Annotated in this window: 46 protein-coding genes and 6 pseudogenes (1 of these 52 running past the window's edge); 21 read left to right on the top strand and 31 right to left on the bottom strand. The window is 67.4% G+C overall.

The window, feature by feature from the left end:
- Positions 1-314 carry the 5' portion of an FG-GAP repeat domain-containing protein gene (locus AC1P0E_RS33460; protein ID WP_482746230.1) on the bottom strand. 544 nt of this gene lie to the left of the window's left edge, so only the first 314 of its 858 coding nucleotides appear in the window; its start codon is at positions 312-314; its stop codon lies off the left edge, out of view.
- 62 nt (positions 315-376) lie between these two features.
- Between AC1P0E_RS33460 and AC1P0E_RS33455 the strand changes: the two genes are divergently transcribed.
- Positions 377-610 carry a hypothetical protein gene (locus AC1P0E_RS33455; protein ID WP_482746229.1) on the top strand — a complete coding sequence of 78 codons (234 nt, stop codon included), beginning with the start codon at positions 377-379 and terminating at the stop codon, positions 608-610.
- Positions 607-978 (top strand): hypothetical protein, encoded by a 372-nt coding sequence (locus tag AC1P0E_RS33450; RefSeq protein ID WP_482746228.1) that lies wholly within the window; start codon positions 607-609, stop codon positions 976-978. Before AC1P0E_RS33455 ends, AC1P0E_RS33450 begins: the two co-directional genes overlap by 4 nt.
- Before the next feature lie 160 nt (positions 979-1,138).
- Here AC1P0E_RS33450 and AC1P0E_RS33445 read toward each other — a convergent pair whose 3' ends face one another.
- The 5 genes from AC1P0E_RS33445 to AC1P0E_RS33425 all read right to left on the bottom strand — a co-directional run bounded on the left by AC1P0E_RS33445 (position 1,139) and on the right by AC1P0E_RS33425 (position 5,089).
- Positions 1,139-1,861: a hypothetical protein gene (locus AC1P0E_RS33445; RefSeq protein ID WP_482746227.1), complete on the bottom strand. Its 723-nt coding sequence runs from the start codon at positions 1,859-1,861 to the stop codon at positions 1,139-1,141.
- An 836-nt stretch (positions 1,862-2,697) separates the two neighbouring features.
- Positions 2,698-3,108 carry a four-helix bundle copper-binding protein gene (locus tag AC1P0E_RS33440; RefSeq protein WP_482746226.1) on the bottom strand — a complete coding sequence of 137 codons (411 nt, stop codon included), beginning with the start codon at positions 3,106-3,108 and terminating at the stop codon, positions 2,698-2,700.
- Between the two features lie 142 nt (positions 3,109-3,250).
- Positions 3,251-3,772 (bottom strand): DUF4396 domain-containing protein, encoded by a 522-nt coding sequence (locus AC1P0E_RS33435; RefSeq protein WP_482746225.1) that lies wholly within the window; start codon positions 3,770-3,772, stop codon positions 3,251-3,253.
- Between the two features lie 156 nt (positions 3,773-3,928).
- Positions 3,929-4,555 carry a DUF305 domain-containing protein gene (locus AC1P0E_RS33430; RefSeq protein WP_482746224.1) on the bottom strand — a complete coding sequence of 209 codons (627 nt, stop codon included), beginning with the start codon at positions 4,553-4,555 and terminating at the stop codon, positions 3,929-3,931.
- 123 nt (positions 4,556-4,678) lie between these two features.
- Positions 4,679-5,089 (bottom strand): DUF6153 family protein, encoded by a 411-nt coding sequence (locus AC1P0E_RS33425; RefSeq protein ID WP_482746223.1) that lies wholly within the window; start codon positions 5,087-5,089, stop codon positions 4,679-4,681.
- Between the two features lie 200 nt (positions 5,090-5,289).
- On the opposite strand from AC1P0E_RS33425, the gene AC1P0E_RS33420 reads away from it, so the two are divergent.
- Entirely contained in the window at positions 5,290-5,766 is a 477-nt protein-coding gene (locus AC1P0E_RS33420; protein ID WP_482746222.1) for a DUF7919 family protein, read from the top strand.
- Positions 5,767-5,779: 13 nt separating this feature from the next.
- On the opposite strand, the pseudogene AC1P0E_RS33415 reads toward AC1P0E_RS33420, so the two are convergent.
- The 6 genes and pseudogenes from AC1P0E_RS33415 to AC1P0E_RS33390 all read right to left on the bottom strand — a co-directional run bounded on the left by AC1P0E_RS33415 (position 5,780) and on the right by AC1P0E_RS33390 (position 15,258).
- Positions 5,780-6,305 (bottom strand): annotated as a pseudogene (locus AC1P0E_RS33415) (transposase).
- A 165-nt stretch (positions 6,306-6,470) separates the two neighbouring features.
- Positions 6,471-8,945, bottom strand: coding sequence for a hypothetical protein (locus AC1P0E_RS33410; protein WP_482746221.1), 2,475 nt, complete (start codon positions 8,943-8,945; stop codon positions 6,471-6,473).
- A gap of 474 nt (positions 8,946-9,419) precedes the next feature.
- The gene (locus AC1P0E_RS33405) at positions 9,420-9,893 is read right to left on the bottom strand and encodes a hypothetical protein (RefSeq protein ID WP_482746220.1); all 474 of its coding nucleotides are present in this window, start codon (positions 9,891-9,893) and stop codon (positions 9,420-9,422) included.
- A 355-nt stretch (positions 9,894-10,248) separates the two neighbouring features.
- On the bottom strand, positions 10,249-10,902 hold the full coding sequence (locus AC1P0E_RS33400) for a hypothetical protein (protein WP_482746219.1): 654 nt from the start codon (positions 10,900-10,902) through the stop codon (positions 10,249-10,251).
- 316 nt (positions 10,903-11,218) lie between these two features.
- Positions 11,219-12,103: a ParA family protein gene (locus AC1P0E_RS33395; RefSeq protein WP_482746218.1), complete on the bottom strand. Its 885-nt coding sequence runs from the start codon at positions 12,101-12,103 to the stop codon at positions 11,219-11,221.
- 1,490 nt (positions 12,104-13,593) lie between these two features.
- The gene (locus tag AC1P0E_RS33390; protein WP_482746217.1) at positions 13,594-15,258 is read right to left on the bottom strand and encodes an immunity 49 family protein; all 1,665 of its coding nucleotides are present in this window, start codon (positions 15,256-15,258) and stop codon (positions 13,594-13,596) included.
- 451 nt (positions 15,259-15,709) lie between these two features.
- Between AC1P0E_RS33390 and AC1P0E_RS33385 the strand changes: the two genes are divergently transcribed.
- Complete coding sequence (locus AC1P0E_RS33385; RefSeq protein WP_482746216.1) at positions 15,710-16,006, top strand: hypothetical protein; 297 nt, start codon at positions 15,710-15,712, stop codon at positions 16,004-16,006.
- Between the two features lie 38 nt (positions 16,007-16,044).
- Here the strand turns inward: AC1P0E_RS33385 and AC1P0E_RS33380 are convergent, their stop codons facing one another.
- The 3 genes from AC1P0E_RS33380 to AC1P0E_RS33370 form a co-directional block, all read right to left on the bottom strand.
- Entirely contained in the window at positions 16,045-16,398 is a 354-nt protein-coding gene (locus AC1P0E_RS33380) for a hypothetical protein (protein WP_482746314.1), read from the bottom strand.
- A 430-nt stretch (positions 16,399-16,828) separates the two neighbouring features.
- Complete coding sequence (locus tag AC1P0E_RS33375; protein ID WP_482746215.1) at positions 16,829-17,959, bottom strand: ParB/RepB/Spo0J family partition protein; 1,131 nt, start codon at positions 17,957-17,959, stop codon at positions 16,829-16,831.
- Entirely contained in the window at positions 17,956-19,206 is a 1,251-nt protein-coding gene (locus AC1P0E_RS33370; RefSeq protein WP_482746214.1) for a ParA family protein, read from the bottom strand. The genes AC1P0E_RS33375 and AC1P0E_RS33370 overlap by 4 nt, the downstream gene beginning before the upstream one ends.
- Positions 19,207-20,233: 1,027 nt before the next feature.
- Here AC1P0E_RS33370 and AC1P0E_RS33365 point away from each other — a divergent pair.
- Together AC1P0E_RS33365 and AC1P0E_RS33360 are read left to right on the top strand one after the other, a co-directional pair.
- Positions 20,234-20,872: a dihydrofolate reductase family protein gene (locus AC1P0E_RS33365; RefSeq protein ID WP_482746213.1), complete on the top strand. Its 639-nt coding sequence runs from the start codon at positions 20,234-20,236 to the stop codon at positions 20,870-20,872.
- Positions 20,873-22,387: 1,515 nt separating this feature from the next.
- Complete coding sequence (locus tag AC1P0E_RS33360; RefSeq protein ID WP_482746212.1) at positions 22,388-22,930, top strand: hypothetical protein; 543 nt, start codon at positions 22,388-22,390, stop codon at positions 22,928-22,930.
- Between the two features lie 30 nt (positions 22,931-22,960).
- Here AC1P0E_RS33360 and AC1P0E_RS33355 read toward each other — a convergent pair.
- The 3 genes and pseudogenes from AC1P0E_RS33355 to AC1P0E_RS33345 all read right to left on the bottom strand — a co-directional run bounded on the left by AC1P0E_RS33355 (position 22,961) and on the right by AC1P0E_RS33345 (position 25,708).
- A pseudogene (locus AC1P0E_RS33355) lies at positions 22,961-23,624 on the bottom strand (hypothetical protein).
- Between the two features lie 241 nt (positions 23,625-23,865).
- Complete coding sequence (locus AC1P0E_RS33350) at positions 23,866-24,300, bottom strand: hypothetical protein (protein WP_482746211.1); 435 nt, start codon at positions 24,298-24,300, stop codon at positions 23,866-23,868.
- Between the two features lie 952 nt (positions 24,301-25,252).
- Positions 25,253-25,708, bottom strand: coding sequence for an Lrp/AsnC family transcriptional regulator (locus tag AC1P0E_RS33345; protein WP_482746210.1), 456 nt, complete (start codon positions 25,706-25,708; stop codon positions 25,253-25,255).
- A 123-nt stretch (positions 25,709-25,831) separates the two neighbouring features.
- Here AC1P0E_RS33345 and AC1P0E_RS33340 point away from each other — a divergent pair, with 123 nt between their 5' ends.
- The 3 genes and pseudogenes from AC1P0E_RS33340 to AC1P0E_RS33330 all read left to right on the top strand — a co-directional run bounded on the left by AC1P0E_RS33340 (position 25,832) and on the right by AC1P0E_RS33330 (position 28,120).
- On the top strand, positions 25,832-26,377 hold the full coding sequence (locus tag AC1P0E_RS33340; RefSeq protein WP_482746209.1) for an RBBP9/YdeN family alpha/beta hydrolase: 546 nt from the start codon (positions 25,832-25,834) through the stop codon (positions 26,375-26,377).
- A 280-nt stretch (positions 26,378-26,657) separates the two neighbouring features.
- Positions 26,658-27,047, top strand: a pseudogene (locus tag AC1P0E_RS33335) (integrase core domain-containing protein); the annotation flags it as partial.
- Positions 27,048-27,703: 656 nt separating this feature from the next.
- The gene (locus AC1P0E_RS33330) at positions 27,704-28,120 is read left to right on the top strand and encodes a hypothetical protein (RefSeq protein ID WP_482746208.1); all 417 of its coding nucleotides are present in this window, start codon (positions 27,704-27,706) and stop codon (positions 28,118-28,120) included.
- Here the strand turns inward: AC1P0E_RS33330 and AC1P0E_RS33325 are convergent.
- The 3 genes from AC1P0E_RS33325 to AC1P0E_RS33315 form a co-directional block, all read right to left on the bottom strand.
- Positions 28,117-28,527 carry a DUF6262 family protein gene (locus AC1P0E_RS33325; RefSeq protein ID WP_482746207.1) on the bottom strand — a complete coding sequence of 137 codons (411 nt, stop codon included), beginning with the start codon at positions 28,525-28,527 and terminating at the stop codon, positions 28,117-28,119. The two genes, AC1P0E_RS33330 and AC1P0E_RS33325, sit on opposite strands and share 4 nt — an antisense overlap.
- On the bottom strand, positions 28,517-30,424 hold the full coding sequence (locus AC1P0E_RS33320) for a tyrosine-type recombinase/integrase (RefSeq protein WP_482746206.1): 1,908 nt from the start codon (positions 30,422-30,424) through the stop codon (positions 28,517-28,519). Before AC1P0E_RS33320 ends, AC1P0E_RS33325 begins: the two co-directional genes overlap by 11 nt.
- A gap of 417 nt (positions 30,425-30,841) precedes the next feature.
- A complete protein-coding gene (locus AC1P0E_RS33315) occupies positions 30,842-31,930 on the bottom strand; it encodes a tyrosine-type recombinase/integrase (protein ID WP_482746205.1) in 1,089 nt (362 codons plus the stop codon).
- Between the two features lie 117 nt (positions 31,931-32,047).
- On the opposite strand from AC1P0E_RS33315, the pseudogene AC1P0E_RS33310 reads away from it, so the two are divergent.
- The 6 genes and pseudogenes from AC1P0E_RS33310 to AC1P0E_RS33285 all read left to right on the top strand — a co-directional run bounded on the left by AC1P0E_RS33310 (position 32,048) and on the right by AC1P0E_RS33285 (position 42,558).
- A pseudogene (locus tag AC1P0E_RS33310) lies at positions 32,048-35,195 on the top strand (Tn3 family transposase).
- Positions 35,196-35,579: 384 nt separating this feature from the next.
- Positions 35,580-36,050, top strand: coding sequence for a hypothetical protein (locus AC1P0E_RS33305; RefSeq protein WP_482746204.1), 471 nt, complete (start codon positions 35,580-35,582; stop codon positions 36,048-36,050).
- A gap of 92 nt (positions 36,051-36,142) precedes the next feature.
- Positions 36,143-38,401, top strand: a complete 2,259-nt coding sequence (locus AC1P0E_RS33300) for a tetratricopeptide repeat protein (protein WP_482746203.1) — start codon at positions 36,143-36,145, stop codon at positions 38,399-38,401.
- A gap of 139 nt (positions 38,402-38,540) precedes the next feature.
- Positions 38,541-39,512 (top strand): recombinase family protein, encoded by a 972-nt coding sequence (locus AC1P0E_RS33295; RefSeq protein ID WP_482746202.1) that lies wholly within the window; start codon positions 38,541-38,543, stop codon positions 39,510-39,512.
- 309 nt (positions 39,513-39,821) lie between these two features.
- Positions 39,822-40,280, top strand: coding sequence for a hypothetical protein (locus AC1P0E_RS33290; RefSeq protein WP_482746201.1), 459 nt, complete (start codon positions 39,822-39,824; stop codon positions 40,278-40,280).
- 25 nt (positions 40,281-40,305) lie between these two features.
- On the top strand, positions 40,306-42,558 hold the full coding sequence (locus AC1P0E_RS33285) for an ATP-binding protein (protein ID WP_482746200.1): 2,253 nt from the start codon (positions 40,306-40,308) through the stop codon (positions 42,556-42,558).
- 92 nt (positions 42,559-42,650) lie between these two features.
- Here AC1P0E_RS33285 and AC1P0E_RS33280 read toward each other — a convergent pair.
- The 3 genes and pseudogenes from AC1P0E_RS33280 to AC1P0E_RS33270 all read right to left on the bottom strand — a co-directional run.
- Positions 42,651-42,800, bottom strand: a pseudogene (locus AC1P0E_RS33280) (ATP-binding protein); the annotation flags it as partial.
- The gene (locus AC1P0E_RS33275; RefSeq protein WP_482746199.1) at positions 42,797-43,642 is read right to left on the bottom strand and encodes a Pycsar system effector family protein; all 846 of its coding nucleotides are present in this window, start codon (positions 43,640-43,642) and stop codon (positions 42,797-42,799) included. The gene AC1P0E_RS33275 and the pseudogene AC1P0E_RS33280, both read right to left, overlap by 4 nt.
- A gap of 233 nt (positions 43,643-43,875) precedes the next feature.
- Positions 43,876-44,505, bottom strand: a complete 630-nt coding sequence (locus AC1P0E_RS33270; RefSeq protein ID WP_482746313.1) for a class I SAM-dependent methyltransferase — start codon at positions 44,503-44,505, stop codon at positions 43,876-43,878.
- 248 nt (positions 44,506-44,753) lie between these two features.
- Between AC1P0E_RS33270 and AC1P0E_RS33265 the strand changes: the two genes are divergently transcribed.
- A complete protein-coding gene (locus tag AC1P0E_RS33265; RefSeq protein ID WP_482746198.1) occupies positions 44,754-45,158 on the top strand; it encodes a YunG family protein in 405 nt (134 codons plus the stop codon).
- A 293-nt stretch (positions 45,159-45,451) separates the two neighbouring features.
- Positions 45,452-46,036 (top strand): YrhB domain-containing protein, encoded by a 585-nt coding sequence (locus AC1P0E_RS33260; protein WP_482746197.1) that lies wholly within the window; start codon positions 45,452-45,454, stop codon positions 46,034-46,036.
- Here AC1P0E_RS33260 and AC1P0E_RS33255 read toward each other — a convergent pair.
- A complete protein-coding gene (locus AC1P0E_RS33255) occupies positions 46,018-46,467 on the bottom strand; it encodes a DUF3885 domain-containing protein (protein WP_482746312.1) in 450 nt (149 codons plus the stop codon). The genes AC1P0E_RS33260 and AC1P0E_RS33255 overlap by 19 nt on opposite strands.
- Before the next feature lie 354 nt (positions 46,468-46,821).
- Between AC1P0E_RS33255 and AC1P0E_RS33250 the strand changes: the two are divergent.
- Together AC1P0E_RS33250 and AC1P0E_RS33245 are read left to right on the top strand one after the other, a co-directional pair.
- A pseudogene (locus AC1P0E_RS33250) lies at positions 46,822-47,106 on the top strand (DUF6000 family protein); the annotation flags it as partial.
- A 336-nt stretch (positions 47,107-47,442) separates the two neighbouring features.
- A complete protein-coding gene (locus AC1P0E_RS33245; protein ID WP_482746196.1) occupies positions 47,443-47,955 on the top strand; it encodes an SMI1/KNR4 family protein in 513 nt (170 codons plus the stop codon).
- A 36-nt stretch (positions 47,956-47,991) separates the two neighbouring features.
- Here the strand turns inward: AC1P0E_RS33245 and AC1P0E_RS33240 are convergent, their stop codons facing one another.
- Positions 47,992-48,873 (bottom strand): IS5 family transposase, encoded by an 882-nt coding sequence (locus tag AC1P0E_RS33240; RefSeq protein WP_482746195.1) that lies wholly within the window; start codon positions 48,871-48,873, stop codon positions 47,992-47,994.
- Between AC1P0E_RS33240 and AC1P0E_RS33235 the strand changes: the two genes are divergently transcribed.
- Both AC1P0E_RS33235 and AC1P0E_RS33230 read left to right on the top strand, forming a co-directional pair.
- Positions 48,872-49,261: a DUF6000 family protein gene (locus AC1P0E_RS33235; RefSeq protein WP_482746194.1), complete on the top strand. Its 390-nt coding sequence runs from the start codon at positions 48,872-48,874 to the stop codon at positions 49,259-49,261. The genes AC1P0E_RS33240 and AC1P0E_RS33235 overlap by 2 nt on opposite strands.
- A 248-nt stretch (positions 49,262-49,509) precedes the next feature.
- Positions 49,510-49,989, top strand: coding sequence for a hypothetical protein (locus AC1P0E_RS33230; RefSeq protein WP_482746193.1), 480 nt, complete (start codon positions 49,510-49,512; stop codon positions 49,987-49,989).
- 233 nt (positions 49,990-50,222) lie between these two features.
- Here AC1P0E_RS33230 and AC1P0E_RS33225 read toward each other — a convergent pair whose 3' ends face one another.
- From AC1P0E_RS33225 to fxlM, 5 genes are all read right to left on the bottom strand, one after another.
- The gene (locus tag AC1P0E_RS33225; RefSeq protein WP_482746192.1) at positions 50,223-51,242 is read right to left on the bottom strand and encodes a thiopeptide-type bacteriocin biosynthesis protein; all 1,020 of its coding nucleotides are present in this window, start codon (positions 51,240-51,242) and stop codon (positions 50,223-50,225) included.
- Positions 51,215-52,447 (bottom strand): lanthionine synthetase C family protein, encoded by a 1,233-nt coding sequence (locus AC1P0E_RS33220; protein ID WP_482746191.1) that lies wholly within the window; start codon positions 52,445-52,447, stop codon positions 51,215-51,217. The genes AC1P0E_RS33225 and AC1P0E_RS33220 overlap by 28 nt, the downstream gene beginning before the upstream one ends.
- Positions 52,444-55,503, bottom strand: a complete 3,060-nt coding sequence (locus AC1P0E_RS33215; RefSeq protein WP_482746190.1) for a lantibiotic dehydratase — start codon at positions 55,501-55,503, stop codon at positions 52,444-52,446. Before AC1P0E_RS33215 ends, AC1P0E_RS33220 begins: the two co-directional genes overlap by 4 nt.
- 87 nt (positions 55,504-55,590) lie before the next feature.
- On the bottom strand, positions 55,591-55,779 hold the full coding sequence (gene fxlA, locus AC1P0E_RS33210) for an FxLD family lanthipeptide (protein WP_482746189.1): 189 nt from the start codon (positions 55,777-55,779) through the stop codon (positions 55,591-55,593).
- A gap of 55 nt (positions 55,780-55,834) precedes the next feature.
- Complete coding sequence (gene fxlM, locus AC1P0E_RS33205) at positions 55,835-57,061, bottom strand: methyltransferase, FxLD system (RefSeq protein ID WP_482746188.1); 1,227 nt, start codon at positions 57,059-57,061, stop codon at positions 55,835-55,837.
- Positions 57,062-57,671: the final 610 nt, after the last annotated feature.

Below are 57,671 nucleotides of genomic sequence, written 5' to 3'. Positions count from 1 at the left end.
CATGAGGCGAAGGGCGCGTTGAAGGTGCCCTTCGCGTCGGAGGTGAAGGTGAACAGCCGGTCGCGTCCGTCGGCGTAGGAGTACCAGGTGGCGATGTCGTCGCGTCCGTCGCCGTCGAAGTCGCCGCTGCGCGGCGTCATCCGCTCGAAGCCCCACTCGCCGGCCTTGGCACTCCACGAGACGGTGGGGGCGTTGAATCCGCCGTCGGGCTTGCTGAGGAAGGTGAAGAGCTTGACCCGGCCGTCGTCGTAGCCGTAGAAGGCAGCCATGTCACCGCGGCCGTCGCCGTTGTAGTCGCCGGTGGTGAACTTCATGTGGTCGACCCGCAGCCTCAGCCGGTCCGAACAACGCAGCCCCCGGCACCGGTGGATACGGCATGCTGCAGGCCCGCGGCAGCCTGGTCCTGTACAACGCCACGGGCCAGTCCCTGTGGTCCAGCGGCAGCACCATCCGCCACGACTACAACGGCGACGGCCGCAGCGACCTGGCCGCCTGGTACGACTACGCCGACGGCCACGATGCCATGTGGACGATGCTCAGCGACTCCAACGGCAGCCTCAAGGCGCCGACGCAGTCCCTCAACATCGGCAAGGACGAGTACTGGGCGTGATCGGTTGGTACGTGATCGTGCCGTTCAGCGTCGCCTCCCTGCTGACCGGCCTGGTCCAGTCGCTGGGCACGGTGTGGCGGCTGCTGCGGCACTACTGGGTCATCGCGAAACTGCTGATCACTGTGGCCGCGACGCTTCTGCTGCTGGTCCACATGCAGCCGGTCGGCCACCTGGCCGACGCGGCCGCCCGGGCCGCCCTCGCGGGCGGCGAGCTTCAGGGCATGCGCATCCAGCTGATCGCGGACGCGGCCGCCGCCCTGCTGGTGCTCCTGACGGCGGCCGCCCTGTCGGTGTTCAAGCCGCGCGGGGTAACCGGCTACCGGCGCCGTCGCCAGCGCGAGCGCGAGCAGATCCCACAGCCGCGCTGACCGCCCGCCGCCGGGGCCGGCCTGCGCGCAGGCAAAGTGCGCGCCGACAAGTCTGGCGGCGGATCGATCCAGTCACCCGACTGGTCAGACACTCGGGCCGCGCTGCCTCAGACGGCCGGGTTTCGCTCTGACCGTCTTCTGACGGCGGAGGCAGGTCGGCTCAGTGCTGGTGTCCGTCGTCGTGCCCGGGCTCCTTGCCGGGGTGGGTGGCGTTCGGAGAGGCGGTGGGCCGGGAGGTCGGGTTGGTGGTGTCGCTGCCGTGGTCGCCCTCCTGGCCTTCGTCGCTTCCCTTCTTGGGCTCGACATCGCTGTGGCTGTGTCCGCCTCCGGACTCGGCCATGGTCGGGGCGATGTGGCGAAGGCCGAGGAAGGTGAGGGCCGTCACGACGAGGATTGCCAGGCCCATGAGACCGAAGATGCGCCGCCACGGCCTCTTGGCCTCCTTCAGGAAGAAGGCGACGAAGGACAGGACGATACCCAGCGGGACCAGCACGGCACAGCGTTCCGGCAGGTCTGCGAAGTGCTGCATACCGCCGCTGAGCATGCCGAGGCCGAAGGAGAGCATCGTCGAGGTACCGAGCACGCGCAGTATGCGTGACAGGGGCTGCCTTTCGGTCGCGAGGATGATGTCGTTGAGGACGGTCGCGAGCAGGAAGACCAGTACGCCGGACGCGGCGATCATCGAGTAGCGGGCGGGGGCCATGGGGTGGTGGACGACAGCTCCGCTGATGAGGCCGGCGCCCACGTAGTAGCCGACGTAGCCGAGATAGCGCCACGGCAGGGAGGCGCCTTCCCGTTTGCTGTTGGAGCGGCGTTGGCTGCGGGTCGGCTGCGGCGGGGTCGGGGGCGGCGTCGTCGTGGTGAGACTGGGTGAGGAGGACAAGGCGGACCCTTCAAGGGAAGTTCAGTGGGGGCCTGGGGCTCTCAACGAGACAGCCGGGCAGGACGGGGCCGAAGATCGGACTCGCTGGGAACAGCGCAAGTGAGCCGGCCACGGCTCAGCGCCGCACGCCACCTCATGGCAGCCACAAGGCGCACCGCGTAAGGCATGGCTGAGCCGCCGCTGGTGCTCTGGCGGAGATGGCTCACGGGTGTGCCCGACAGGTTGTCGACCGGTGGGCCAGCGTGAAGGCTTAGATGCGTAGGACCGCTGAGTCCGGCACGGGGGCAGATGCCAAGAGAGCCGTGACAGGTCGAGCGGCGCCGGCTGCATACGCGTACGGAGGCCGATGAACGGCCTGGGCCTGGCACGGGACGGGCAGCGCAGCGCCCTGTTGGGGCTGGCCGGACACACACTGGTGAGCCGCGTGATCGGGCTCCGGAGCATCCGGGTGGTCGGTGTGCCCCTGGCCGGAGTGCGGATCGGGCGCCTCGTGGCTGTGCTCGGCGGAACCCGGGTCCGGGGCGTTCAGGGCTACGACGTTGGTCGGCGCCCCGAGGTGGGCGTGGCCTACGGCGCTCTCCGCGCTGACACCGTGGCTGTACATCAACGTGAGGAGAAGCGCGGCGAGCACCCACGTTCGCCACGGGCCCGCTGCACGAGAGCGGGACCGCGGCACGCTACGGGTCGCCCGGGCCAAAACCATGCCGGGGAGCATAGCGTCACGTCGGCCCGGGCCCGCCCGTGGGGCGTGTGTTCCCTCGGACGAGTGGGTCCGTGGCTCCCGACCTGCCGGCCGGGATTTCGGCTGCCGGGCGGGACGGATGACGGGGCGAGCGTCAGCCGAGGGCCGAGAACAGTTCGTTGCATGCCTGCTCGCAGCTTCGGCAGGCTTCGGCACAGATGCGGCAGTGCTCGTGCATGTCGGCATGCTTGGCGCACTCGTCGCCGCACGCCTTGCAGGCCATGGCGCACGCACGAAGGATGGCCGCCGTGATGTTAGCGTCGTAACCGGTGTGCCGTGAGAGGACCGCGGCGGTGGCGGTGCAGATGTCGGCGCAGTCCATGTCGGTACGGATGCACTTGGTCAGATCGCCCACCATGCCCTCGGACAGGCAGGCGTCCGCACACGCCGTACACGCCTGCGTGCAGGCGATGCACTCCTCGATACAGCGCGTGAGCTTGGTCTGGTCGATGTCGCCGAGGTCGGCCGGGTAGGTGGCGAGCATGTCCTTGACGGTGCTGGACATCGTGCCTCCCTCTCCGCAGGGCCGGCGGAACCGGGACGGCCGCCTTCAAGCCCGGGTACATCTCCAGCTAACGCCCCTGACCACGAACGCGCCCGGCCGCACCGTGAAGGTGCGGCCGGGCGCGGTGCTGAGCGGGCTGTGGTCAGTGGTAGGCGTGGACGACAGCGTGGCCCTTGCCGCGGCCGATCATCCACTTGTTCACCGGGGTCGTGATGAAGAAGGCGACGACGAAGCCGCCCAACAGCGCCGTCCAGAACAGCGCGTCTGACAGGTGCGCGTCCATCGCACCCGGCGTGAGGGCGATGATGCCGTTGTCGACGAACTCCATCACCGCGATCGAGACGGTGTCGGCGGCCAGCGCCACCTTGATCGCGGACTTGAAGTCAAGGCCGGCCCGGCGGACCGCGAACAGGGTGAAGGAGTAGCCGAAGACGAACGCCAGCGCGATCGCCAGGACCATGGTCGGCACGTTGCCCCACAGCAGGGCGGTGCCGATGACCATGCCGAGGATCTCGCCGATCGCGCAGCCGGTCAGGCAGTGCAGCGTCGCCTTCGCCGCCGTCCCCCAAGAGGCACCCCCGTGCATGTGCGCATCGTGGCCGCCGGCCGCCTGGTGTGCGGCGTGGTCGTGAGCGGTGCTGGTGTCGTGCGCGCTGTGGTCCATGACCGTCATCCCCAATCCCATGCAGTGTGACCCCGCTCCCGCGGACCCACCACAACCATATACCCCTGGGGGGTATTCCGAGATGACACTGAGCCCAGCAAAAGGCGGAGGAGTGTGTCGGCCGCGGGGCCCAGCACACCCCTCCACCGGGGTGGGTCAGCTCTTGCCGAGCAGGTCCTTCATCTTGGTGATCTCAGCGGTCTGCGAGGTGATGATGGCGTCCGCCATCTTCTTGGCGTCGGGGAAGGCGCCGTCGGTCTTCTCCGTCTTGGCCATGGCAACGGCGCCCTCGTGGTGCTTGATCATGAGCTCCATGAAGGCGGTGTCGAACGCCTTGCCGGAGGAGTTCTTCAGCTTGTCCATCTCCTCGGGCGTCATCATCCCGGCCATGCCGTGTGCGGAGTGGTCCACGGCGCCTTCGGCGGGCGCCTTCTCGCCCCAGGCGATCAGCCACCCGGACAGCGTCTTGATCTCCGGGTCCTGGGCCTTCTTGACCTCCTCGGCGAGCTTCTTCACCTCGGCCGACTCGGCGCGGGAGGGGGCGAGGTCGGCCATCTCCACCGCCTGGCGGTGGTGGGGGATCATCCCCTTGGCGAAGGCGACGTCCGCCGCGTTGTGCTGCCCCCGCGAGGCCGGGGCCGAGGCGGTCGGCGACTTCGAGGTGTGGCCGTCGTGCCCGGCGGAGCTGTCGCCGTTCGAGCCGCAGGCGGCGAGGACCAGTGCGGCCGCACCGGCGGCCGCGACAGCGGCGCCGCGGCGGATGAGGGAACGGTTCTTGTTCATGGTGGTGCGACTCCTTGATGCGCCGCCCTCAAGCGGGCGGGCGCCGATACGGAATGAGGATGTGCCGGAGCACGGCATCCCTCGCCAGCCGAGCCGGGGCCAGGAGGTGCCGTGCGGGCGGTCCTATATCCGCAGGAGTTGCAGTTCAGCTAGGTCGGGCGGCGCCCGCCCGCACTCGGGGGCCCCCGCCGCGCCGCCGGGCAGCGCCACAGGTACGGGCCCCGCATCGAGAGCCGCAGCGAGAACGGGAGGCGCGTAGGGAGCGCCGACACCCGCCGCCGCGCACGTGGCATCCGCGTGCTCCGCGTGGCCAATACCGCCGGCGATGTGCGAGCAGTCGCCCGCCACCTGCTTATCAGCCTCTTCACGGGCCATCGCCATGACGTGGCCACTGGCAGCCGCCGACGCCTTCGTAGGAGCGGGTCCCGGCCCCAGGCCGTGCATCGCCAGCACACCGACCAGCACCACCAGCACCAGCAGCGCGAAGCCGCGCCCGGCCGGGCGACGGCTCGACGGCTCGATCGTGCTGGTCATGCGGTCATCGTACGATCCGGCCCCGCGCGCCGCTTCCCTCCGGGCCACTCTCGACGGGCTCGAATACGCCGGGCGCGGAAGGTGAGCACCAGATATCACCGACGACTTGCTCCACACTGTCCCCCGTCAGCCCTAGGTCCTGTCCGAGGGGTCGTGGAATCGTGTGGGCCTCAACGAGGCGGTGCGGCGATGATGTGCGGGTGTTCTACGAAGATCTCAGTGAGTATGACTACCTGGACGAGGATGCCTTTACGGACAGTGAGTCGGGCTTCTACTCGCTCTTGTACCGGCCTGCCTACAGCCGCCTGAACATCGGGTGGCTGGAGGCCAGCAGACCATACTCCACGGGCACGGTCCCGGAGGCGTTTGTGGAGAAGCTGAAGGCTGTTCAGAAGGTCCAGTGGATGAATGTCTGTCTCGGGAAGCACGAGTGCGACCTGTGCCCTGAGGAAGAAGCACCGGAGGGGAACGGGGAGGTACGGATCCCGGGCGAGCCTGGCGTCGCCTACGCCGCTCCGTCTCTGATCACGCACTACATCACCTCCCACGGCTACCGGCCGCCGCAGGTCTTCATCGATGCCGTTTTCGCCGTCGATCTCGACGCGTGGGCCGACACACGGTGGCCCAGCGTCCCCTTTCCCTGGGTTCCGGATGACGCCGAACGCATGCTGGAGTAGGGGCGAGCGAACCTCAGAGACGCAGCCAGAGCCGAAGCGAGGCGACGGTGATCGTCCCGTGAAAGATGTAAGCCCTCTTGTCGTAGCGGGTCGCGACCGCGCGGAAGTTCTTGAGTCGGTTGATCGTCCGCTCGACTTCGTTGCGACGCCGGTAGATCTCCCTGCTGAACCCGGTCGAACGTCCACCCCTGCTGCCTCGGCGCCAGCGGTTGGCTCGCTGGTCCTTGGGCTCCGGGATCGTGTGCTTGATCTGGCGTCGCCGCAGATAGCGACGGTTACGGCGCGACGAATAGGCTTTGTCGCCCCCAAGGTGATCGGGCCGAGTACGCGGGTGTCCACCGGCCGGCCGCGGAACCCAGATCTGTTCCAGCACGGGGATCAACTGCTGGGCGTCGCACCGTTTTCCACTTCCCAAAGCGGGACGGCAGGTCCCGCCACGGCAGCCCAGTCCGCTGCCGGAACAGAATCCCGTTGATCACCCGGCGGTGACACTGCCACCGGCCACCCCGGCCCACGCTCCTCGGCAGATGCGGTTCCAGCCGACCCCATTCGTCGTCAGAAAGACCGACGCCAGCCCGTGAATCGCAGGCGGGCGAGCTCTGATGTCTCGGCCCAGCGCCGCCCTAACCTCCGCTAGCTGGCAGAGCCACACTTTTCTCCGGCTCCGCGACCAGCTGCCTCTTTCGCCATGGGTTCGGTGAGGCTCACACCACGACCGCCTTCCTCGGCTGGCTCAGTGCGGCACGGACGCGCGCAGCGGCCATCCGGTAAGGGTCTGGTTCGTCCGTGACGGTGGGCGCGGCCCGCTGGGCACGGACCTTTGAGGTCCTGTCGTTGAGTAGGTGATGGGCCGTGCGCCAGCGGGCTACATGGGCGGCCTCCTTCGCTGCTGCCAGGGCAGCTTCCGCCGAGGGGTGCAGGTGGCTTCGGCGCAGCTCGGCGGCCTTTGCTTCTCTGGCTTCTGCCTCGGCTTCAGGGGAATGAGCGAGCAGGTCCAGCGCGGAGCGACGGTATTTGTCGGCCGTCGACTCGGCCGTGAGTTTGCCGATCAGGGAGGTGGTTTCCTTGAACCCGCCCTGGGTCCGGCACTCCGTCATCACGTGCTCGATCTCGGCCCGGACCTGTGTTTCAGCGTGGGCAGCGGCCTCCCGCTGCGCTGCTGGGTCTTCCGTTGGGGCCCATGCTGCGGCAGCGGTGTCGACGGCTTCAGCGATCAGCCGTTCGGTGGCTTGGGTATTGGCGCAGATTTGGCACAGCCCGCCAGCCCGGGCATGACCGCATACCGCACAGGGCAGCATCCGGCGCGCGGCCTCGGCGGCCTCCCGCTGGGCCCGGCGCTCAGCGACCTCGGCTTCGCGAGCGGAACGCTCGATGGCTGCCTGCTCGTTTCGGAGTGCGAGGCGCGAGCTCTCCAGAACGAACTGCTCGCGCAACCGGTTCTCGAATGCCTTCTTGCGCTGCTGAGGGGGGACAGTGGCCAGTTCAGTGGCGATCTGGGCAGCTACTTGGCGGCGCAGCATGCGCCGGTCAGTGTGCAACAGCTCGCACGCGGCGCACTCGGTGCCTGTGTCCATTCGCCATCCGTCGTCGCAGCGGGCGTCGTAGCACGCCGAACGACGAGGCAGGGCTCGGCTGATGAGCCAGCCGGCCGGATCGTCGACCGCAACGTGGCCCTGGGCTACCACTCGCCGCCGCAATCGGTTGGTGAGGATCTCATCGGCATGAGACGGCCCGAAAGTGCCTCGCAGCTGAGCGAGTTCCGCGTGGACCGCTGCAGTAACTCGATGCCGTGCGCCCATGCGGTTCAGGCGGCCCCAGATCATTTCTACCGGCGCAAGTACTGCTTCAAGGCCCTTGGGCAACGACGCCCACACCTTCTGAGCACCCCCTGACTTCGCTGCCCAGGCGGCCAGCACTTGGCGAGAGGCTTCCTGGGAACTGTCATGTTTGGTGTGAGGCGAGGAAAGGTTGTGTTTTTCCCCGCGGAGCGGGCCACCTGCACGTTCACCGGTCTGACCCCCAGCAGCCATGGCCAGGTTCCGCAGTGGGGCCTCCTCGCGCGCGCCCGCGCGTACCGGCCGACTACCGGTGCCCCCAGCGGCTACGCCGGAAAAGCAACCACTATCCGCATCATCACCACAGAGATCATCATCGGAAGGGTGGTGGGTGTGAAGGGGCGCGGCACCGGAGCGCTCTGCAATCTCAAGGTCGGCCGTGCACAGAACCTGTCTTTTACCAGGCGTACCAAGGGCCTCGGTCTGCTGCCCCTTCCCGAGATCACCGAATGCTGCAGCGGGGCGCCGGAGACCCGGAGAATCTCCCCGACCAACGGCCTCTTCCTGAACTCCGTCACGGAGGTTGTCACTCACGGCGGACCGCTCTTCCCGCCCTTCCTCCAGGGCGAACTCGTCCGACTCGCCGTCAGCCGCCCACTCCCCCGCGGTTTTCGGCGCCGCAACCAGGGTCTTGCCGTGTGCCGCCGCGACCGCCGGCACCACTAGCCGGCTTTTCCCGAACAGCCCCGAATCCGCCTGGGCGCGGGTGCTGTCCACCACGCCGTAGGTCCGCAGGCGAGCCAGCACCTTGCCCCCGCCCGCGATCGAGCAGCCCAGCAGCCGCGCCACCGTTGCCGCCGCCCTGCCACGGCCCTTCGGCACCGTCCCGCCGACCAGCCGCACTCGGCCGTCCGAACCGGTCTGCAACACCAGCAGCAACAATGCGAGCCGGTCCGTCGCTGCTCCCTTTCCCTGCAGCCTGGCCAACAGGCCAGCGGGCGTGGCTGCCGCGCCCCAGCCGGGTGCGAACAGCGCCTCGATGAGCCTTAGCAGCGTGACGAGTTCCCGCTTGCTTAGCGCCAAGGGGTGCGCCGCATCGCCGGAGCGGCGTGCGCGCCACAGTGGCATGACGACGCACTCCAGTCCTGTGGTCTGCCCGGAGTCCGACGTCGTGGCCCTGTATTTCACGGAGCCGGACGCCCGGAAGCGTGGCAGGACGTCGTGAGCGACGGTGGATTCCGACATGCCGATCCACCGGCCGAGTTCGCGGGTGCGGATCGCTGTGTGACAGGACTGGTGGCTGCTCTTCGCGGCCAGGACCAACGCGCCGAGCCGGGCTGCATCCGACAGGCCGGCCAGCGACTGTTCCGCCAGGAGGGCCCGTACGGCCGCCAGGAGTCGCATGCGCATGCCTCGGCCGAGTTGCAAGGGGTGGCTCGGGACGCCCTCGGGGGCCGGCCCTGCCTGTGCTGATGTGGCCCGTAGTTCGCGATGCCGGGAAGAGGAAGGAGGGGCAGGCTGTGGCCAGAATGTGCGGGTATGTGACGTGTTGGGCTGATGGCTCCGACCTGTTTCAGGCATGACTGAGCCGGCCCTCGTACGGGTAGCTATGATCTGCTCCAGTCGAGGAGGAATAGGGGCGTGCTTCATCGCCACCCGGCCCGCTTGGGGAAGCAGGGAAGCCGGGCGCTAACCGTGATGCGGTTGGAAGAGGCCTAGATAGCGCTCACCTCCTCCTCGACCATGGGAGTGGCCCGGGACCGCAGATCCCGGGCCGTTCTGCCCTCACCACCCTGGCGGTGGGCGCCTGGGGAGAGAGTTGTCTGCATGAGGACTCCTAGCCCTGCTCTGCGCGACCTAGGTGATGGGCGATGGGCTCTATGCCGCCGACTTTGAGGCGGTATTGCGGCGGCGCCGTGAGGCCAGCGCAGCTATGGCGTCGGGAAGTTCGGCAATCCACACGCCCACGGGGATGCGGAAGGCAGCTCGGCCGCTGAGTGTCTTGAGATCGAACGCTGCGCGGTCAGCAGGTGTCGTTACCAGGTGGACGCTGTCTTCAAGCACCCACAGCGCCGTGTCCGGCGTGGTGTTTGGGTCGGATGCGGCCTGCCGGGCCGCCTCGACCGCGGACTGCTGCCACAGTTCCAAGTCCTGGCGCGCGCTGCGCGGGCGTCGGGTGCCGGGCCAGACAATCTGCGACACGAAGGCGTAGACCCGCAGAGCCACCACTTCTTCCTCGAAGTGCGGTTCGTGAAGGACTCCTTGGTCTCGAGCCTTCCACGCCCATGACTCGCTCAGGCCGGCTGCTGCCGCAACGGCGCTCGTGCTGAGCTTCTCGTCGGCCATCGACATTCTTCGACTCCCCTGACAAGCCTGGTGATCGTCAAGAACACGATAGCGCAAGAACCCTCTCGAGTTCTTGCGTCACTAGAACTCGGCGCGTCGAACTTTTCTTCCCAATCCCGTTGTGCCCCAATTTTGAGCCCCTGTTGACCCATCGAAGCCTGTTTGTCAGGTGTTTGTGCTCTAGTGTCACGCGGAAAGTGTGCTTGCCTGAAGGCGTGTTCGTTAGATCGATCGTTGGATCCGTCGTTGGTTCTGAGGTAACAGCGAGTGTTGCAGAAATCGTTGCAGCCAATAGGTTTCCGAGACGACGGAAAAGGCCGGTGGCACCAAGGTGCCACCGGCCTCACAAGCGGGGTACGTACTACCGCTCGGGACGTCGTCGTTCCGGCCGCTGCAACGGGCCTTCCGCATCCAGCTCGTCAAGCAAGCGCTCAATGCCCGCAGATACAACGAGAGTTCCACGTCGACCGTAAGTGGCCTCCTGGAGGGTCAGCTTCAGGTTCGATGCGAGCCTGTAAGCCTCCTCCCCCACCCGGTACGTCGACGGCTGCGACTTGTCCGTGTCCCAGAGCTGACTCTCCGCGAACGCCTCTGCCATCGCGATCTGCTCTTCAACCGCCGAGGGCACGTGCCGAAGCGCCGCATCGACATAGTGACCAAGCGCCAGCCCGGAGTTGCCCGTTGAGCGTCTGTCCGCGTTCAACCGGTCCTTCAACCGGATCAAGACATCCGGCGAGATACGGAATCCATGCGACTTCCACCGCGCGGATCGCAGCTTGGCATCCGCATAGCTCTCATGGATGGCGTTGTGGGCCCAGGCATGAGAGCGAGGCCGCCGCCCACGAGTCGAAGCCGTGATCCGCTCAGAGTCGCTTTCCGTCTTGGCGTTCTGCACAGGCTCGGCAGCCGTGGTCCCGGAGGACCGCGCCTCGGTCTTGGCCTTGGTTTCGACTGTGCGTTGCGGGTCAGGAGCGAGCCGGGGCGCAGGCTCCGGAGCCGGTTCGGGTGCAGGCACCGGTTGGGCCTTCGCTCTGACCGCGGGCTCCCGCTGGGGTGCCGGCATCGGCTTCGCCGCGGGCTCAACTGGGACAGCAGGAGGCGGAACGACCCCCTGCTGCGCAGGAGGAGTAGGGGGCTCAGCGGCATGCGGCGACGCAGAGGTGCCAGCCTGGTCGGCGTCCACTCCCCCCGCGCCGAGGAATGAGCGACCTGCGACGTCGTTGGCACCAGCGATCAGGTTCTGTACCAGCGCTGTCCCACCGGGCTTGAAGTGTGCCGGGGCACGCCTCTTCTTCGGCTTCGGCTGGTCCTGGCCGGCCTTGGACTGATCCTCAGACACTGGCAGCCTCGCCTTCGATCCGCTCCGGCAGCTCCCACTTTTCTTCCGGCTGACTGATGCGCGTGAGGATCTGGGTCATGAGTTCGCCGTACATCTTGCCGGGCGGGTGGCTTGCGAAGCGCAGCACAGAAGGGACACCGTAGGCGAACGAGTCGCTGATGCGGTTGTCGCTGCGCACATCCGTCTGAAACGGGGCGAGGTTGGCATCGAGCATACCGTTGCGGATGTTGACCTCTTGCGCCTTCCACCTCGAAGGCGGGTTCGACCGGTTGAGGACGGCACCCAGGTACTGGGGGTCACACTCACCACCCGTGCGGTCCTTGACGTACGCCACGGTTCCGCGAGTTGCCGCAGCACCCTTGAGCGCCGGGTACTCAGGGACGCAAACGGTGATGACGTAGTCAGCTGCCGCGAGGGCGGTGGCGGAGAGCGAAGACACCGCCGGGGGCGTATCGATCACTACGAAGTCGAACTGGTCCTCGAGCTCCATAAGCATCCGCCGCAGGACGGGAGTCGACTGGTAGCCCTTCTTGTGGATCAGGTCCTGGGCCGCGGTCATCGTGGACTCTTCGCACGCAAGGAGATGCAGCGTGCCGGCATCCTCGAACTCGGCGACGAGCTCACTGCGGTCAAACCACACAGTGGCTACATCCATGCGCATTCCCTGCAGGCGCGCCTGGAGTACCCAGCCGAGCGAACGGGACAGCTGGTCCTCGCCGGCGAGATTAACGCCGAGCGCGGTTCCGGCCTGAGCCTGGGGGTCGAGGTCAACGATGAGGACCCGCGCGCCTCCGAGGGCCAGCCCCGCGCCGAGGTTGACCGTGGTGCTGGTCTTGCCGACCCCTCCCTTCTGCGTTGCGACGGCGATGACTTTCACCGCATGCCCGCCTCTCTTGGGTAAGTCGTCTGTTGTCTAGTTACGCCCGTGTCACCAGGGTGAGAGAAGAGAGCAGCTGCCGCTCTTGCCGGGTTAGTTCAGGTGATTTGCCTGATTGGCCACGTAATGAACCGCCGCTTCTCGCTCATCTGTCTCTAGTGACACGGGATCTTCGTGCCTGACCTTAACAGTTGGCGTGGTAGCCAACGCCTTGACTCGCGGTTTCTTTGGCGAGTGGGAGTGAGCCCGGAGGCCGGGGGATCGACCGACAGGCGCCGTCCGGGCGTGTGGGAGTGAGTCGGAAGGCGGAGGTGAGGCCGCAGCCTCCCACTCGCGCCACAGGCGAAGGCGACAGTTGGGCCGGTGACCGTGAACTCCTCGGAGCAACACAGCGTTAGGTGGATGGCTACGCCTGCGATCGAGCGGACGTCGGGCAGATTTTCGAAGGATGGCGTTAAGCCGTGACGCCGTGAGGGGGGCGCTCGGATGAGAACTGCGGCGTTGTCAGCGCAGAGGGTGTGAGTTTGCTGCTGGAGGTTCTGTGGCCAGTCATCTCGTTCGAGTCCGTGAAGGACGCGCAGCGCGCGTGTCAGTGAGTGGGCATGTTCGACGGAAGCCTTGCGTGCTGGGTCGAACGAGAAGGCGAATGAGCGTTGGCTGCAACTTAGGCAAGTCAGCGCGCAAGTTCGCTGCTCGGTAAGGCGGTTAGCTCGTACCTAGCGAGGTTGGATCGAGTGTGCGTAGCGGAGATGGCTAGTGCGCGGGACAGCAACACGAGTAGACGTAGAGCCCAAACGACCGTTCAGTAGATCGCATGCGCTTAAGTCAGCAACGTTGTCAGCGTTGACGCATGCTAGATGTGTCGTTGCGTAGAAAGATTGATGCAACGCAAGGTGCCATGAACGCGTGTGCGTGTGATCTCACGGTGGAGCTATCGATAGATCCGATGTTGGTAACAGCGTTGCATTGCACGATGCAGGCATCGTTGCAATCTCCGATACATAAGACGTTGCTGCGTAAGTAGTGTCGAATGTCGCAGCACTCGTCTTAGTGATCGATGTAGAGCTCGTGGCAACCATTCGCATGGTCATCGGTGGGTCGCTCATTGCAGTCTCCGTTTTCGAGACAGTTGCAGCAGACGTTCTAAGTATCGTTGCAGCTCACGCATTACTTATCGTTGCAGATGTAAGTGCTCGCGCGCACACGCGAAACGGCGCGCAGTGCCCGCAGGAACGCGCGCCAGGTTTCGCTGAGGGCATCGATGTAGTCATCGTTGCAACTACGACGTTTTCCCACGTCACGGGCCTCAAGACCCGGGCCACCCGCGAACCCTTCGAGCGCGTTTCGCTCAGCAGCAACGCCTTAGAAGTGCCGGCGTACGGTCCAGCTCCGCAGCTGCGTACGCTCGAACGCCCCCAGCTACCAGGCCACTTCAGTCGCTCAAGGGCGCCAGGCCGTATTCGGCCGACCAGTTGTCCGCGAGGTGATACCTAAAAGACCGCGGAGAAGGGTTCGGCCGCCTGGAGAAGCCGCTGCGGCAGGTAGGGGGACTCCACTCGAATGTTCCAGCCCCTGCGGCGGGCGTGGCAAGTCAGAGCCAGGATGTCGAGGTTGATCGCGGCGTCGCAGTCATCGGCGCGATCAGAGACCCGGTAGTGGTCGCGGTGGGCTTCGAGGGCGTCGGCCAGCGCCAGGTTAAAGCTTTCCTCGTCACCCTCGACGAGCTGCGAGAAGAGGACCGCGGGCGGCGGGAAGAAGCCCCAGTCCTTCGCCTTCTCGCAGTCCCGCAGGGCCCGCTCCGTAGCCGACCCGGGGTCCGCGCCCCTCAGGTAGTCGTGGAGGGCCTCACGGTACGAGGTGAACGCGGAGCCGTCCTTGAGGGCATAGGTGGGGCCGGTGAAGACCAGCGGGGCGAGGTCCTCGCGTACCCCGGTGATCAAGGCGAAGTCGGTGGCGGTCTGCCAGTGGCCGGGGCTCGCGTCCTCGCCCCGGGAGGCCGGGTAGCCGAGCGTGCGGCCGTCGATCGTCACCTCGGCCACAGATCCCGGCTCGGCGAGGGCGATACGGAACACGGCCGCCCCCAGCTGGGAGGCCAGGCGCAGGTTCGCGAGCTGGGCGTCCGTGACGTCGGCGGAATGCGAGGCGCGCGTCTTGAAGAGGATCTCCTGGTCGCCCAGGGCGCTCGCAAGCCGCCATACGGCGAGGGGCTCTCCGTCGACCGGGGTGAAGGCTTCCCGGGTGTGCTGCTCGAAAAGGGCCTCGCTCTCCGGGTGCAGGGGCTGAGCGAGCAGCGGCCGCTCGATCACCACGGGCCCGGCGGCCAGTGCGGCGACAGCGTCCGGACGCCGGTTGCGGCCGAGGCCACCGACTCGCGGACCCGGGGTCTCGAATCCGGTGACCAGGGCGCGCGGGAGATAGTCGGTGTCGAGAGCCGGCGCCCAGCCCCGGCTCCGGTAGGCGAGCGCTGCCAGGGCGAGCGGTAGGAGCGGTAGGAGGCTGCGCGGCCGGGCGCCGGGCCCAGGCAGGGCGCTATGCGGGAGCAGGAGGGCAGTCAGTCCGGAGTGGAAGGCATCCCGGTCGTCGGCGGCCAGGGCGCGCAGGCTCCGAAGGCCCAGGGTGTGCGGCTGATCGAGGAGGCTTTCGCCGCTCTCTTCTGCCCGGCTCAGGATCCGGGCCAGCGCAGAGTCGATGGCCCAAAGCTTCTCCTGCGCACTCGGCGGGTAGTTCGCGTCGTCGTCCGTGTCGCCGATGACGTGGGCCATGAAGCCGTTGACGAGTTCGACGGCGGGGTGTCCCGCCGAGTCCCCGCTGAACTTCTGACGGGCGAAGTGGAATGCCTCTCTGTGCCACGATGCCTTGTCCGAGAGGATTGCGAGACAGAATGCCTCGATCCATTCCGGTGGGGTCACCCGGTCCTCGGCGTCGTCCTCGTCTCCCGGCTGGTAGCTCATCCCGAAGTTCACGTAATTGAGAGTGATCTGGAAGGAGACGTGCGGGTGGTACGCCGCGTACGCGACGGCACCGGCTGCGGCCTCGGTGGCGTCCTTGAGGACGGACTTGACCTCCGGGCTGTCGAGGTCGGGCGTCTCGACGGAGAGAGCGCCCAGGTAGTCGAGGAACTCCTCCGCGAGCCACTGCCATTCGTGCGTGGCCATCCGGCCACCCCTCGACATGGACCGGACCAGCCCCCCGATCCGGTTCACGAAGTCCCCGCGCGCTGCCGAAACCGCTGCCTCGCCCACTTGGTGACGCTCTATCCGCACTGCCCGCTCCTTGATCACTGGCCTGCTTGCCAGCCTAGGTACGGGATCTGACACCGTGCCGTGCGGGGCTCCACCCGCCGCGTGCGCCGATGGGCGGGCCCCGTTGGACCGGGAGGACAGCCGCAGTCAGTGAGGGCGCGCCAACGTAGCAGTACGCAGGCCGGGCTCGGCGAAGTCTCCCTGACGCGCTCCCGTCGCTCGCCCGCCCAGGTCACAAGCACCGGCCGACTGCGGACGTTCACGCGTACGTGGGGCAGCGGGGGGCGCTGCCTTCGGATCAGGGCTGCTTCGTGAGTGGAAGGTCATCGATACGGCTTCGCTGCTCAGGCTGGAGGAGCGGGCAGTGCGATCTCGGTTCAGCCAGCGGTTGGACCCGGCGTGGGTGGTAGATAATGCGGCGCCCGATGGATCTCGCTACCTGTGGCTGGCCTTGTGGCGCGGTTTGTCTCATCGCCCAGCCATCCCGCGTCATCTGCGGCGCGAGTTGCTGATCACGCTTCGTGCGGAGGTGCAGGTGATTGATCTTCTGGACCTGCTTCCTGCCGAGTTCAACACGCTACCGAGGGCTGCCACGCCCAGGGAAGGCATGCAGGTGAGGCAGCTTTGGACGATGTTCCATCGGACCGGGAATGGCTACTGAGGGAAGGGGATGGCTCCTGGAGCCAGGCGTGTGGACGCTCACACAATTCCCAGGCGTCGCGCCTCGGCTACACGTAATTCCCTACCAGGATGGGCCGCTCGGTGACGCCTGAGCTCGATAATGTTGGACTGCGGTCTGGTCAGACGGCTACACGAGTGGGCACAGCGTCCGCACGTCCGTAGGCGAGCACTTGGGCGAGGACTTCTCGGAACAGGACGATGTCTTCGGCTGGCGCCTCTATGAGGGCCTCGATTTCGCTGTCGTTCAACCGCAAGTCTTCCAGGGCCCTCGGGGTTGAGCGAGACGCGGAGCACGTTGCCCGTCAGGACGGCTTCGCGCACGCAGCCATATGCTGTCCCCTGTTCGGCTGTGACCAGGCAGTGTGTGTCCATCCCCAGGGCGACCTCTTGATCATCAGGGTCTTCTTCTCCTGCCATGAACACCAAGATGAAGCCGCTTCCGTCCTCGGCCTCGGCAAGGGCAGCTTCGGTGAAATAGCCGCCAGAGTCGATCTCTGTTCTGGCTGCGCGAGCGGTGAATCGGTACGTCATAACGGGCTTCACCAGCGCGTCCAGCTGAGGCATGAGGCAGGGGCGGGCTCCGACGCTCCACCTGCACTAGGACGTAGCGACCGCGACGCCGACATCGAGATTCCCTGGGGGAATCGTGAACTTCTGGCTGGGGAATTGCGCGAGCGGCCACAAGGCGTAACAGGCCCGCAGTACAACAGGGGTATGCCCCCGACAGAGCGCCACCTTCAAGGGGTTTCACGTTGTTCGGGGGCAACAGGGATACCCGGCCTGATCGGGCACTGCTGCCGTCTCAGGCCGTTGCAGCTTCAGCTCGTTCCGCTTCTCGGACGGTGACCAGCCGCTGGAGTAGTTTCTCCCGCTCCACCGAGTTCATCTTGTGCAGCACTAGTGCAGCGACCTCGTAGCCGTCGTGCCAGGGCATCCGGATGACCGGTTCCTGCGGTGGGGCGCCTGCCTGCGCAGTTGTCGGCTGTGCGTCTCGAGGACCGGGTAGGTCGTCTGTCGCCAGCCGCTGGACGTCCGTCGTGGAGGTATCACGGCGTGATAGCTCTGCAAGTGACGCAGGCGCATCAGACCGTGATCGCTCTACATCGAGTGTCGGGCTATCACGCCGTGATGGGTCGGGGTCGGGTGCCGGGTTATCACGCCGTGATGGGTCGGGGTCGGGTGCCGGATTATCACGCCGTGATAGGTCGCTGGTTTTGGCGCGCTTGCGTTCACTGGCAGCCGCGCGTGCGTCTGCTTGCTGGATCTGCTCCGCTGCGGTCAGCTTCGACAGGTTGCGTACGTGCTCGATCTTGCGGCGGCCCTCGAGAAGGTCGGCCTGCAGTTGCGGATCGAGGTCCAGGACGGACAGCTTCGAGGAAATGGTGGACTGAGCCATGCCGAGCCTCTTGGCTGCCTTGCTCTGGGAGCCATAGAAATCAACCAGCGTACGGAGGGCTTGCGCCTGCTCGAGCGGGCTCATGTCGTCACGGTGCACATTGGCGACGAACGCGGCTTCCAGCAGGGACTCGTCTGTAGAGACACGCGCGTTGTCGACACTGACTCGGATCGTCGTGACGCCCGCGAGTCGAGCTGCCTCGAGTCGGCGGTGCCCGTCGACAACGATGTAGCGCGTGCCGGCTTCAATGTCGGCCGCGCGGTCCGGGCGCTCCTGGAGGTAGGCGTCGACGGAAGCGATGGTGATCGCGTTGACGAGTCCGATTTCGCGGATGCTGTCCGCGAGGCTCTCCAGGTCGCGGAGTTCCTCTCGAGGGTTGTCCGGGTTCCGACTGATCTGGCTGAGGGGCAGCTCGGTGGGGTCAGGAACCCCGACTGTAGGTGCTGCCGTTGCCGCGCCGATCGCGGCGCGGCGGGCGCTGACGGGGCGGGCCTGGCCGAACGACGCGCCGGCTCCGAGGTTCTTTGCTTTGCTCACTTGCTGATCTCCCGGGCGAGGGCGCGCAGAGCGACGGACTGTTCGCAGCGGGGGGCATAGGCGAGAAGGGGGCGCTTCACACGGACGGCTTCCTTCTGTTCCTTGAGATCACCGATGACACCGACTACGCGGGGATCCTTTATTTCCATCCAGGACTGGAGGGAGGAGGTAGCGATGTAGCCGCGGCGGGCGTCGTAGTGGTTGACGACGATGCCGAGATAGTCGAGGTCGAGCGCCAGGTCGGTGCGCATGTCTTCGATCTGTGAGGTGAGCAGGTCGTAGGCATCGGCGCTGCTGTCTTCTGCCTGGACGACGATCAGGACGCCGGAGTTGCCAGGGACTTCCTCCGGGCGGCGCCGGCCGTAGTAAGTAGCGGCGTCCATGCTCAGACCGAGGCTGGGTGGGCAGTCGACAAGGATGACGTCGTAGTCGGCTTCGATGGGTGCGAGGGCACGCTCCAGGGCGGCTTCGCGGGCGCGGACCGAGGCCAGGCGCACATCGAGCAGGAACGCGTCGGTGCACGCCGGTAGAAGGTGCAGGTCTCCCCCGAAGCGTTCCTCGTCGATGCTGACGATGACGTCCCGCAGCTCGCCCTTGGCGTCGCCAGCCATGTGGTTAGTGAGGCTGTCGCCGGTCATGGGCAGCGGCTCCTGGCCGAGTTGCTTGGTCAGGTGCCCCTGGGGGTCAAAGTCGACCAGCAGGACGCGCTGGCCGAGGCCAGGCAAGTCTTCGAGCGTCAGCGGGTCGTTGTCCTCATTGCCGTCGTCCTCGAGGAGAGCCGCGAAGTGCTTGGACACGCGGACCGGCACGAGAGCGTCAGGGCTTTCAGCGAGGGCCTCACCAGCGCCGGCGGTAATGGCGGTCTTGCCGACACCGCCCTTCTGGTTGCAGACGACGATGCGGCGCACAATGGCCGGTCGTTTCACGGCCGGACCGGGGTTGCTGTCCAGCCACACCTGCACGGACTGGGCGAGGCCCTGGATGAGGGACACTCCGCGGTCCTTGCAGTCGGCGCGGAAGCCGGCCCACTGGGTGCCCGGCAGGAAGGTCGCGAAGGATTCGGCGCCGGAGGTGTCGATGGGGGAGAGGTTGGATCCGAGGCCGCGCCAAGTGGTGATGCCGTTGTCTACGGCGTCCTGGATGTCGATGCCGAGCTGCGCTGCTCGTACCTTCAGCTCCTGGCGGAGCCGGGAGGGGAGCTTGGAGACGACCTTCTCCCGGTCGCCCCTGGTGTCAGGTGATGTCATAGTGCGTCACTCTACTAACGCGGGAGATCCTTTGGTGCATCGACACGTTAGCTATCTGACTTTGCTGGCCACCTGGGTTATCACGGCGTGATAGGTCCGTCGTCTCTCGATCTTGGGTATTGACCTGTCTCGCTGAAGGTGGGCCAGTCTCGGTCTATCTGAGTCATCTGGTCTTGCGTCCCGGTCGACCTGGGCCATCTACCGATCCGTCTCGCTCTTTCTGAGCCACTGCCGTGCCCGGCTCCCTATGGTCGTCGTACGTGGTCAGCGCCGGGTGGGGGTGGCTGGTGGAGGCTGAGGACTTCTCGCTGGAGTACGTCGACGGTCGTGGTGAGCTGCACAGCGGGCCGTTTGAGGCGATGTGGTCGACACGTTTCGAGGCTGCCGGGCAGGTGCGGACGTTCCCGTCGTACCGGGGCCAGCGCAACTTTCCCGGCTGGTACTGGGCTGCTACCAGTGGCGAGTTGGTGGGCTACGAGTCGTGGGTGGAGCTCGGTCATCTGATGCGGCTGGACTCCGAGCCGGACGTGGTGGCCGTCACGTCACAGCCGTTCCGGCTCTCATGGCGGCCTGGTGACCAGGCCCGGACTTCCGGGCCTTCCACGCCGAATTCATCCGGCGGCTCCCCAACGAGAGTTCCCTCCGCACCAGCGCCAAGCCGTGGTTCATCCATCAACTCCGCGTGATCGCGCACACCATCGAGGCAGTGGCGGCCCTCGGCGGTGACAACCCGAAGGGCAACTTAGCTGTGCTGTCGCATGAGGTTGGTGCCCCGCCGACTGGCACTCCCTGCGGTATCAGTCCCGGCGTGCGACGACGGCCCACCGGGAGGACTGAGCGGGGCCGTCTTGGTGGCGCGGGCGGACTGCTCGTCGGCGTCGCCCCGCCCGCGCCGCGAACTCGGCGCCGGGGCGCGGTGCCGGGCACCAGTAGGGCCCGCCGAAAGATGTGCGCGGGGATGTCGATCCAGGCAGGCTCTGTACGACGCAGGGGTGAGAGAACGACATCAACACGAGAGGTGAAGGCCATGCCCAAGGTCCGCGTACACAACGTAACGATCTCCCTCGACGGCTTCGCGGCCGGCGCGAACCAGCGACTGGACGCCCCATTCGGCGACGGCGTCGGCTGGGGTGACGACCTGCACAGCTGGTTCGTCTCCGCGACGGAAGATTCCGCCGCGGGGAAGACCGGAATCGATGTCGACTACTTCGCCCGCGGCGATCAGAACATCGGCGCCACGATCATGGGGCGGAACATGTTCGGGCCGCAGCGCGGGCCGTGGGAGGACGAGTCCTGGAAGGGCTGGTGGGGCGACAACCCGCCCTACCACCACGGCGTTTTCGTGCACACCCACCATCTGCGCCCGACGCTGGAGATGGCCGGCGGAACAACCTTCCACTTCACCGACGAGCCGCTGGAGACGGTGCTCCAGCGCGCGTTCGACGCCGCAGGCGGCAAAGACGTCCGGATCGGCGGGGGCGCGGCGGTCATCCAGCAGTATCTGCGCGCCGGGCTGATCGACGAGCTCCACCTGGTGATCGCGCCGATGCTCATCGGGCGCGGGGAGCGGCTGCTCGACAATCTGGGTGAGGGGATTGACGGCTACCGGGTGTCCGAGCTGGTTGGCTCGCCGACCGTCATGCACGCGGTGCTGGTCCGCCGCTGACGCGCGGGGTCAGGGTTCGCCGGGGTGGGTGTGCTGCCGCGCCCGCCTCGGTGGTTCGTCGTCGTGGTCTTGGACCTCGTCGCTGTTCGGCGGGCAGTCGGCCGGCGCCGTCGGCGTACGGGCTCAATGGGTGTGCGGGGGCCGGCCCCGTGTGAGGGTGGGGCCGGCCGTTCGGTCGGGGCGCTGGTGCCCGGACATCCGGCAGCGACTACCGCGTCACCTTCGACCAAGCGCCGGAACCACTCGAGACCCTCCCGCAGTAACTGGCGTTCGATGACTTCGTGGAACCAACCTCCTGAGACACCACACTTAAGCTCCTGACAGCCCAGGTTGAGCGAGACGACCTCAGCCACTACGTCTCGCTCGTGAGCCACGGCTGGTCAGAGAGCTGGAATGGCTCAGATCCATCGAGACGGGTCACGATCTTGGGTATCACGGCGTGATAGCCGCGCGAACAAGCAAGGCAAGGAGGCTGATCACATCGTGAGCGCATGGTCCCTGCTGGGTGGCCAAGCGCCGAGCTGCGCGTGACGCGCGAAGCGGAGACCCGGGGGAGGGTTATCACGGCGTGATAGGTCCGTCGGCTCGGTCGCGTTGCGCAGGAGCCAGTGCCGGGCTCCAATACCCGGGCTGAACTGTTCCTCTCAGGCAAACCTCGGCCAACTGGCCGTTGCTTCGTGCGGTGCCTCGGCAGTTGTGCCAGGTTCCAACGCCGATGAGCGGGTTGGGAGACATGGCGAGCTTCTGGCATGAGGCCCTCGGCGCAGCGCCAGTTGCACCTGCACCTCGCTGAGGCGTCACACCCCAGAAGGCACCGTCCTCTCACAAGGGAACAGGCTTCACAGCGTTGGTTACCCGCGAGGGGCATCCGAGGGGGCTGGCCGCGGCCTCTCCTGCATGGAGACGACTGCACAAAGGGGTGACAAAGACGTGCTGGCCCTCGCTACCCGATGTCCATTGATCGTTCATCGCGCCAAGAGACGCGGCTGTGACATCCGGCGCCAGGTTGAACGAGGGGACTGTGCAGTTCATCTCTCCCAGCCTGGCCCCTACTGGTCGAAGCGTCTTTGCGGTTCACGTCCGCCAGGACTCGCAGGCCGCCGCGTCCCGCCGCCGGGTATCACGCCGTGATAGCTCCGTAGGCGAGGAACAAGAGCGCCTCGGTGACTGCGGTGCGCTGCGCCACAGCCTGGCCACGTCGAATGTCTGGTCAGCGTGGGCTCGATGTGCTCCCTAGGCGCTTGGGCCCGACCGCGCCGTTAACACCAGCAGCCAGGCATCAAGGACGCGAACGGCGCCAACTAGTATTACGGCCTCCTGAAGGCGGCTGGCTCGCCGTAAAGGCGGAGAAGGCCTTCACTCGGGGAGCGGGTCCAGGGCCGGAGTCGATGTGGATCCTTGCCGCCCTAGCGACACGCCGACGGGTACCGGCTGAGGTGCCAGTAGCGTCCGTTCCATGATCGCCCTCGATGCCCTCGTCCGTCTCTGCCCGCCGCCCGCCGATTCGCCACCGCGGTGGACTGGGCGCAGGCCGAGCGTGCCCTGGGTGCGGCTTTGCCCGCTGCCTACAAGCAGCTCGTCGAGACATACGGCGACGGCATCTTCGACGACGCAATCTGGCTACTCGTCCCCGACTCCGCCTACAGCGACTGCGACCTGCACGCGCAAACGACGGAATGGGACGAGATCTTGGCCGACCTGTGGGAGTTCGAGGCGAAGCCTGCCGGCCCGCGCGAGGCGGGGGCTCGAGTCCTGCCGTGGGCATTCGAGGAGGGCACGGGGGCCTTCCCGTACTGGCTGGCGAGGCCTGGCCAGCATCCCAACGAGTGGACCGTGCTCTACAACAAGGGCCGCGGCCCACTGTGGGAGGACCACGACCTGGGGTGCTTGGCCTTCTTGCTGGCGGTGCTCACAGGAACGGCGGAGACGGAGTACTTCGGCAATCTCTACGACGTGCTGAAGCCGACTGAGCACCGCTTCGCGACAGCCGACCAGACCCTCGGACCCCCCGCCGCTGACGCCGTCCGAGCTCCGTACCTGGCCAGTCCGGCCAAGTAGCCGCTCAGATCCGGCGGCGCCGGCGAGCTGTCAGCCGCCGCGGAGGCCCCACTCGCCAAGGCCGCCGTAGACGTGAGCTTCGAGGCACTGAGGGGCGTCAAAACCGACGGCCTTGCCACGGTAGAGGGCGAGCAGCGAGTCCTTGCCCCGCCACCAGGTGTCGGTCAAGCCCTGCACTTCGGGCACAGGCTCGTACCCGCCGAGGTCCAGGGACTCGACGGCCTTGCCGGTGACCTTAGTGATGGTCCTGGCCCAACGTCCCGCGTGGGCAGCCAGCGCCAACGATTCGACCCATCCGTCTGTGCTGGCGTGCAGTGGTGTCCAGCGGTAAGCGTCGATACTGAACGCGCCGTCGGGGCCGATCATGAATCCGTAAGCCATGGACACCCGGCCGCTCCCGGCCGGGAAGCACCAGCCCTCTGCGGCCGAGCCCTCAGGGCAGTCGGCGTCCAGGATGCGCGGGCCGCCCTCGTAGAACGGGGCCGGCGGCAGGGCAATCCCACCCCCAGCGGTCCTGGAAGTCTGCGGCCCGGTCGATCTCCGCAGCAGGGATCCCGTGCCCGATCCACGCGTCAAGGTGACGCCGGATGCCTTGCCGAGGGACACGGATGCCGTCCACCTCGACGAACCTCTGGGCCCTGCGGCTCAGGCCGACAGGGGTGATCGGGATCGGCAATACGGAGTTACCGGCCATCACCGTTGCTCGTTGCTGCTGGAGGGGAGACAGGTCATGGCGATGGAGCCTAGCGACAGGCTCCGGCACCACCTCAGCCGGAGCCCCTCGTGGCCGCTGCCCTGCGGGCCGCTATAACGCTCACCCCGGGCCGTCCAGAACCGGCCAACTAGGGCGCTCAATTCGGAAGCCTCTGACCGGCACAGATGCGTGGGATGCTAACGGCCCGAGGGCTGCGGGCCCCGCTCATCCAGTCGGCCGGCTACAGGGGCGCGGCGCGGAAAAGGGCCAGGAGGGTCTGGGCCGGCGGGGTGTCCGCGTCAAAGAATTGCGTGCCCAGCGTGGGTGGCACGGCCGTTCCGTGCATGCGGACCTCGTGGCACCTGAAACAGAAGGCCACCTCGAACAGCGTCAGGTCGAGGGAGTCCTCGTACGCCCGGGCGCTCCAGCCTGGCGAGAAGCCGCAGCGGTGCTGCTCACTACCCGGCAGGTTCTCGATCAAGGTCAGAGCGTCGGCTGCCTCGCTCTCGGCCCAGTGGGCCACCGCCCTGCCGGGATATGTGGCGCCCTGCTTGCTCGGGAGAGCGGAGATCCTTACGACCTCGATCAGCACGGTGGCGGCAACGGCTTCGGCGGGGAGCTGCACACAGTCTGCCCGCAGGGCCGGCAGCCAGCTCAGGCATGCCGTGAGAGGCAATCTGCCGCGCGAAGGCCCAGAGCACCGGGCCCCAATAGGCCCGCTAAGTCTCATCAACTGAGAAGCTGTCACTCATACGGAGCACTCAACGCCGTTTCGGGCGGGCGAGATTGGCTGTGCGGCGATCTGGCGGCCCGCCAGGTGCTCCAGGATCGCCCCACACCAGCTACTTGGAGATCGGCCGTCTAATCCGCCTTTCTGGGGGTCGCTTTTAAGGCGAGATGCGCAATCTGTCCGTTTCACACATCGACTCAGGCGGGAGCGGCTTCTCTTGCCAGGGTCACCGAGCAGGAAGTACCGCCCTTTGCCGACCCCCGAAGTTACTCCCAGTCGCTTCGGGGCGGGCAGATCATCGGTGCGGCCCGCCCCGGTTCGTGCGCGACGAGCCGGGGCTGCTACTCATGGCAGACAGCAAGCGCTTAACCCTTAGCCGGGTTAAGCCCCGAACGCAAAGGAGTCCTGGCCTCTGGTGAGAAACCAGAGGCCAGGACCCTATGCCCAGCGTCGGTCCGGGAGAGTTCGGGGCCGCCGCGCGCCGGGTGTCAGTCACAGGGTGGCGGCGAGCGCAGACTTGTGCTCCTGGCGGTGCTTGGCCGCCTCAGGGTCAGCCAGGACGCGCACGGAGTGTGGCTGGCCGACCGGGCCGTGGACGCTGCACCGGACTTGGTAGCTGTGGCGGCCGGTGCAGCCGAACTCGGGTCCCGGACGGCCGGAGGGCTTCACCAGGTGCTCGCAGAGGGTTTGGCCAGCGTGGAGCGGTTCCACTTTCACGATGATGCGGGCCGAAGCACGCGCATTCCCGCGTGCGGTCGTTCTTCAACTCGCGCGTGGATCGCGTCTCTGAAGGGTCCCGCGCGCGAGTTCGCTTCCTGGGCAGGCCGGACGTCCCGTGCCCAACCCCGGCATTCCCGGACCTTTAGCGATGTTGCCTTGACTACCTAGGTGTTGCGGGTCAGGACGTTGTTGACGGTGCTGTTGGCAACGACTTTGGCGGGTAGCTGCGCAGGACGAGTGAGGTGGTGACCGGTCCGTAACGGGCGAGGGAGTCTACGACCTGTTCAAGGCGTTCGGCGTGAGAACAGTGCACGTCGAGCAGCAGGCAGTCCTCGCCAGTCACGCGGAGGGTCGAGACGATCTCGGGTGTCTTGGTGGCAAGGGTGAGTGCTTGGGACAGCTGCGCGTGGGTGGTGCGTAGCCGGACGATGGCGTGGATGTTCAATCCGACTGCGGCTGGGGCGATGACGGCACGGTAGCTGGTGATGATCCCGTTCTTCTCCAGGCGTTGGATGCGGGCGCTGGCTGCTGGCTGAGACAGCCCGACGCGGCGTCCGACTTCGGCTCCGGTGAGCCGGCCGTCGGTCTGGAGCAGTTCCAAGATGGCACGGTCGATCTCGTCGAGTGATTCCATCGTTGTCACCCCCACTTTCTTTGAGATCACTTGCTGAGCCCGATCGTTGCCGCTGATCCATCGAGAATCACCCCAGAGCGACCCCGCGATGTGTGGTGGCCACGATTGGAAGGGCGGTAGGCCATGGTCACGTACGTCATCATCCCTGGGATCGACGGATCGGATGAGCGGCACTGGCAGAGCTTGTGGGAGAAGCGATGGGGGCCCTCAGCGGTCCGGATCGCACCGGCCTCGTGGAGCAGGCCGGACCTGCCGGACTGGGTTGCCGCAATCCAGGCTGCCTACGAGATCGCTTCCCGGCGTGATAACCAGGTGGCGTTGGTGGCTCACAGCCTTGGCTGCTGGGCAGCTGCGCACTGGCTGGAGCAGGCGCGACCCGACACGGTGGCGGCGTTCCTGGTCGCGCCTCCCAATCCCCAGGGACCGGCGTTCCCACGTGAGGCCGCATCGACGTTCCTGGGCCTGTCCGCTCGCCCTTTGCCGTGCCCGAGCCTGATGGTGGCCAGCGACGACGACCCCTACTGCGACCCGACGACGTCCGCCTCCTTCGCGCACGAGTGGCAGGCGCAAGGCCACCTCATCGCAGGCCACGGCCACATCAATTCCGACAGCGACCTCGGTGACTGGCAGGCGGGCTTGGAACTCCTTCGCACGCTCGTCGACCGCTGAGATGACCGATCCGACACGGAGGCCCTCCGCGTCGACGCCTACCCTCACCCTGCTCAGAAAGCCCGTGCATGTTGCATCGCAATGCCCCACTGTCTCCTGAAGGGCGGCGCCGTCTGATCGACCGCTGCCGGAACCGCCCGATCGCCCACGTCGCCTCAGAGATGGGGATCTTTCGCGCGTGCGCGTCGAAGTAGGTCAACCGCTTCCGCCGCCATGGTGACCTCGGCCTCCTGGACCGCTTCTCAGCGCCCCACCGGCAACCCACAGCAACTGATGGCCAGACGAAGAGGCCGCGACCGCCGTCGGATTCCTCCACCGCGCCCACGCGTGGTACGCCACCCACGGCATCACCCGCATCGAACGCATCGTCACCGACAACGGCGCCTGCTACCGAGCCGACGCCTTCGCCCGCGCACTACTCGGATCCCGGCATCAACGAACCGCGCCCTACACACCACGCCACAACGGCAAGGTGGAGCGGTACAACCGGATCCTCGCCGAGGAGTTCCTCTACGCCCGCACCTGGCTCTCAGAGCAGCAGCGCACCGAGGCTCTCAAGGTCTGGAACATCCACTACAACTACCACCGGCCCCACAGTGCTACCGGAGGCCAACCGCCAGCAGACCGGCTCCGAATAGGCGTAACCAACGTCTTGGCCTCCCAGACCTAGCCCTCGCTTCTGCTGGGTCCTTGGTTGTGGCATCCAGGCAATTCCAACAGCATGGCGAACCTGTCGTGGGGCATGGTGCTGGCCTACGCGGTGGAGAAGACCGCAAAGAGCCACCCGGGTCTGGTGCGGTAGCGGTGCGGCGTGAAGTACGACCACCGGGGCCCGCCGGATCGCGGCTGGAGCGATCCGGGTGGAGACGACGTTGAAGACCGTCCAGCGGACCTGATCAACGTTGCGCTGGAGAGGTGCTCCAGGCCGACGAATATTCGACCCAGGAGCGGGCCGTGATTCTGGAGCTGTACGAGGCGTACCTGGACGTCGACTTCACCACGCTGCACGGTGACGACTACGGCCCCGGGGATCAATCGAACCGTGGTTGGCGCTGAGATTGATCATGGCCGTTTAGCACAGCTCCGGGTTGCGGCGTCAGGTTTCTCTGGAAGCCCGGTGGGCCCGGATGGCGGGTGGCTACCGTCCGCCGGGTGCCGGTGGAATTTCTGACTGATGAGCAGGCCGTTATCTGGATTTCCTGCGCTCGGCTGGCGTGATGAGCTGGTCCTTTGTGTGGCTGACAGTGTCAGCCACCTCTCCTAGAGTTGCTCAGTGTCAACGGAGCCGATCCGGCTGGCACCGCACGCATGGGAGGCCCCACCCGCATGACCACCTCGTCGTCCGAGCGACCCCTCACCTACGCTGAAGACCTCCGGCCCGAGGACGTTCACACCCTGGAGACGTTCCTCAACGTCCAGTTGGGGCGGGTGTACGAGGAGGTCGGCGAGACTGGTGAGACGTCCTTCGCGATGCGGTCTCTGCTCATCCTGGTCTGCGACTCGGCCGGGCTCCTGCACACGCTGCTCGCGGTGGAGCGGCCGGAGACGTGGCAGCGGGCCGCGATCGTGCGCGAGTGGCAGCGGCTACGCAGTACGGCCCACGAGTTCAACCACTGCGAGGGCTATGACCATGACCGCTGGTGGAACCAGGTACGGCACTTCGACGCCGCCGACGAGACCGCCGAACAGGACCGGATTCGCCGCTTCGCCGATGTCGGGCCGTACCCCGAGACTGGTCACTAACCGCGTGGGGCGGGGATGCCTCGTCGAAGGTCCCGGAGCTGACCGAGGGCCACGGCAAGTTCGTTGCGGAGCCGTTCGTTCTCCTCGTTCAGTTTCCGGTTGGCGTCCCGCAGCGCTCGCACCACCGTTTCGTGTGACTTAGTGGTAATCCGCTGGTGGTCTGGCAGGGCCGGTCGTCCCGTGGCGGGTTGCTTGCTCGCGAGGTCGCGCAGCCTGGCCAGCAGCAGGGCCTGGGCGTCGTCGTAGAGAAAAGTGCGGGATACCCTGGCCCGGGAGGCGACCCCGGCGACGGTGACCGGGCCGCCATCGCGCTTCAGGCTGTTCAGGACTGCTTGGACGCGTTCGATGCAGTCCAGACGGCGCTGTTGAGCGGCTTCGGCCAAATGTGCCGAGTTGTCAGCCCGCATCAGATGCCCTCTCAGTCTCCTGGCGGACGGCTTCGCTGCCGGCCGGTGACGGGGACAACTCGTCGTGTTCCTGGTCGGTGATGCTCGCGATGACATGCTCGACGGCGGTGGCCAGTCGCTCGTTGACACCGGCAGCGCGAGGACGCTCCGCTGCCGTGGCGCTGATCTGCAGTTCGCGTGTGCGGGCGAGGGTATCGCGGTGGACCGGCAGGAACTGCCGATCGGTTTGGAAGTCTTCGCAGAAGTAGCAGCCGTCGGCGGCGGTCTTGGGGCAGGGACGCGCGATGTGCCGTCCGCACCAGCCGCCGGCCACCGCGTGGAGCCGACGCCCGATCTTCTCGGCGAGCCACTCGACGCCGGACAGGTCGGCGTCGCGTCGGACCTTGACGGCCTCGCCCTTGAGGTTGAAGCGGACCTCGTACTTCTCCTCGTACTCACGGCGAAGCGTGTCGTCCGCGATGCGTGAGTAGTGCTCCTGCATCTCCCAGGAGGTGTGTCCGAGGACTTCACGGATGGTGCGTCCGGACACGCCCGCGTTCGCCATTCTCGTGCCCAGGGTGTGCCGGAACTGGTGCCAGTTGACGATGGCGGCGTCACCGTTGGAGTCGATGAGGCGAATGCGCTTCAGCCAGGCGTCGAAGCGGGTGTCGACCCGTGCCGTAGGGCATCGGATACTTCCCATCCGGGTTGCCGCTGACCTTGGGGAACAGCCAGTGGCAGCCGTCGCTGAAGCGTTCCCGGACGCGTCCGTGCTGCCCGCGGATAGCGTCCACCACCACGCGTGAGGCGGGGATGGCGCGGACTTGTCTTTGCTCTTGTAGTGGACCAGGGCCCAGCGGCCCGACGGGGTCTTCTTCAGACAGTCGGTCTTCAAAGTGAGTGCCTCGCCGATGCGGAGCCCCTCGTCGCGGCAGATCAACACCAGCGTGCGGGTCTCGGGATCGAGTAAGGCGAGGTTCTCCTCGGACTCGATCTGCTCCATCAGGTACTCGTCGATGAAGTTGGCCTTCAGCCCACGCTGGCGCGGGTACTCGTCCCGATGGATCCGGGCATCCGGCGGCAGCACGGGCTGCCAGCCGTAGCGGCGCCACGTTTCGAGCATGGTGGAGATCACCGACAACAGGCGGATGCGGCTGCCGGGGCTCACCGGCAGCCCGTAGTGAGGGCCCTTCTTCTCTACCGTCCTGCGGCCGACCCAGCCGATGTACGACTCCAGCAACGAACGGTCCAGGACTGCCGGGTCGTTCTGCTGGTCGGGGCGGCTTTCGGCGATGAACCGGGAGAAGACAACGATGTCGTGGATGTTGCGCGCGACCGAGCGCAGTTCCGTGCGCGCGAGCCGCAGCCGCATGTAGCGCTTGGTCCTCTCCCGTAGCCAGGGTTGGGGGATGCCGGTGAAGTCCAGTGGGGCGACCTGCTGCCGTTCCTCGATGCTGTAGCCGAGGCGTTCCGGACGCCACACGTCCCTGTCCCACTCCTCAGCGGGGCCGTCCAGGTCACCGAGGGCTTCCAGAAGGTCCGTGAAGAGCTGCGGAACGGTGGTGTGGTTGAGGGACAACTGGCGCCAGTAGGAGGCAGGTTGGTCGCGTACCGAAGTGGCGCCCTCGGCGATGACGGTGTTCACCGCGCGGACCCAGGAACTAGGAACCACCTTCGACCGGCGTTGGTCGGTGCGGACCTGGAGCAGGTACTGGAACTCCAACGCCACGAGCGGTGGGAGACCTGCGACGGAGAAGCTCGGGGTGGCGCGGCGCTCCAGTTCGGCGCGCAACTCCGGCAGGGGCGGCCGTCCGACCTTGGTCCAGCGGTAGTGGTGTCCGTCGCACAGATCGTGACGGCTGATCTCGTAACCGCAGCCCGCGAAGCCGCACCGCCCGGCAGCCGGACGTGAGAGCACCTCTGCCGCAGCCGCGTACTGTCGGACGCCGATGCTCTGGCCGCGTGAGTGTAGACCGTTACAACCGGATAGGTGCAGGTCGCACAGGCGCGACAGGCCCCCGGAATAGGGGCATCCGGCGACCAGGCACGAAGCCACGTCCAGGCTCAGCCCGGCCGGCCTGTTTGCCGGGTCCGATCCATGCCTCGCGTTCGGGGCGCCCGGCCTTGCGCCAGGCCACGTCATGATCGGCGCACAAGCCCCGGGAGGCGTTCTTCCTCAAGCACGTGGTGATCCTGCACGGGGTCGGGGCCAGGAAGTGTCCGGCCGGAGGGACGAACCGTTCGCCCCGGAACTCTGGCCGCACCACACGCAGAAGGGCGGCGGTTCGCGGGTCCGTGGGAAACGGGACAACGACGGCCATGCGGCTGTCGGCGCTCACCGGGCGCCCCGGAAGCCGACACGGTCCAGCTCTTCGGCCAGGTCGTCCGCGTCCAGATGGCCGTAGGTGTCTGCCGTGGTGTGGACCGAGCTATGCGTGAGCAACTCACTGGCCACCTCAAGCCGCACGCACGCCCGCAAAAGCGCGGTGGCATGAGTGTGCCGGAAGAGATGTGGATGGAAGTCGACTCCCGCCCGACGGCGCAGCCGCTTGACCAGGCTCATCGCCGCCCAGTACTTCATCGGTGCACCGACCGTCCCGTTCCACAGGTTCACGAACACGTAGTCGCAGTCCAGCTCGCCGTACTCGGCGAACAGGTAGTCGGTGTAGAGGTCGAGCAACGTCTGCCGGACCGGGATCTTCTTGGGATCCCGGCTCTTGCCGCGTGCCCGGTTGGCGTTGTTGTCCCGGGGCCGCAACGTCAGGGTCCGCCGGTCCGTGTCGATGTCCTCGTGCCGCAGCCCCAGCGCCTGCCCGATCCGGCAGCCGGTCTCGAACATCAAGGCCATCAGCAGGCGGTCCCTCAGTCGCTCACAGGCGTCCAAAACCTGCTGCACCTCGGCATCCGACAGAGTCCCGGGCCGCCGCTTGACCTGCTTCAGCCGGGTCGGCCGTCCGGTGACCTGGCGCTCGGCGATGCCAGCCAGGAAGCCACCGTGGTCGCCGATCGAGGTCGCCCGGCGATGCGTCAGCTGGGCGCCCATACCGACACCGCGGCGGGCGAGGAACTCGTAGAACATGTAGACGCTGTTCAGCGCGCGGTTCACCGTCGACGCCTCGCGGGCCGGCCCCTCATCGGTATCCGCCAGCCGCAGCCGTCCGGGCTGGACCGGGCGCCGCAGCCACCCGGCGAACTGATCCACCTGTTCAGGGGACGCGGCCAGCAGATCGACGCCCAGGAGCTGCAGGAAGTCCAGCCACGCCTTCAGGTCGAAGGCCCAGGCGCGAAGGGTGTTCGGCGAGTGCTCCCGGTCGGTACACAGTGCAAGGTAGTCGTCCACCGGCTCGACGACCCGCCCCTCATCGTCCACGACTGCGTACGTCTCCTGCCGCACCCCGGCCCCCACGACCCGTCGCACGTACATCCCGGCCCCCAGTGGATCGATCCCTCGGATGGAGCAACGACCGTCGCGGACAACGGTCACGAGCAAGTGTCAGCGACGGGGACAGGTACCCCGTTGGGCACCACGTGGCGTACGTCGCTGACACCGTCGGACCGGGTACAGATAAAAGCGGCGGCGTACGGACGGTTCGTGGAGGAGCCGACGCGGCCGGAGCTGGAGCGGTTCTTCTTCTTGGACGACGTGGACCGGGACCTGATCGCGTTGCGCCGTACGACGGCGCACCAACTGGGCTTCGCGGTGCAGATGTGCACCGTCCGGTACGTCGGCCGGTTCCTGGTGGACGATCCGCTGGACGTGCCGTGGCCGGTCATCGAGCACCTGGCCGCGCAGTTGCAGATCGAGGACGCGTCGGCGGTGAAGCGGTACACGGAGCGGGCGAAGACGGCGTACGAGCACGCGTGGGAGATCCGGGACGCCTACGGCTACCACCCCGTTCGAGGACGGGGAGTGGGGCCGGAAGTTCCGCGCGTTCCTGCACGGACGGGCGTGGACGGGCGCCGAGGGGCCGGTGGCTCTGTTCAACCAGGCGGTGGGCTGGCTGCGGCGCCACCGGGTGCTGCTGCCGGGCGTGAGTGTGCTGGCCAAGCAGGTCGCTTCCGTGCGCTAGGTCGCGGAGAAGCGGCTGTACGCGACGGTGGCGGGTGCTGCGCGGCGGGCGGACGCGTCGCTGTCGGCCGATCTGGTGGCGCTGCTCGGGGTGCCGGAGGGGCGTCGCATCTCGGAGCTGGAGCGGCTGCGCCGGCCGCCGACGCGGACGACGGGCGCGAGCCTGGCGAAGGTGTTGGAGCGGGTGGATGAGATCTCGGCGTTCCGGCTGGGCCGGGTGAAGCTGGACAAGGTGCCGCCGAACCGGCTGGCGACGCTGGCGCGGGTCGGCCTGCAGTCGAAGGCGCCGATCCTGGAGCGCACGCCGGAGCCGAAGCGCACGGCGCTGCTGACGTCGGTGGTGCGGCACCTGGAGGCGTCCGCGATCGACGACGCGCTGGATCTGTTCTCGGTGCTGATGCAGGTGCAGCTGATTAGCGCCGCGCGGCGGGCGACGGACCGGGACTGGCTCGCGGCCCGCCTCGCATGGCGAAGTCGGCGCGGATGCTCGACGGAGTGTTCCGGCTGTGGAGCGAGCAGTTGGACCTGCTCACCGCGAGCGGCGCCGACCTGGACGCGGGCGCGATGTGGCGGGCGCTGGAGACGGAGATCGGGCCGCGCGAGGAAGTGATGGCCGCCTCGGCGCTGCTGGGAGAGCTGATCGGGCCCGCGGACGAGGAGGCCGAGGCGGAGATGCGGCGCCTGCTGGCCACCCGATACAACACGGTCCGCCCCTTCCTGTCGCTGCTCGGGGAGTCTCCCGCGCTGGGCGCGGCCTCCGGCGGCAAGTGGATCTTGGAGGCGGTGAAGCGGCTCCCGGCACTGGCCCGGCGGAAGGTGAAGGCCAAGCCGCTACTGCCCCGTGAGATCGACGCCAAGCTGGTGCCGGCGGCCTGGAAGAAGGCGGTGTACTCCAACCCGGACCTGCCCGAGGGCGCGGTGGACCGACGCGTACGTGGTGTGCGTGCTGGAGCAGCTGTTCCGCGCGCTGAACCGGCGCGACGTGTTCGCCTCACCGTCAAACCGGTGGGCGGACCCGCGGGCGCGGCTGCTGGACGGCAAGCAGTGGGAGGCCGTCTCCGAGGACGTACTGCACGGCCTGAGCCTGGACGAGCCGGTCGCCGAACACCTGGCCGGGCGGGTGCGGGCCCTGGACGCGGCCTGGCAGCTGATGGCCGAACGACTGGAGGAGGCTGGACAGGACGCGAAGCTCAGCTTCGAGGTCCAGCCCAACGGCCGGTTGAAGCTGAACGTCGACCGGCTCGGCGCGCTCGGCGAGAGCGAGTCCCTGAAGTGGCTGCGCAAGACCACCGCGAAGATGCTCCCGAAGATCGACCTGCCGGACCTGCTGTTCGAGGTCGATTCCTGGACCGGATTCCTGGACGCCTTTGTGCACCTCGGGGACGGTCGTACCCGGATGGAGAACCTGAAGACATCCCTGGTCGCGCCGCTGGTGAGCGAGGCGTGCAACATCGGCTACACCCCCGTCATCGACGCCGACGACGAGGCACTCACCCGGGCCCGGCTGGTCCACGTCGACCAGTACTACCTGCGCGCCGACACTATCGCCGCGGTGAACGCGAAGCTGATCGAAGCCCAGGGGCGGGTGCCGATCGTGGAGCACTGGGGCGACGGTCTGCTTGCGTCCGTCGACGGGCTGCGGTTCGTGGTGCCCAAGCGAACCATCAACGCCGGTCCGTCGCCGAAGTACTACCACTTGAAACGGGGCATCACTTGGCTCAACGCCGTGAACGACCAGGTAGCGGGCATCGGGCAGATGGTCGTGCCCGACACCCCGCGCGATTCCCTGCACATCCTGGACACCCTGCTGAACCTGGACGCCGGGGTGAAGCCGGACATGGTGGCCACCGACAACGCCTCCTATTCCGACATGGTGTTCGGCCTGTTCTCCCTGCTCGGCTACAACTTCTCGCCCCGCTTCCGCGACCTGGCCGACCAGAGGTTCTGGCGGGCGGAGCTGCCCGGGGTGGAGACCGGTGGGTACGGGCCGTTGGAGCCGCTGGCCTGCAACAAGGTGAATCTGAACAAGGTGATCACGCACTGGCCGGACATGCTCCGGGTGGTCGGCTCCCTGGTCACCGGGCAGGTCCGCGCGTACGACCTGCTGCGGACGTTCGGCCGCGAGGGACGTCCCACCCCGCTGGGCACCGCGTTCGCCGAGTACGGGCGGATCGCCAAGACTCTGCACCTGCTACGGGTGGTCGACCCGGTCGACGACACCTACCGGCGGCAGATGAACCGGCAGCTCACCGTGCAGGAGTTCCGCCACAAGCTCGCCCGCGACATCTGCCACGGCAAGCGCGGGCAGATCATGCAGGCGTACAAGACGGACCAGGAGGACCAGCTCGGCGCGGGTCTCGTGCTCAATGCCGCCGTACTGTGGACGACCCGCTATCTCGACGCCGCAGTCGAGGAGTTGCAGGCCCTGCCCGCCGAGGAGCGCGAGCACGATGTCCTGGACGAACACGTCGCCCGCGTCTCCCCGCTCAAGCACGCCAACCTCAACGTGCTCGGCCGCTACAGCTTCCGCGCCTCCACCCCGGTCGACGGCGGCCTGCGCCCGCTGCGCGACCCGGGGGCCGGCGGTCTCGACGAGGACGATGACGGCGTAGAACAGTGATCGACTGAGTCAGACAGAGGGCGGACGCGTCGCCCCGCCGGACAGTGTGCCGGCGTCGAAGTGCCGTCCTTGGCAACTCGGACCTGGGCGGAGGACCATGGTGACGTGTCGGCCCAGCCGTCGACCGGCGATCGTTATCTAGGTGCCCGATGATGCAGGTCAGCATCGAGCAAGCAGTAAACGGCAGGTTAGGCAAGTTGTTCGCGCACAGCTCGGCACCGGCCGCTGTGGGGCCGAGGCGTCGAAGACCGGGCAGATGCCTGACGGCCGTTGCGCGTTCTGCCCTCGATTCAAAGTCTGCCGAGGCGGTTCGGTGAGGTGCCCGGCTCGGTACGCTTTACCGGCATAGGGACATGGGGGCTGGCCGCCTTGCGGGGGGATGACATGTTGGATCAGGCGTTGGTTGTTCTGGCTTCGGCATTCGGGGCGGCGGTGGCTTCGGCGGCCGGCACCGAGGTGTGGTCGGGATTCCGGGACCGGGCGGCCCTGATCTTCGGCCGCCGGGACGCGCGGGAAAGCCAGGTGGTCCTAGAGCGATTGGACCGGTCGGCCCTCGAACTGGACCGCGCCGACCTCGGTGGCGCCGATCAGATCCGTACCCGGCTGGAAGCATCCTGGCAGGCCCGGTGCGAGGACCTACTGGAGAGTCTGGGCGAGGCGGACCGCGAGGAAGCCGCCGGGCAACTGCACGAACTGGTGGCCCGGCAGGCTGCCGGCGGAGTCACGGCCGGGGACGACGGTATCGCCATCGGCGGCAACGCCGACATCAAGGCTGACCGCGGGTCGGCGGCCGCCCTCCGCATGGGCGACGTGGCCCTCGGAAACCCTCCGATGCCGGGTCCGGAGCAGCGCTGACCGCACCCGGCGTCAGCCAGGCCCCGCACATCTCTGCGCAGACATCGCTCTACGCGCAGTCCGGCGCCCTGGTGGTCGGCCGCGCCGATTCGGTGACGCACCATGCCGCGCCGCGGGCGCCGCTCTCCTGGCCGCGGCTGGTCGGCGTGGTCCCGCGGCAGGCGGACTGCTTCCAGCACCGCGATGCCGTCGATGCCTTGGAGCGAGCGGTGGCCGGGGGTGGGACGGCGGTGCTGTGCCAGGTGCTGTCCGGGACCGGTGGGGTCGGCAAGACTCAGCTCGCCGCCCACCACGCCCGCACCGCGTGGCAGGCCGGGGCGGTGGATCTGCTGGTGTGGGTCACCGCGACCAGCAGGGACGCGGTCCTGAGCGCCTACGCCGAGGCCGCTGTCACGGTGACCGACCCCGACGACCCTCAATGCGCCGGCCTCGACGACCCTGAGCGGGCCGCCGTCCGCTTCCTGGCCTGGGCCCAGTCCACCGACCGGCGATGGCTGATCGTGCTCGACGACATGAGTGACCCCGCGCACCTCAATGGCGCGGACGGACGGGGTGACCTGTGGCCGCCCGCGCGCCCGAACGGCCGCGCGGTGGTCACCACTCGTCGCCGAGACGCCGCCCTGCCCGGCCACCTCATCGATGTCGGCCTGTTCACCAAGGGCGAGGCCGTCGGCTACCTGAGGGCCAAACTCGCAGCCCAAGGCCGCCACGACGACCCCGGGCAGGTCGAGGAGCTCGCCCGCGACCTGGGCCATCTGCCGCTGGCCCTCGCCCAGGCGGTCACCTATCTCCTCGACCTCCACCTGGACTGCGCCACCTACCGCGCCCGGCTGGCCGACCGCGCCCGTACGCTGCCCGACCTGGTTCCCGAGGACAGCGGCCTGCCCGACGCCCACCGCGCCACGGTGGCCGCCACCTGGTCCCTGTCCATCGAACACGCCGACCGCCTCCGCCCGACGGGCCTGGCCCGCCCCATGCTCCACCTGGCGGCTCTGCTCGACCCCAACGGCATCCCCGCCACCGTCCTGACCTCGCCCCCAGCCCTCGCCTACCTCACCGAACACCGCACCGCCGACGGTGGCACCGATCCCGACGTACCCCCGCGCGCGGTCGGGGTGGACGATGCGGCCGACGCGCTGCGCTGCCTGCACCGGCTCAGCCTGGCCGACCACACCCCCAACACCCCTCACCAGGAGGTGCGCGTCCACAACCTCGTCCAACGTGCCACCCGCGAAGCCCTGCGCCCCGCCGCACGCGACATGGCGGCCCGTACCTGCGCCGATGCCCTGTACGAGGCCTGGCCCGAGGTCGAACGCGACACTGCCCTCGGTCAGGCTCTGCGCGCCAACACCGCCGCCCTGACCGCCCACGCCGCAGACGCCCTGTGGCAGCCCGACGGCCACCCGGTTCTCTTCCACACCGGAAACAGCCTCGGCCGCACCGGACTCGTCACCGCCGCCCGCGCCCATTTCCAGGACCTGCACACCGCCGCCCGCCAGAACTTCGGCCCTGACCACCCCGACACCCTGACCGTCCGACACAACCTCGCTTACTGGCGGGGGGAGGCGGGGGATGCGGCCGGGGCCGCCACCGCGTTCGCCGAACTGTTAGCCGACCGGCTGCGGGTGCTGGGCCCCGACCACCTCGGCACCCTGACCGCCCGCCACAGCCTCACTTACTGGCGGGGGGAGGCGGGGGATGCGGCCGGGGCCGCCACCGCGTTCGCCGAACTGTTAGCCGACCGGCTGCGGGTGCTGGGCCCCGACCACCCCGACACCCTGACCACACGGGCCAACCTCGCCCGGTGGCGGGGGGAGGCGGGGGATGCGGCCGGGGCCGCCACCGCGTTCGCCGAACTGCTGGCCGACCGGCTGCGGGTGCTGGGCCCCGACCACCCCGACACCCTGACCACACGGACCTACCTCGCTAACTGGCGGGGGGAGGCGGGGGATGCGGCCGGGGCCGCCACCGCCACCGCCGAACTGCTGGCCGACTCCCTGCGGGTGCTGGGCCCTGACCACCCCGACACCCTGACCGTCCGACACAACCTCGCTTACTGGCAGGGGCAGGCGGGGGATGCGGCCGGGGCCGCCACCGCCACCGCCGAACTGCTGGCCCACCGGCTGCGGGTGCTGGGCCCCGACCACCCCGACACCCTGACCACACGGGCCAACCTCGCCCGGTGGCGGGGGAAGGCGGGGGATGCGGCCGGGGCCGCCACCGCCACCGCCGAACTGCTGGCCGACTCCCTGCGGGTGCTGGGCCCCGACCACCCCAACACCCTGACCGTCCGACACAACCTCGCTTACTGGCGGGGGCAGGCTGATGGAGCGAGCGGTGGTGTCGTTTGACGACATGAGGGCGACGCGTCCAAGACCCGTGCGATCCGGGGGTTCGTGGCGGCGCGAATCCAATCAGATCCGATGGTGATTGCCGACAGTGTTTGACGACAGGTAGGGTCCGATCCTCCGTACGGAAGGGGGCCCTCCGGTGGTGAACCTGATCTACAAGCGAGTCTCGACCGACCAGCAGTCCACCGCCCGGCAGAACCTCGTCCTGGACGAGGCCGGGATCGAGAACTCGGTCGTCTTCGAGGAAGACCCGGGCACCTCCAGCCGCCTCCACCCCCTCCAACGCCCGAAGTTCCGCGAGCTGCTGACGTACGCGTGGCCGGGCGACACCGTCCACATCTCCGAGATGTTCCGCCTCGTGCGCGGCACCGGGCACATACTCGACGTACTCGATGTCCTGCACCGCGAGCAGGTGGCGCTGCGCATCCACGCTGGCGCGTTCTCCGCGATGGACCTCACTGCCCGCCACCCGCGCACCGGCGAGCTGCTGTCCACCGTGAAGTTCATGCTGCAGACCCTCGCCGCCGCCGGCGAACTCCAGCGCGACCTCCAGCGCGAGCTGACCTACGACGGACTGCGCGCCGCCGAGGCCAAGGGCAACAAGGGCGGGCGCCGCCCGGCCGTCCCGGCCGCGAAGACCGACACCGTCCGCACCGCCTACCTGGAGGGCCGCTCGATCGCCGCCCTCGCCCGCGAGCACGATGTCCGGGTCGCCGTCCATGGCGCCGGTCAGCGTGCCGCGATGGACCGCATCCTGCGCGGCACACCCGAGCTCTCCAACGGAGCCCTGACGATCGTCGCCCTCGCTGTCGAAGCCGGCGTCCCGCGCAACGCACTCGCCCAGCGGCACACCGACCTGAAGAACGAGTTCTACGACAAGGTCCGCGCCCGCGGCGGCACCCCTGACAGCGAACAGCGCCTGCGCAAGCAGATCCGTCGCCTCAAGGAACTGCGGGCTGCCGACGCGGAGGAGATCGCCCAGCTCAAGGCCGACGTCGAAGCTCTCGTCGGCGCCCTGCACCAGGCAACGTCCGAAACTCAGCTCCTCCGTCAAGAACCCGCACTTCGTCCGCCGGTGCTCTGCACGTTGCCCTCGCAGGCTCGGCCATAAGCAGCTACCTCATCAATCACTGGCGCAACTCATCCGGCTCGAAGAACAGCATGCCCATCCTGGCACGTGCGCCACCGGCGCTTTTCTGACGCGAACTTGGACGAATCCAGCCGCAGGAAATGCAATGCCGCCCTATTCTCCTCAAGAGCTTGAAAACCAGGGACGCCGTTACGCCTCGTTAGCCATCATGGAAAACTCAGAGCCGAGAGTTTTTTTGGGCCCTCTCGCTGACTGCCTCCCTGGTATTGCTTCGATCACGTCTGGCCGCGGATACTGCGGGAGGGCATCGACGCGGGCGGAGTAGAGGGAATGGAACCTGACGCTTTGGCCACAACCGTAGTGTCCTTAGTCGCGATCTATCTCACGCATCTCAGCGGAGGCGCGGCTGAGAAGATCGGCGCGGACTTGAGTGACGCTGCCCGTCAAGGGCTCGGCCGAATTTACCATCGCCTCAAGGCCAAGGTACGCGGGGATCGACTCGCCGAACCGACTCTCGAGCGACTCGAGCAGCGGCCGGCTAGCGCGCCGCGCCAGGCCGCTGTCGCCGAGCTCGTCGCCGACCTGGCCGGGGACGATCCGGACTTCGCGCGCGACCTCGAGAGGCTGGTTCGCGAAAGCCGGGACACCGGAGACGGGGAGCTAATTAAAATTGCCGACGCGGGAGCTGTGGCGATTCACGGTGCTCTGACCATGCGAGGCACGTACGTAGCTGGCCGAGACATGTCCGTTAGCGAGTCCGCCGATGACCGGTCCGAGCGTGAACCCTGAGCGATCCGCCCCACTCGCCGCCCACGTGACCGATAGCGGCCTTGTCGCCGACGGGGACGTAGTCTTGTATGGGCGCAACGTCGCCGGACGCGATCTCTACATCGCCCAGGTAGTGCAGGAGATGCGGTCCCCGATGCCCGCGATATTCCACTTACCCCCCAATATCGCCGACTTCACTGGGCGAGACGAGCACGTCGCCGCCCTCCTCGGCACACTGCGCCCCCTCCCGGGCCGTGCGCCCCCCGCAGTCGCTATCTGTGCCATCGCTGGAAAAGCCGGTGTCGGCAAGACCGCGCTGGCACTCCACGCGGCGCACCGGCTGGCCGACGACTATCCGGACGGCCAACTTTTTGTCGATCTGCGCGGCCACGCCGAGACCGACGCTCTCGATCCCTCGGAGGTACTCTCAAGTTTCCTGCGCGAGTTCGGGGTGTTAGAGGCGTCCATGCCAGCTGACCTCGATGATAGAAGCCGCATGTTCAGGTCGTACGTGGCGCACAAGCGCATGCTCCTGGTCCTCGACAACGCCGCCGATGAGGCGCAGGTGCGACCACTACTGCCTGGAAGCACGTCGTGCGCCGTGCTGCTGACCAGTCGCCCTCGCCTGGCGATGCTGGAGGCAAGCCGCGTCGTAGTTCTTGACATCCTGCCGCAAGAGCCGGCACTCGATTTACTCAACAAGATCATTGGTCCTCGGGATGAGGCGGGGGTGCAGGTTGCCGCCGAGGAGATCGTACGGTTGTGCGGCGCACTTCCCTTAGCAATCCGTATCGCGGGAGGCCGTCTGGCCGGGCGTCCTCATCTCCGGCTGGCCGAGTTTGCCGCACTACTGCGGAATGAACGTCACCGCCTCGACGAACTTCGGGCAGGTGATCGGGAGGTCCGTGGCAGCTTCGCCCTCAGTTACAACGGCCTGAGCGAGCCCGAGCGCCGGGCGTTCCGGCTGCTCGCCCTGCCCCGCTCACCGGACTTCGCAGTGCCAGCCGCCGCAGCCCTGCTCGACCGCGACCACGCGACGGCGGTTGAACTGGTGGAACGACTGGTAGACGCCCAGTTGTTGGAGGTGGCGGGACGGGACCACTTCGGTCAGACTCGCTATCACTTTCACGACTTAGTAGGCCTCTTCGCCAAAGAGCTACTCGATCAGGAGGAGCCAGTCGACACCCAGCAGGTGGCGCTCCAGCGGGTCCTGAACGCGCAGCTCGCACGGGCGCGTATCGCTGATTCCGTCCTGCAGTCAGGGCGGATTTCGGTAACCCCCCTTCCTGCGGGGGTGGCCCTCGAGGACCGCCTGCGACACGACCCCCTTGGTTGGTTCAACAGCGAACACACCGGTCTTGTAGCACTCGTCGGACAGGGGTATGAGGCGGAACTCTTCCAGCCTACCCGGGAAGTCGCCCTCGCCCTCGCCTACTTCTTCGACGTACGCGGCCACGTCAGACTGTGGCAGCAGACCCACGAGATCGCTCTCGAAGCCGCGCGTCGAACGAGGGATCGTCCGGGTGAGGCGGACACTTTGCGCAGCATCGCCATCGCTCGCTGGGAGATGGGCGACTGGGCCTCCGCGCTCTCGGACTTCGAGGAGTCTCTGCGAATAGCACGCGAGCTGGAGGACAGCCGCCGGGAGGCTTATGCCCTCAATGATCTGGGCATCGTGCACCGGTACGCAGGCCGCAACGCCGAGGCACTGCGTTGCTTTGAACAGGCCATCGGCATCTTCCAGGCACTCCGTGACCGACTCAAGGAAGCGTACGTGCTGCGGGACCTTGGCGGCCTTTACATGGACCAGCGTCGTTGGCCGGACACCATCGCCACCTTAGAAAGGTGCCTCGCCGTGTTCCGTGACTTCGGCGAGCGGCGGGCCGAGGCACGGACTCTGAATCGGCTCGGAGACGTACACCGCCGACAGGGCAGGCGCGATACGGCACTCGACTATTACCAGAAATGCCGCCAGGTATTTCGTGACTTTGGTGACCGGCGCTGGGAGGCGTACACAGCCCACAGCCTCGCCGAGCTGTACCGAGACCAGGGTGACCTGGAGCAAGCGGCAGCCGAGCTCGCCTGGTGCCTTGAGGTCTTCCGGGATCTCAGAGACCGTCTTCGCGAAGGCAGGACCTTGCTCGCGATGGGCGAGATGGCCTCGGCTGCGGGCGACACCGGACTGGCCCGCGAACTCTGCTCGAGCGCCCTACGGGTGTTCGAGGACCTGCAAGCACCCGACGCTGAACAGGCCAGGACAGCACTCGGATCCATCAGCCGAGGCGACGCCACGCGTTGACTAGGCATCCGCAATTCGGGTGCCGTCAGTGGTCGCCACAGCGAACAGCCCATGGCCCAGCCAAGGCTCAACACGCTGAACTTGACAGAGAAGTCGTCACTGACCACGCCGCGCAGACCATCGAGCGAGAGGACCTGGGAAGCTGGCCAGGTGCGGGCCAACGTCGACTTGCCCGCGCCAGAGGCGCCGATCAGCACGATCAGCCCGTTCTCGGGCAGGTCCGGGTACAGCACCGAGGTCATGCGTCATCTCCTTGCGGGGCGAGGGAGCGGGCAGCCCAGTTCATGCGCTGCCCGGCGTTGTCGGTGATCAGGGCGGCTGCCTCGTGCAGCGGGCACGAGGCGTCGCGGTCGGGTTCGACGCGTTCGGCGGCCTGCGCGGTGACGGTGAGCAGCTGCGCGAAGGAGCCGAAGAGGCCGCCGGGCGGGTCGGCTTCGTAGTGGAGCTCGCGCAGGGTCTCTGCGAGTTCCTGGGCGTCGATGTCGCTGGTGAGGTCGTCGTGGATCTGCTGGAGGGCGAGCTGGGCTATACCCGCGGCGGCGCGGATGCGGTCGATTCGGGTACGGGTGAGCACCGCGGCCGCTGTCACAGCGCGGTGCCGGCGGCGGCCAGCGCGAGCAGGGTCAGGGCGGTGAGGACGAGGTCGACCGCGCCGCAGGTGGCTGTACTTGCGGACCGCGAGGACGGACAGGACCCGGATGCGGGCGGCGCGGCTGTCGCCTGCCATGCAAGCGTGGATTTCGTCTTCGTCGAGCTGCGCCCAGTACGGGAAGGACGCCCGATCGTTGCCGCTGAGCCGGCGGCGGACGACCAGGAGCAGCAGTACGGCGGCGGTGCCCAAGGCGAGGACGGCGAGGGCGCCGAAGGCTTTCGCGGGCAGCGGCAGGTCCTTGTCGGCGGTGGAGGCGAGGCCGGCGAGCACGGCACCGTTGAAGGCCAGCAGTAAGGACGCCTTGCCGTCCGTGCGGGCGATCTCGCTGGTGACTGCGGCGCAGGCGGAGTCCAGGTTCTTTTCGGTGGCCTGCTCGGCGAGATCGAAGGGCTGCAGAGCAGCCTGACCCACGCCGAGGAGAAGCTTGCCCAACTCGACACCCAGATCTCCCGGAAGCAGGAGTCTGTCGACCTGGGAATTCCTACCTTCCGAGGGATCGTTGCTCGCACCACTGCGGCGGCCACCCCGCCGGAGCCTGCGTGACTGAACGGCTGTCACTCCGGTGTGCTCAGCGGACACCGCCACAGAACACGGCGCTTGGACGAGCTTCATCCACGCGGATGATCTACACCACCCCGACCCCGGCCATGGGCCCGGGCCACGTTCTACGGGCGGCGGGCCAGCAGGTGGGTGTCGAGGAAGCCCCGCTCGGACGCTGGGTCGTGGAGCAACCGAGCCACCGTGACGAGTCCGGCCCCGGCCAGCAACTCGGCAAACTGGTCCGCCGGCCAGCTATAGGCAGGCGCCACCTTGTGGTCGAAGCGGACCGGCTCCGGTCCCTCGGTCCCGAAGAAGGACACCAGGAGCAGGCCCCCTGGTGCCAGGACACGCACCTGCTCCGCGAGCAGCGCGGGCAATTCTTCGGGTGGGGTATGGATCATCGAGTAGTGGGCCAGCACTCCGCCGAGCGCGGCGTCCTCGACCGGCAGGGCCTCCATTCGTGCTTCGTCGAACCGCAGCGCCGGATGGGCCCGCCGAGCGTGGGCGATCATGCCCGGGGAGAGGTCGAGCCCGAAGGCGTCCAACCCCAAGTCGTGCAGCATGGCCGTCAAATGGCCGGGGCCGCATCCGACGTCGGCTGCCCGTAGGTTCCCCGTGCCACGCACGAGTTCGGCGAAGGTGCCGATCATGTTCCGCGCGAACGGCTGCGTCTCCAACCGATTAGCGAACATCGACGCATACAGTTCGACGACCCCGTCATAGGCCGCCCTGGTTTCGTCCTGGTGTTTTAACACGGGAAGGAAGCTAACACCCGCGCCGTTCATAGCAGTTGTCCGGGCCCATACCGGCCCCCTTCCCCGCAGGACTGATCGTCCTGTTGTCCACGGACAGCGGGCCGTCCGGGTGAGCGGACTTTTCAGGTCCCTTCGGGCGGACAGTTGATCTCCCTGTCCGGTACTCCTTTTCGTCCCTCGGATGGGGGACGCTGGCCCTCGGTCTCCACGTCAGCGTCGGTGTCAGTGGTGACTGCGATGCTGACGGCATGATCCCTTGGAACCTGCTCGATCTTGACAGAGCCTTGCGCGCCAGCTGGGCTGCTGACACATGCTCCCCGGACGACCTGGAACGCTCCGGCTGGCAGCCAGAGAACCCGGCCTGGGGGCACTGCGACATCACGGCTTTGATCGTCAATGACGTCTTTGGCGGCGACCTCATGGCGGGCGAGGTGCACTTGAACGGCGTCCAGCACGGCTTTCACATGTGGAACCGGCTGGCCAGCGGCATCGAACTCGATCTGACGCGCGAGCAGTTCCAGCGAGGTCAGACCGTCACCGAGGGCCGTGTGGTGGAACGCCCGCCGGGCCCTCTGCGCCGCTGGGACGAGTACCTTCTCCTGCGCCGACGGGTCATCGAGCACCTTGGTTCCCTGCCGGAGCCTGCTGTGTGAGCGCGGCCGCGGGGTCAGCCCGGCTGATTCAGTGGAACGACGCCCTGGCCGCTGGTGGCCGGACCTGACTTGTCCGCCTACAAGGATCTTGCGCTGTCCGCTGTCACCTGACCACGGGACGCCCCGGTAGTTCGGAGAAAGCAGGACCCGAGAGTCTTGAGAGGTACTGGCGCAGAGCACTTGTTCTTCAGCTGCTGTATTCCTGGGCGAGAAGGTTCGTTGGCCCCTTCTGCGTGGCCCTGAGCCGTGGGAATTCGCTGGTCGAAACCGGGCCCGTACGGGATGCTGCACGCGTGATCGAGCGAGAAGCCGCCGTTCGGGCTGTCGAAGAACAGTTGGAGCGCGACTATCAGCAATGGCGGGCTGTGAGCACGGACGCGGTGAGGATGGCTGTGGTCCGTGTCGAGGAGCACGAGCTGGTGTGGATCGTCTCCTGGCAGTCCGAGGAGTTCGCAAGCACTCGGAACTCGAAGTACATGCTGGTCGGCAATGGGCCGTACCTGGTCGACCGCGTCGACGGGGGACTACACCAGATCGGCGTCGTCTCCGCAGTAACCGGGGAGTGGGAGAACGACTACCGGGCCCGAACACGTGGGCTGCCGGTGCACACTGCAGTAGACGACCTGCACGATGCGCTCTGCGCAGTCGCCGCTACGCACGGACGCATGCACGCTGTGCGGACACTGCGCCAGAGGCTGCCGACGCTCTCGCCTGCGGAGGCCATCGAGTACGTGAGCGCCCTGCTGGACGGTGATGCGCCCGCGCGCCTCGTGGCCGTCGCCACCAAGGAACTCGTGGAACCTCTCAACCCGGTACTTGCGGTGAAGACCATTTCGAGTGGAGCAGTGATCCGAACCGGTCAGAGACCCGACGGATGACGGGAAAGCCAGTCGGCATGCCGATCGCGCACCCGGTCCCGTTCCTCGGACGTGGCGAGGAAGACGTCGGCGCCACCGTCGTAGGGGTGATGGATGCGCTGCATCCGGGTGTCGGTGATGAGAACGCCCGCCACCTTGTCGTCGGCGACGTCTCGGAGCGACTCGTCGATGCAGCCTCGCCGCCAGGGCCGGCGGGCGGCGAAGAGGTGGCAGTACGTGCGGAACTCAGGGTCAGGATCGTCCTCCACCAGCAAGCTCTGCCAATAGCCCGTGACGGGTTGCGATGACGGAACCTCGGCTTCGGTCGTCCAGAGCGGAGTGATCACGTACACGTCCGCACCAGCGAACAACTCATCGAGGACGGTGTTGTAACGCTCCATGACGACGGTGTACTCGCTCTCGTCGTCCGCGTACCGCTTCGACTCCGGCAGGCTGTGAAAACGTACCCAAACATCCCGATACGGGTCACGGAGCTTGTACCCAACCGGAGGGCAACTAGGCCAACCCCGCTGCCACAGCTCCGTCAAATCCGCCTGCCCGTCTCCAGACACCCGCCGCACTCGCCCCTCTCGCGTATGGACTTACCGACGACCATGATGCCGGGGCTCACCCCCGAGGGAAACCGGCTTCTCATCTGTCACTTCGCCGGCTGCTGATGCGGCCCGGTCCAGTCGCGCTTGACGAATTTCGTCCAGTCCGTCGCGCTGGTGCCGGTGAGGGCGGCGGACGAGGAGCGCAAGGAATGGGCTGGCCTCGTTTTGCACCAGCAAGGCAAGATCGGCCGTGTGATACGCGATCCTCGTGACGATGCCGAGTTGCTGGCCCTGGTTCGCCGCTACGTCACGCCCGAGCGGCGTTATCTGAAGCTCGGCGGCAGCTTCCTGCGCATGCAAAGTCCTGAGTACGACCGATTCATGCAAGATCTCCGTGAGGACGCGGGACTCATCACCGCAGATGAGATCGCCACGCTCCTTGAGGGCAGCTGGAGAGAACGGAGAACTGCGGCTTGGCTCGTAGCTGTCTCCCGCAGGACCGAGTTCCGTGAGCGCCTCGGGGAACTCCTGCTGGCTAGGTTCTGTACGGCGGATCATCGTCCGAGGCAGAGTCGGATCGCTGGGTGCCCGCCGCCCACTGGCCGCGGAACGCCGGTGCTCGGGCAGTATCCACTCTTCGGGCCACTGACGGGTTTGGCAGCGGTTGTCCGGCGCATGGGAGGCCGTCGGCCTCGTGTGTCAGCGGCAGGCCGTACCCTTCGGCCACGCATCAGAAGCGATCACGTGCGAGTTGTGCTCGGGGCCCTGGATGGACGCGATGGGTTGGGCCGCGGGGCGTTCGTGTCGATGTCCGCTTCGGCAGGGTCCGTTCGTGCGTTCTCGCGCGCGTGCACGTAACGTAAGGGGAGAGGAATGGCGACACTCGAGGAAATCAAGGAACTACTGGGAGAACCCCGTTTCAATTGGTCTGATCCCACCCCATGGGCCCTACTGGAACAGGAACTCGGGGTCTTTTTCCCCGCTGATTTCCGAGATATAACCGACGCCTATGGTCCAGTTGCGATCAACGAAAAGTTGTACCTGGACCATCCTGGCCATCCGATCAGGAACCTGGGAAAAGAGATCAAGGAGTCGATCGAGTTCTGGCTTGAAGAAGATCTAGCGGATTTCCTTCCCAGTAGGGCAGGATCTCACCCTGGAGAGCTGTTGCCGATCGCAACAGGCGCAACAGCAGAGCACATTTTTCTGCAAGTACCATACGGGCCGTCAGCTCCTTGGGCCGTAGGCGTACAGGAAATGGACAGCGGGGAATTCGTGCTCTACGAAATGACGTTCAGCGATTGGTTGCTGGCATATCTCAAGGGCGAGGACGTCATGGCGGGTTCCTCCGCCCCGGTTCACCCGTTCTATGAGCCATTGACCTAGCGGCCTTTCAGTACCCCTCCGGTTCTGCACGCCGGATCATCGTCGGAGCCAGAGTCGGATCGATGCGACGGTGACGGTGCCGTGGAAGACGTAGGCGCGCTTGTCGTATCTAGTGGCGGCGGCTCGGAAGCCCTTGAGCCGGTGGATCGTGCGCTCGACTTCGTTACGGCGTTTGTAGGTCTCTTTGTCGAAGCCGGTGGGTCGGCCGCCTTGGCTGCCTCGTCTCAGGCGGTTGGCCCGCTGGTTGCGGGGTTCCGGGATGGTGTGGCTGATCCCGCGTCCACGCAGGTAGCAGCGGATCCGGTGCGCACTGTAGGCCTTGTCCGCGCTCACGTGGTCCGGCCTGGTGCGTGGTCGGCCGCTGCCCGGTCGCGGGACGCTTATCCGCTCCATGACGGCCTCGAACTGAGTGGAGTCGCCGGCCTGGCCCGGCGTGATGAGCAGCGCAAGTGGGTGGCGGCCGCCCTCGCAGGCCAGATGGACCTTGCTGGTCAGTCCTCCGCGCGAGCGGCCGAGGCCTTCGTCAGGCCGGTGCTGCTTCGGGATCTCCCTTGTTCGGCGGATCGTCGGCGAATCCTTGCGAGCTCCAGCGGCATGCTGGTGGGCCCGGCAGGATGTCGAGTCGATGCTCGCCAGGCTCCAGTCGAGGCGACCCTCGGCGTCGGCCACGGCCTGTAGAGCAGTCAGGATCCGGTCCCAAGTGCCGTCAGCACACCAGCGTCGGTGCCGGTCGTAGACCGTCGTCCATGGCCCGAAACGCGTCGGGAGGTCCCGCCACGGAACCCCCGTGCGCGCCCGGTAAAGGATCCCATTGATAACCCGTCGATGGCTGGCCCACCGGCCGCCCTGCCGCCCGTTCACCGGCAGGTGTGGCCTCAGCTGTGCCCACTCGTCCTTGCTCAGATCTCCCCGCCCCATGGCCGGAACAACGATCCGATCATGGGACGGTCACAAGATCCGCCGTACAGAACCTAGCGAGGTCTGCTGTGCTGGGCTGGCCTATTGCGTGGCCCTGGCCAGTTTCGGAACGGCGCGCGACGCTGATCTGCTCGCCGCCTACCTTGATCGCTACCTCCGTCGCCCTGACCTCGGATACGACCAGACCGTCGTCATGGGCGCTCTCCAGTTCATCGACCTGAACCTTGGAGGTGGTCAAGCCGACCGCTTCCGGGAACCGGGTGGCCTGTGGCAGCAGTGGCTTCAGGATGCACCTCACACGCAGGGCGACTCGGACCCCACCCCCTTCTACTTGAGTCTTATTCGCCGGCTTTGCGCGTTCGTCGACGAATGCGCCGAGGCTCTATGACCGCCCCCATCTTGTGGTGGTCTCTCTGGACCATGGCCGCCGCCCGGGGGAGCGGTCAGATCTGTGTGCGGGACGCGATGTAGTCGAGCCAGTCGCGTCTGGCGTATCCGGTCCAGCGGGTTCGCAGAATCTGAGGGTTCAGGTAGCAGGAACCTGCTGGTGGAGCGTGGTTCTGGGCGGGGAGGCAAGTGAGTTCATGCGCTACGTGTCCGGCAAGATGAGCCTCCAATCGGTTGGGGAGGGGCGGGGTGGGTTACGAATTGCAGGCGGTCATCGCGGGTGACGAGGTGCTGCGGATCGCGTCGCGTGAGGTTCCTGGATCCCAAGTGGTGCCTCTTGGCCAGGGCCTATCGCTGATGCCGATGACCGATGAGGTCTTCGACGCCATCACGGACGGCAGCGACGGAGGAGACCTGGGGTTCTGGCGGTTGCCGGGGGGTTTCGACACGCTGCTGGCTCAGTGGTCCGCCGCGGGGCCGATCGCCTACGTGGAGGCCGAATACTTCGGAGGAGTCGGCGAGCAACGAGCCGCCGTCTGGGCCGACGGCTCGCTCGCGCTGGGGCCGCTGGATGAGCCGACGAGGAAGCGGTTCTCGCGAGCAGTCAGCCCTATCTCCCAGGCCCTGCGGCGGCTCGGCGCACGAAGGAGCCTGGGCGAGGACGAGTTCGAGGCCGTGGGGCTGGACCGCCACCGCACCAACGAGGACTGGATCTCCAGCGCCTGCTAGTGCATTGTGGCGTGTCGAGCCTCCCCTAATGGGCTGCCGTGCAGTAATCGCTACTTCCAGCCGTGTCCTGCCTGGCTGCCGGCGTCTTTCGATGATGTCCGCGGCGCCGACGGTCAGGGGGCTCGCCCCGGTCGAGTTTGGGATTCGAGACGTCTAACAGTGCCGTCGTCGGCGTAACCCATCACGCCGATCGCGAGGGCCTGGAGCCCAAGTCCACGTAGTTCATCTTGGCGTCAACTCCCCGCCGGCGGGTCGATGATGGCCGTACGAGCTGCCCACGCCAGTACGCTTTGTGCAGGCATGGACAGACCGAGCCGGTTCCAGTGAAAGATCACGTGGTACGCCAGAACGCGGCGCAGGCCCCGGTCGAGTTCCCCCATGCGGACTGCGGCAGCGAGCGTGAGGCCGGTTTGCCGGAAGGCTGCCGCCCATTCGCTGATCGGTTCCATCGGCCCGCCAGCGGTGAGCATGGGGCCTGCGGCGTCGGTGTCGGCGGCGAGCAGTGTGCGGAGCTGCTCCGCCATGGTCTGCAACCGCTCGGGCGGGATTCCGTCGATGACGGACCGGTGTTCCTCGCCGATGACGCGGTTCCACACGTCGCCTTGCTCGTACCACTCAAGGCCTGCGGCTCGCATCATTGTGGTGCACAGCAGGATGGACAGCTCACGGCGGCGGAGAGGGACATCGTGGCGGGTTGCCAGGTGGAGGATTTGGCGGCTGTCGGCAGTGAACAGGCGGTGTGCGGCTGTCATGCTCGCTGCGCCGCCGAATGCCGCGGTCTCAGGTTCGTAGATGCCTGGCCACCACCGTCGCAGGTGCCCGGCAGCGGTAAGCCGGTCGAGCGCGGTGCCGATGCTGGTCTTCACGCCGGCGTCCTGGGGAACCAAGAGGCGTATCCGCCAGCAGGGGTACTTGCGGATGAACCACCAGTCCGTGACCGAGTCTTCCCTCTGCGCTGTACGCAGCAGCGGAGGGAGGCGGAGAGCAGCGGTTTGTTCGGCGCTGTGCCAGTCAGTGAACTCGATGTAGATCTGCCACCAGTCGACACTGGCCGCATGTCGCGACAGCGCCTCAAATCCGGCTTGCTTGAAGACCTCGACGGCATCAGCCAGGTTCGTCGGTTCGATACGGCTGCGCTCAGCGACGCGGGCGATCTGCTCACCGCCCAGCACGTCCAGAACGGCGCGGCCGACTGCCCCTGACGCGTGCGGCTCGCCGGCGGTGATCAGTCGATCAGGAAGCATGTGTCCCATCCGGTGGTCGGGGCGCGGTCCGTGAGGAGGGTGGTCAGTGCCAGGGCGCATCCGGCATCGCCCTCCAGCAGACCGGAGCCCTTGGGAGCGCCGGGGCGGGCATGTTCGAGCAGCGCCCGGCCCAGAGTGGGAAGCACTGCGCGCAGCCTGGGGCCTAGTGCGTCGTGAGCCGCCCGGAAGGCGGTCTGGTAGATGCCCGCCCAGCCGTGGCAGAGACTGGTGTCGGTGACCTGCGCGAGTTGGGCAGGGTCGGTCAGGCACCGGTACAGGGCATCCTCATAGAAGCGCTGAAGGTCCGGATCGGCCAGGGCGATTCCCGCTAGCTGTCCGGCGCGTGCGATTCCGGGTGTGCCGTAGCACCAGCTCGGCCGCCCGGCGGGGTGAGGATGAGGCCGGCCGGTGTCGAGGTCGGTGAGCGTGAGGTGCTCGGGCCACCACGGGCCCAAGTCGCTGTCCTGCTTCCAGGTCTCCAGGTGGGCACAGACGGCGCGAATGGCGTCGGGTTGCCCTTCGACCTGGACGCCCCTGCGCAGCGCCTGGGCGAGCAGCATGAGAGGCCCGGCGATACCGTGCGCGGCACCGAGATTGCCGTGCCCGCCCTTGAATCCAGGGGAGTGGCCACGGCGGGGGTCGTGTCCGACCCACCATCCCGGCAGGCTGCGGCCGCCGGTCTCTACAGGGAGGGTCAGGGCAACCAGGTAACCGAGGACGCGTTCCAGGGCGCTGCCACCGGGGTCGCTGCGTAGGAGGTAGGCGCCGATGCCGGTGAGGCCGTACAGGGCGTCGTACTCGGCGAACGCGGGCAGCACGCCGCGGCGCATGCGGGTGGCAGCGATGTCGCAACGACGGTGGGCGAGCGCGGTGACGTGGGCGTGCAGCGTCACCCACGCGTTGGAGTACGGGGCGCTGTATGCAGTGGGGACAGTGTTCAGGAGGAACGCCACAGAGGGCGCGCCCAGGAACAGTCCTGCGGTGTCGGCAGAAGTGATGTCCTCAGAGGCCGCCTGCACGATCCAGCGGTGCGCCGCTCTCCACGCTCCAAGAAGCAGGTGTGCCCGCTCCACATGGAGGAGGGCGATTCCGGCGGCGCCCTGCGCGAGGGACTGCGCTGTCCAGGGTTCGTCGGCGGGCGGCTCGGTGGGCTTGCTCAGGTGATCGGCGAACTCCTGGAGCAGTTGTGTGCCGTTCACGGCCGGCGACTTCACGCGCCCGCCCTTGCGGTGTGGCGCAGTGCTGCGGCGCGTGCCAGGCGCAGTGTGGCCGCTTCGGTGACCGGGTCCACACCGAGAGCGCGGATGTGGTGCTGGTGGAGGAGGGAGCGTACGACGGTGAGTGGGTCACGCTGTCCGGCCAGGGCCTCGCGGTAGGTGCGCACCGCGGCGGCGCGGGCCTGCCATGCCTGTGCGACGCCGTCGCCAAGGAGCGGCGGGTCGACGGCTGCGAGTTCGAGGACCTGGTCGCGTAACGACCGTTGAAGGCGTCCGTGTCCCTGGGGCACGGTCTTGAGCAGCCAGCTCATGCCTTGGTCGGCAGAGGCGGCGAGTGTGGTGACGAGGTCGAGGATGCTTGCCACGGTGAGGGCTTGTGGAGCGAGTGCGTCGGTGCGGGCTGTGAGGCGGATCTGTGCGAGAGCGGCGGCGGAGTCCGCGACGAAGACGTTGTGGGCGGCTTCCATCACGGCTCCGTGTCCGTAGCGTCCCGCCTGCGGCTCGTAGGTCTCAAGGGTGAGACCTGACGCCAGTCGGTTGCGGCGCAGCTCGCCGGCCCAGGCGTGGACGTGTTCGGCCGTGTCTCCGTAGGAGCGGGTGTCGAGGTGGAGGAAGAGTGCGAGGTGCTGTCCGGCTTCGGGGCGTGCCATCTCGCGGTGCCGGGTGAACCACCACGGGGGCGCTGCGTCGCCGAATGAGGCGAGGAGTCTGGGGAGGTGGCGGTCCAGGATCTCGCTGAAGCGCTCGGGGTGGGCGTGCAGATGGGCGCGCAGCACGGACCCCGCCCCCGGCAGGTGCGCGTCGTCGGCGCTCACCGTGCTCAGCAGCCGTGGGGTGGGCACCGTGTCTTCCTCCTTGGGGTGGCTGCGGGTGAGGGGGAGCAGGATCTCGTGGGGGCGGCCGATCCATCCGTGCTCGTCGGAGTCGGCGACTTCGCGGAGTTCGAGGCGCCGCAGTTCGTCCAGGCGGGAGCGCAGCAGACGTAGGTGGACGGGGTGGGTCAGGTCCAAGGGGAGACGCTGGTCGATCTCGACCATCGCGACGCGCGCAGGGACACGTAGCCGGCCCCGCCACGCGGTGAATGCCTCCTCCCAGTCCGTTGATGACGTGCTGCGGCCGGGGAGGTCCTGGGCCGTCAGTAGCCAGCGGGCCGACGTGAGGATCGTCCTGCGGTAGCGCACGCGCGGCAGGTAGGGCAGCCGTGCGGCGCCCCCGAAGTCGAACGGCTTGTAGACCGCGCATCGCGCGGTGTTGATCTCCGCCAGGAACCGGGCCAGCGGCGGCGTCTGGACCCCGGCTTCGAGTGCGTGCAGAACACGCACTTCGATCGGGCGCCCAGTGGACAGCTGCATGAGGCGCAAGCGGCGGGCGTCCGCGGTGACGCCGATGTCCGCGAGCGGAATCACCCCTTCATCGTTGCCGCGGTGCTCGGACAGGTCGATGACATGAGGAAGGAGGCGGGTGGTGCGGACGACGTTCTCATTGCGCCGGCGGCGGGGGCTGAACGAGAGCTGGGCCGTGACCGTGCCCGGCCCGTCCGTGCGGTACGAGCGCGACAGGGCTTCCCGTTGCTCGGTCGGCAGCAGGTGCGCGAACCGTCCGGCCATGCTGCTCCCGGGCCGGGGCACGCCGGTCAGCAAGAGTTGGAACGCGCCGCGCATCAGGGCCTCGGACGAGTGCGCGTGGATCTCGAAGCCGACTTCCGCACGGGGGACGAACAACGGCTCCTCGCTGCCTGCCGCTTTCGCGAGGTCGGCGACGATCGCATCGGTCAGCACGATTTCATCGTGGCCCTCCATGAGGGCCTGCATGACCAGTCCAATGACCACGTCGTCGCGGGCAGACGTGGAGGCCAGCGTGCGGCCGCGCTCTGATCCGACGTACTCGGCGGGCAGTCCAAGACCGCTGTCGGCCACCAGGTCCAGGACAGGCACGAGCGCGCCCACGCCGTACCTCGCGCGGAAGCGGCGGTGGTAGTCGCGCCATTGCTGGTAGCCGTACGGGTACGGCGTGCTCCGGTACAGCGCCGCGACGGCCTCCTGCGCCTCGGCGACGACCTGTTCGGGGACCTGGGCTTCACAGTCCAGGGCGGTGTCGATGAGCAGGGGCGCCGGAGCGACGGGGGACAGCGCCAGCATCCGCTCAGTGGTCGCGGCCAGCGAAGAGGTGGAGCGCGCGGGCTCGTGCCCCGTGAGGTCATCGTGAATCGCGTACAGCTCGCGGACCAGGCCGCCAACATCCTCCACCGTGTGGCCGTCCGCGCTCTTCAGCTCGGCGCACATGTGGCCGAGGGCGTCCAGGGTCGTCATGGGTGCCCGCAGGCTGGTGATGAGCAAGTTCTGCGCGACCAGGCCGGTCAGTAGCGTCTCGATCTGTTCACCAGTAGCGGCGGGAAACTCACCGTGAAGGTGGTCGCGCAGATCGCCGTACACGATGGGCTTGGCGGCCGCCCCCAGAGCGGCCCGTACGGACCGTGTGAGCCTTACGGATATCTCGACCGGCGCCATGAGCTGAGCTCGACCATCCGCAGGCGGACCCGGCGCAACGAGCCGGTCCCCACGTTCCTGTGCGGCGTTGTTGGCGACCAACGGCAGGCGCTCCAGGAGCGCGGAACTCTCGTGGAGCCGCTGGATGATGTCCGTGATCCATTCGGCGTCGGCCCGCACCCTCACCTGATGTTCGCTTCCCCACGTGGTGCGCGGCCGCGCACCGACAGACACCGCAGCGGTGCCGGCGAAACGGCCGAACGGTGTCGGGCGGTGCTGCCAGCGCAGCAGATAGGAGACGACCGACAAAGCGGTCCGGCGGATCTGCCGCGGCTGCGACTGCGCCCCGCGTGCAACGCCGTCAACGGCGTTGCACAGGCTCGGGCTGGCCACGCGCAGAGCCTCGCGAACGTCGTCGTGCTGCCACACCCTGACCAGCCACCCCCGGGTGACGAAAGGGTCGTCGAGGTCGAGCATGCGTGGCACGTCGGCCGGACTGGGACGTGTCGTGGCGCGCAGTATCGCTGCACCGTGCCACTCGTAGCTGACGACTGCCTTGGAGGACATGCAGGCTCTTCCTTCCGGTGCGGCGAGCGGAGGGGGGCCGGTGGGCCGGGCGCGGTAATGCGCCCGGCCCACCGGTGAGATCCGGTCTTAGGCCGGGTCCTCAACGAACGACGAGCAGGCGGACGAACCGCCCGAGCAGGTGCCGCCACAGCCGTCACCCGTGGAGCACATCAGCTTGCCGTGCGGGTGGCCGGCGACGACGACCTTCACGTCGAGCGGGGCGAAGTCGTCTTCCTCGGTCGGCCGTTCGGCCAGTGCAGTGGCGCTGTGAATCATGTTGGTCACTCTCCTTACTGGATGGAGTGGTGCATGACGACCTGACTCCCTGCGACTACGCCGGGGGCCAGGAGAGTGAGATCCGGCTGTGAACCTTGTCGATGACGCGGTCCCCGGGGACCTGGTCGTCGGGGGTGCCAGCCGGATAGACCCGGATGACCGGGCTGGGGCCGCCGCGCCGCTCGCGCTCCCAGTCGCGCAGGTGCCCGGCGAGTCGGTCAGCGAACGCCTTGGCATCCGGACCGAGGGCGTGCACCGCGAACTCGACGTGCTTGTTGTCCTCGGTGCGGCGGGTGGTGAGGTAGCCGAAGTTCGGACCGTCGACAGCCGCGAGCGAGAAGCCCTTGTTGACGGGCGCGACGATGCCGGTGTCCAGATCGGAGTCGACCGCCATGATGCAGAACCCGGGCAAGGTGATCGCCAGGTGCATCTGGAGCGTATCCAGGAGTTCGCTGACGCCGATCGTGACGCCGGTCCACAGCTCGACCCGCGGAGTGGTGACCGCGTTGTCGAGCTGACTCGGGTCCGCCGGCAGCCCGTCGTCGAACCGCAGCCCGATCTCCGGGGTGCCCGTGACGAGCAGCAGCTGCTCCTGGTGCGCGGCCGAACCCTGCATGGGCACGAACCCGCAGATCTTCGCGGACTCGCTCTCCAGGTGGTTACCCACGCGCGTGAAGGCGATGGACCGGGTCAGGCCGCGCATCCGCAGCGGCACCACCAGGCGCCCGCCCGGCTTGAGTTGCTCGATCCAGGCTTCTGGGATGTCCCAGGCCCCCGCGGTCACCATGATTACGTCGACCTGCCCGAGGCCTGGAATGGGCGCTGCCGCGTCGGCGGTAACCACTCGGACCCTGTCATAGCCGTTCTCGGCCAGGAGGCGGGCGGCACGGCTGGTGACTTCCGGGTCGATGTCGACGGTGGTTACTTCGCCGGCCTCGCCCACAAGCTCGGCGAGGTACGCCGCGTTCAGCCCGCCGGAGCCGATCTCCAGCACCCTCATGCCCGAGCGGATCTTCGCCTGTTCCAGCATCAGCGCCTGGATCTGCGGCGCGGAGACGGAGCTCAGCTGCACCCCGTGCTCGTCCGTCTTCGTGATGACGGCCATGTAGGTGCTGTACGCCTCCTCCAGGGAAGCCCCTGGAATGAACACGTGGCGGGGAACCTTGCGCATCACGGCTTCGACTCCAGGGGAGACGATTGTGCCGTCCGTGAGCAGCTCATCGACGACCTTGCCGCGCGCATTGTCGGCGCGTTCCGAATCGACGGTCACATCATCGGCCATAGGACTTCCTTCGTGTCGTGCTCATAGAGAGCCGGCGCGGGATTCGTGCTCCGCGCGGGGAGAGGAGGCGTGAAGCTTCCCTCCCGCGCCGGGTGTTGCACCGTCCAACGATCCGGCTGCTGAAAGCACCAGGACGCCGGGCAGTGGTCTAGGTGGCGGGCGCCAGCGAATCCAAGTCCACCACCGTGAAGTCCCGGAATGTACGCACAAGTTGAGAGGCCAGAAACCAACGGAGCCGGTCGTCGCGTACGGGATGGGGTCGTCGTCGCCCGCCAGGGCCGTCGGCCCGTTGTCCCACTGGTACGGCGTGCCGATGACGCCGTACAGCGGGTACTTCGTGGCCATGAGCGCCACGTGGCCCTTACGAGCAAGGTGAGGGCACCGCGCTTGGCTGCCAGACGGGCGTGAGCCAGGCAGACGGGCGGCTGCGCGGTTTTCACAGGGCCATCGACCGCAGAGCCGTTCGCCGTCTCCAAAAACAGCACACCAGCACCCGTTTTGGCTTCCCCGGCGCACACCTGGCACTTCAAGAACAGCATGGCCTCCCTCTGCCGGGCAGGGTGGACCATCCGCCACTTCGGGGCCCCGATGGGCAGTCCGTTGGGGCCGA

The sequence above is a fragment of the Streptomyces sp. TRD_SC_5 genome, assembly GCF_056836825.1.
Note: the sequence above shows the minus strand (reverse complement) of the source record. Positions and strands in the feature narration are given on the sequence as shown.

Bases quoted from the DNA above. Each gene is read 5' to 3' on its own strand.
- AC1P0E_RS33345 (WP_482746210.1), bottom strand. From the start codon at position 25,708: ATGGAATCACTCGACGAGATCGACCGTGCCATCTTGGAACTGCTCCAG.
- AC1P0E_RS33370 (WP_482746214.1), bottom strand. From the start codon at position 19,206: ATGACATCACCTGACACCAGGGGCGACCGGGAGAAGGTCGTCTCCAAG.
- AC1P0E_RS33430 (WP_482746224.1), bottom strand. From the start codon at position 4,555: ATGAACAAGAACCGTTCCCTCATCCGCCGCGGCGCCGCTGTCGCGGCC.
- AC1P0E_RS33290 (WP_482746201.1), top strand. From the start codon at position 39,822: ATGGAACCTGACGCTTTGGCCACAACCGTAGTGTCCTTAGTCGCGATC.
- fxlA (WP_482746189.1), bottom strand. From the start codon at position 55,779: ATGATTCACAGCGCCACTGCACTGGCCGAACGGCCGACCGAGGAAGAC.
- AC1P0E_RS33325 (WP_482746207.1), bottom strand. From the start codon at position 28,527: ATGCGGGCTGACAACTCGGCACATTTGGCCGAAGCCGCTCAACAGCGC.
- fxlM (WP_482746188.1), bottom strand. From the start codon at position 57,061: ATGGCCGATGATGTGACCGTCGATTCGGAACGCGCCGACAATGCGCGC.
- AC1P0E_RS33245 (WP_482746196.1), top strand. From the start codon at position 47,443: ATGGCGACACTCGAGGAAATCAAGGAACTACTGGGAGAACCCCGTTTC.
- AC1P0E_RS33305 (WP_482746204.1), top strand. From the start codon at position 35,580: ATGTTGGATCAGGCGTTGGTTGTTCTGGCTTCGGCATTCGGGGCGGCG.
- AC1P0E_RS33405 (WP_482746220.1), bottom strand. From the start codon at position 9,893: ATGTCGATGGCCGACGAGAAGCTCAGCACGAGCGCCGTTGCGGCAGCA.
- AC1P0E_RS33215 (WP_482746190.1), bottom strand. From the start codon at position 55,503: ATGTCCTCCAAGGCAGTCGTCAGCTACGAGTGGCACGGTGCAGCGATA.
- AC1P0E_RS33410 (WP_482746221.1), bottom strand. From the start codon at position 8,945: ATGCGACTCCTGGCGGCCGTACGGGCCCTCCTGGCGGAACAGTCGCTG.
- AC1P0E_RS33240 (WP_482746195.1), bottom strand. From the start codon at position 48,873: ATGGGGCGGGGAGATCTGAGCAAGGACGAGTGGGCACAGCTGAGGCCA.
- AC1P0E_RS33315 (WP_482746205.1), bottom strand. From the start codon at position 31,930: ATGTACGTGCGACGGGTCGTGGGGGCCGGGGTGCGGCAGGAGACGTAC.
- AC1P0E_RS33365 (WP_482746213.1), top strand. From the start codon at position 20,234: ATGCCCAAGGTCCGCGTACACAACGTAACGATCTCCCTCGACGGCTTC.
- AC1P0E_RS33235 (WP_482746194.1), top strand. From the start codon at position 48,872: ATGGCCGGAACAACGATCCGATCATGGGACGGTCACAAGATCCGCCGT.
- AC1P0E_RS33425 (WP_482746223.1), bottom strand. From the start codon at position 5,089: ATGACCAGCACGATCGAGCCGTCGAGCCGTCGCCCGGCCGGGCGCGGC.
- AC1P0E_RS33330 (WP_482746208.1), top strand. From the start codon at position 27,704: ATGACCACCTCGTCGTCCGAGCGACCCCTCACCTACGCTGAAGACCTC.
- AC1P0E_RS33455 (WP_482746229.1), top strand. From the start codon at position 377: ATGCTGCAGGCCCGCGGCAGCCTGGTCCTGTACAACGCCACGGGCCAG.
- AC1P0E_RS33440 (WP_482746226.1), bottom strand. From the start codon at position 3,108: ATGTCCAGCACCGTCAAGGACATGCTCGCCACCTACCCGGCCGACCTC.
- AC1P0E_RS33390 (WP_482746217.1), bottom strand. From the start codon at position 15,258: ATGGCCACGCACGAATGGCAGTGGCTCGCGGAGGAGTTCCTCGACTAC.
- AC1P0E_RS33435 (WP_482746225.1), bottom strand. From the start codon at position 3,772: ATGGACCACAGCGCGCACGACACCAGCACCGCTCACGACCACGCCGCA.
- AC1P0E_RS33340 (WP_482746209.1), top strand. From the start codon at position 25,832: ATGGTCACGTACGTCATCATCCCTGGGATCGACGGATCGGATGAGCGG.
- AC1P0E_RS33380 (WP_482746314.1), bottom strand. From the start codon at position 16,398: ATGGACACACACTGCCTGGTCACAGCCGAACAGGGGACAGCATATGGC.
- AC1P0E_RS33265 (WP_482746198.1), top strand. From the start codon at position 44,754: ATGATCCCTTGGAACCTGCTCGATCTTGACAGAGCCTTGCGCGCCAGC.
- AC1P0E_RS33225 (WP_482746192.1), bottom strand. From the start codon at position 51,242: ATGGGACACATGCTTCCTGATCGACTGATCACCGCCGGCGAGCCGCAC.